Here is a 55043-nt window from a genome sequence, read left to right on the forward strand (position 1 = left end):
TCCGCAGCAGCGCGAGCACCGCCTCGCCGGTCTCCGAGTCCAGGGCGCCGGTGGGCTCGTCGGCGAGGACCAGCCGCCGGTCGCCGACCAGCGCCCGGGCGACGGCGACCCGCTGCTGCTGGCCGCCGGACATCTCGTCGGGGAAGCGGTCGGCGAGCTGCTCCAGGCCCATCTCCGCCAGCAGCGCGAGCGCCTCGCGGCGGGCCGCGCGGCTGCCGGTGCCGTCCAGTTCACGGGGGAGCGCGACGTTCTCGGCGGCGGTGAGCGCGGGTATCAGGTTGTAGTCCTGGAAGACGTAGCCGATGCTGCGGCGGCGCAGTGCCGCCACCTGCTTGCGGCTCGCCGCCGTCAGGTCGGTGCCCTCGACCACCACGCGTCCGGACGTGGGCACGTCCAGCCCGCCCGCGAGGGTCAGCAGCGAGGACTTGCCCGACCCCGACGGGCCCATGACGGCGACGAGTTCGCCCGGGTGCACGGCCAGGTCGATGCCGCGCAGCGCGTGCACCTCGGTGGCCCCGGACCCGTGCACCCGGGTCAGCCCCTCCAGGAGCAGCACAGGTGCGGGCCGCCCCGGCGGCGTGGGCGGTGTGTTCAGGCTGGACATGAGCTGGTCTCTTCCCCGGCGGTGACAGATCGGTTCACATTCCGACCGCCATGCGATGATCACTGGCTCACTGTGTCCCGAAACGGCAACAACTCCCTCCGCCCGCTGGCGTCGGTGCCGCCCAGGGCCGACCCGGCCGCGCGATGCCTCCGAGACCGCCCGCATCCTCGACGCGGTGCCCGGGAGACAGCGCCACCGGCTGGGGGCACGCGAAGCGGACGGCCGAGGGCGCTCATGCGTCCGGCGCGGCCTTCACGTGATGGCTGAGGTCGCCGTAGAACTGCTCACCGACCGTACGGCGGGTGAAGCGCCACACGCCGTCGCGACGTTCGAAGGTGTCGCGGTAGCGGCCGGTCGCGACGGGCTGGAGAGGGAAGCCGTCGGTCTGCTGCAGGACGGTGAAGTACGAGGAGGAGGTGGCGGTGCCGGCTTCCTCGTCGACGTCGATGAGGAGGTTGGTGGTGACGTGGCGGGTTCTGGGCGTGCCGTCGTCGTAGGTCCGCAACGTGTTCACCGCCATGTCCTCGACGGCGGCCTTGCCGCGAACCGTTTTCGTGCCGAGGGTGAATTCTGCGGCGTCGAGGAGTTCGCCGAGCCCGGCGAAATCGCCGTCATCGACGAGGAACGCGTACCGGCCGATGAGCTGGGTGATCTGATGCTCGCTGGAAGACATGGATGTCCCTTTTCATGATGGACAGGAGGACGAGATCTCAATACATCAGGTGAGGTCTGCTCTGATGTGGGCGATCTTGTCCCCACTGAAGGTGATGTCGAATGTTCCACCGGTGTGACCGCCGGGGAAGTCGCCGGTGAAGTCGACCTCGACATGCAGGTATCCGGCCCCGGTCGCTGCGGGAACGGGCGTGACGCTCTGGAGTCGCGTTGTCGTGCGGTAGCCGATGAAGTACGCGTCGAAGTATTCCTTGATGCCGGCCACGCCATCGAATGTGCGCCCCACGGACGGATCGTCAAGCACGGCATCTTCGGTGAAGAACTTCAGGTAGGTGCCGGCATCGTGCGTATTCGACGCGGCGATCCACTCGGTGATGATGTCCTGGTGGTCGACGGTTGGCATATCTCCTCCATGAAAGCGCTGCCGGGTCTTCTGTTTACCCACCCAACATCCTCGTGCGCGATCGATGAAGGCCGCCGTGTGCCTAGGAGCGCGGCACCCACCCAGCGACGGCGGCCGGCCCCCGTGCACAGGTGAAGCCCCGGAGGGGCGATGCTTCCGTACGCCCGCCATGCCCCCCGCCCCCCTCGGTATGGTCGGTGGCATGACCCTCAGGGACCCCAGGGACGAACTGCCCGAGCCGACGACGCCCGAGGGCGGGGACGGCCTGACCGCACTGCTCGCGGAGCCCCGCAGGGCCGTCGTGGCGCTGGACTTCGACGGGACGCTGGCCCCGATCGTGCCGGATCCGGACAGCGCGCGGGCGCATCCGGAGGCCGCCCGGGTGCTGGCGCGCCTCGCGCCGCTCATCGGCTCGGTGGTGGTCGTGACGGGCCGTCCCGCGGGGGTGGCCGTGCGGTACGGCGGTTTCGCCGGGGTGCCGGGTCTGGAGCGGATGGTGGTGCTGGGCCATTACGGCGCCGAGCGGTGGGACGCGCGGTCCGGCGAGGTGCGGGCGCCGGGCGCGCACCCGGGGGTGGACGCGCTGCGTGCGGAGCTGCCGGGGGTGCTGGACGGGATCGGCGCGTGGCAGGGCACCTGGGTGGAGGACAAGGGCCGTGCCGTGGCGGTGCACACGCGCCGTACGGAGGATCCGCAGGCCGCGTTCGCGGCGCTGCGGGGCCCGTTGGGGGAGCTGGCGGAGCGGCACGGCCTGATCGTGGAGCCGGGCCGGATGGTGCTGGAGCTGCGTCCGCCGGGGATGGACAAGGGTGTGGCGCTGGGCGACTTCCTGCGGGAGGTGGGGGCGGGCCCGGTGCTGTACGCGGGTGACGACCTGGGCGATCTGGCGGCGTTCGGCGCGGTGGAGAAGCGCCGCGCGGACGGCCTGCCGGGTGTGCTGGTGTGCAGCGGCAGCGCGGAGGTGGCGGAGCTGGCCGCCCGCGCGGATCTGGTGGTGGACGGGCCGGAGGGCGTGGTGCGTCTGCTGGACGCCCTCGCGGCCGTCCTGGAGGGTCAGGAGAGCCAGGACCGCGTGAGCGACTGAACGGCCGAGCCGTCGAGGTCGGCGAGCTTGGCGCCGACGAAGGCGCGGGCGGCCTCGGAGGTCTGGACGCGGAACGGCGGGTTGTCGGCGCCGAGGGCGTCGACGACGGGTGCGGCGGCGTCCTCGACGCCCTGCGCTGCGTGGAAGGCCTGCGTGGTGCGGTCGAGGTAGTGCGTCATCGCGTCGGCGTAGGGTCCGGCCGCGGCGACGTACGCGGGGATGTCGATGCCGACGTTGGCGACGAACTCGCTGGCCACGGCGCCGGGTTCGACGACGATGACGGAGACGCCGACGGCGGCGGCGACCGGCGCGAGCGACTCCATGAAGCCCTCGACCGCGAACTTGGCGGCGCAGTACGCCTCGTTGAAGGGCTGTCCGACGACGCCGCCGACGCTGGTGACGGTGATGAGGCGGCCGCCGGACTCCCGCAGGTGCGGCATCGCGGCCTTGGTGACCTCGACGACGCCGAAGAAGTTGACCTCCATCGTGGCGCGCACGTCCGCGACGGTGCCCAGTTCGACGGTGTTGACGTGTCCGGCGCCGGCGTTGTTGACGACCGCGTCCAGCCGCCCGAACTCGACGACGACGTCCTCGACGCACGCGGCGACCAGCAGCGGGTCGGTGACGTCCAGCCGCTTGAGGTGGACGCGCTCGGCGACACCGGCCTTCTCCGCGGCCTCGCGGAGCGCGTCGGCCTTGCCGAGGTCGCGCATGGTGGCGACGACGGTCCAGCCGGCGCGGGCGGCGCCGACGGCGACGGCCAGGCCGATGCCGGTGGAGGTGCCGGTGATGAGGACGGTGCCGGGGGAGGTGGCGTGGGCAGGCATGGGGGTTCCGTTCGTTCGTCGCGCCCAGGGATTCTGTGCGTGTACACACACCATAACCATTGCGTGCGTGTACACACAACCCCGCCCCGCCCGGTAAGGTGACCCCATGGCGCGCAACGACATCACCCTGGGGGAACTCTCCGACCGCGACCGTGCCTTCTACGGCCTGATGTGGGCCGGCACCACCCTCACCGGCCGCGTCGACCAGGCGCTGCTCCGCGCCCACGACCTGCCGATGTCCTGGTTCGAGGTCATGCTGTGGCTGCGCCGCCGGAGCGAGCCGGTGGCCGCCTCCGACCTGGGGGCGCGGACACTGCTCAGCCGCAGCCAGGTCTCCCGCGTCATGGACGCCCTCCAGGCGCGCGGCCTGATCGTCCGCGTGCCCTCGCCGACCGACGCCCGCTCCACCGGGGTGCTGCTGACCGAGGCCGGCCGGGCGGCCTTCGACGAGGCCGACGCCACCCGCCGCGCCGCGCTGGCGGACGGATTCGACGACCGTCTGGACGAGGCCGACATACAGGCGCTCAACGCCATCTGGGCCAAACTCAAGGGGAAGCCCTCAGGCCCGGCCGCCTGACCTCCCGGCGCCGCCGCCGTCGGCGTCCGCGTCGTGCACGATCAGGGCGATCTGCACACGGTTGTTGAGCCCGAGCTTGCCCAGGACGCGGGAGACATGGGTCTTGACCGTGGGCACGCTCATGTGGAGCGCCGCCGCGATCTCCGCGTTCGACCGGCCCTCGCCGATGGCCAGGGCCACCTCGCGTTCGCGCCCGCCCAGCGAGGCGAGTTGGCGGCGGGCCCGCGCGCCCGCGCTCCGCGACTGCGCCGCCCCGCCCGCGACCTGCGCGATCAACTGCCGTGTCACCGCGGGCGACAGCACCGGCTCCCCGGCGGCCACCTTCCGTACCGCCTCGACGATCTCGCGCGGCGGGGTGTCCTTGAGGACGAAGCCCGCCGCCCCGGCGCGCAGCGCGCGCAGCACGTGCTCGTCGGTGTGGAACGTGGTCAGGACGACGACCTCCGGCGCACCGGGCCGGGACCGCAGCTCCTCCGTGGCGGCCAGGCCGTCCACCGAAGGCATGCGGATGTCCATCAGGACCACGTCGGGGGCGTGCGCCTCGACCAGCGCGGAGACCTCCGCCCCGTCGCCGGCCTCGGCCACGACCTCGATGTCCGGGGCCCCGCCCAGCATCAGGCGCAGGCCGGCGCGGACGAGGGGGTCGTCGTCGACGAGCATCAGGCGCAGCACGGTCACGCGCCCACCGTAGCCAGTCGGCCCGTCGCGGCGTTCACGGCGTTCACGGCGCCCACGGCAGCCAGGCCCGGACGCGGAAGCCGCCGCGCACCGGGCCGTGTTCGAGCCGGCCGCCGGTGAGGGCGGCACGTTCGGTGAGGCCGGTCAGTCCCTGTCCGGCGCCGGGGATGCCCGCGGCGCGCGGGGCGGCGGGGGCCGTGTCCGGCGCCGGGTTGCTGACCTCGACCGTCAGCCCGCGCGCCGGGCCGCCGCTGAGCCGGACCGTCACCTCCGTGCCGGGCGCGTGCTTGCGGGCGTTGGTCAGCCCCTCCTGCACGATGCGGTAGGCGGTGCGCCCCGTGGCGGCCCCGCCCTCCCCCGCCGCGCAGTCCGTCTCCAGTGCGATCCGCATGCCGGCCTCCCGTGCCTCCGCCACCAGCCGGGGCACGTCGGCGAGGGTCGGCTGCGGGCGCACGCCCGCGCCCCCGCCGGTCGTGCCGCCCGTCCCGCCCGGCTCGCGCAGGACGCCGATGATCCCGCGCAGGTCCTCCAGCGCCTGGTGCGCGGCGTCGCGGATCACGCCCGCGGCCCGTTCGATCTCGGCGGGCGGGGCTCCCGGGTGGAACTCCAGCGCCCCCGCGTGGACGCTGAGCAGCGTCAGCCGGTGCGCCAGGACGTCGTGCATCTCGCGGGCGATCTCCTCGCGGGCCTCCCGCCGTCCCCGTTCCGCGTGGGAGGCGAGCAACTGCCGCCGGGAGCGCACGTACAGCCCCCAGCCGATCGCCCCGGCCATGATGGCGAAGAAGGTGAGCGCGGAACCGGTCTCCGGCAGGTCCGGGTCGGGTCCGCGGGCGAGGAACACCGGCAGCGGCGCGAAGGCGAGCGCCGCGATCCACGCCGTGCTTCGCAGCGGGCGGTGCGCCGCCACGGTGAAGACGGCCACCGCCGTCGGCCCGCCCACCAGGTGCGCGAACCATCCGGTCACCAGCAGTGCCGCCGCCAGCTGCACCGGCCACCGCCGCCGCAGGAACAGCGCGGTGCACGCGGCCGCGCTCACGGCCTGCTCGGCGATCCCGGTCCCGGCGCCCGTCCCGCCCGCGGACAGCACGGAGAAGGCCGCGGCGCCGAGGAAGACCGCGATGTCGGCGCCGATGCCCTTCGGCATGCGTCTGGGTATGCCTCGCATGTCCCCGAATCTACGGACCGCGGACGCCGCCACCACAGGCCGCGTGCGAAGTCGGGACCTTCGGACGACACGCGGGGGCCGATCGGCTACTTAGGACGACAGCCCGGCCCCGGCGCCGCTTCCTAGCCTCGGGGCATGAAGGGTCTTCGCGGGTTCACAGGATTCCTCGGCTTCGTCCTGCTCTCCCAGGGCCTCGGCGGCATCGCCTACGAGCTCACCGACGGCAGGTTCCATCTGTGGGCGCTGGTGCAGCGGATCGGTTTCCTCGACGGCTACCGGATGTACGTGTGTGTCGTGCTGGTCGCATTGGGCCTGGCGGTGTGCGTGGCGGCAGACTCGGTGGGCAAGGCGAAGAAGTAGTCCGCCCGTTTGTGGCCCACCGAAGGAGCCGGTCCTGAGCACGTCGTACGCGGAGGCGCTGTCCGCCCTGCTGCTGGTGGTGGTGCTGGTCTGCGCCGTGGTGCGCCCCTGGGGCCTGCCCGAGGCGGTGGTCGCCGTCCCGGCGGCGGGCATCGTCATCGGAACCGGGGCGATCTCCCTCGACCACGCCGGGGAGGAGGCCGCCCGGCTGGGGCCGGTGATCGGCTTCCTGGCGGCCGTGCTGGTGCTGGCCCAACTCTGCGACGACGAAGGGCTGTTCCGCGCCTGCGGGGCATGGATGGCGCGGACGGCGGCGGGCCGTCCGCGCCGGCTGCTGGCCCAGGTCTTCGTCGTGGCCTCGGTGATCACCGCGGTGCTGAGCCTGGACGCGACCGTGGTGCTGCTCACCCCCGTGGTCTTCGCGACCGCCGCGCGACTCGGGGCGCGGGCCAAGCCGCACGTGTACGCGTGCACGCACCTGTCCAACACGGCGTCGCTGCTGCTGCCCGTCTCCAACCTCACCAATCTGCTGGCCTTCGCCTCCAGCGGGCTGTCCTTCGCCCGCTTCGCGGCGCTGATGGCGCTGCCGTGGCTGGTGGCGATCGGCGTGGAGTACGTGGTGCTGCGGCGCTGGTTCGCCTCCGACCTGGACGCCTCCGCCGGGGTCCGGGCGGCCGGGGACGCGCCGGAGGTGCCGCTGTTCGCGCTGGTGACGGTGGTCTGCACCCTCGCCGGGTTCGTCGCCACCTCCGCGTTCGGGCTGAACCCGGCGTGGGCGGCGCTGGCCGGCGCGCTGGCGTTGGCGGTGCACGCACTGCTGCGGCGGCGGACCACGGTCCGCGCGATCGGCCGGTCGGCGGCCGTTCCCTTCCTGGCGTTCGTGCTCGCGCTCGGCGTGGTGGTCCGCGCGGTCGTCGACAACGGGCTGGCCTCCGTGCTCACGCACGTCGTCCCCGAGGGCACGGGCCTGCTCGCGCTGCTCGGGCTCGCGGCCCTGGCGGCGGTGCTGGCCAACGTCATCAACAACCTGCCCGCGGTGCTCGTGCTGCTGCCTCTGGCGGCGCCGGGCGGCCCGGGCGCGGTGCTCGCCGTCCTGCTCGGGGTGAACATCGGCCCCAACCTGACGTACGCGGGGTCGCTGGCCACCCTGTTGTGGCGGCGTATCGTCCACGCCCACGACGCGGCCGTGGACCTGCGGGAGTTCACGCTTCTCGGGCTGCTCGTCGTGCCCGCTGCGCTGGTGCTGTCGGTGGTGGCACTGTGGGTGTCACTGCCGGTCTTCGGAGGCTGAGCCGGAAAGGGGACCGCGTTGACCGTTGTCGTCTGGACCGTCGAGGGGACCTGGCCCGCGTGTGTGGACGCCGCGCGCGCCCACGCGCCGGAGGGCGCCGACATCGTGCTGCTCCATGTCAGCGGGCAGGACGTGCCGGGCGCGGCCCACGGCGCGTTCGCGGGTCTGCTGGGCCGCGGGCACCCGCGCCCGCACGGCCCGGCGCGCGGCTGGGGGCGCGATCCGGGGACCCGCATGGAGGAGCAGGCGGCCGTCTCGGGACGGGAGTTGCTCGCGGCGGCGGCCGACCGGCTGGGCCGGCCGTGCGTCCGGCGCGAGCTGACCGGCCGGGTCGAACGGGAGGTGGTGGCGGCGGCGGAGGGCGCCGACCTCCTGGTCCTCGCCCGCGACGGCGACCGCAGCCACCTCGGCCCGCACAGCCTGGGCCCCGCCGCGCGCTTCGTCGTGGACCACGCGCCCTGCCCGGTCCTCCTGGTCTGGCCCGAACCCGCCCCCGACCTCGGCACGATCCCCCCACCGCCCCCGCAGGCATAGTGGGGTCGGCCCCGGTCAGTCGGCGCTGCCTGCCGTGGCCACCCATCGCATGGGCTGTCCGGTCACGCGCGCGATCATGTCGAAGTCGCCGTTGTAGTGCAGGACGGTGGCGCCGTGCCGCTCCGCCGTCGCTGCGATGATCAGATCCGCGACGGACAAAGCCTTCCAGTTCCCGTCTCCGATGAGCAGGGTTTGCACCTCTAGGGCGCGGTCCCATGCTTCGTCAGGCGTGGGGAGCCAGTCGAAACCGCGCATCTCGTCGCGGATACGTTCGGCGTCGGCCTTGGAACGGGCGCTGCGGAGGACCTCCACTTCGACGGCCCCGCACACGGCGAGGAGCCCGGCGTTGTGCAGCGGCTGGACCATGGCGCGGACCGGCGGCTTCGGATAACGGGCGAGGGCGGAGGTGTCGATGAGGAAGCGGTCGGTCATGCGTCGTGATGCGGGTCGTCCGCACTGTCGACGGGACCGGTCAGATCAGGAAGCCCGCCATCAGCCAGCCACTCCAGAAACGACGCGCGCTTCCGGCGCTTGACCGCGTCCTCGAGAGCTGCGTTGACGGTGGCGACCTTCGTGGTTGTACCGAAGATCTCGGCCGCGGCGGCGAGCATGTGGTCATCGACGTCTATGACGGTACGGGTCATCTCCGCCTCCAAGAGTGCGATCCATGGGTCATGATATCAAAATGTGCGGCAGACGATATCAAACGCTGCCCAACCCCTGCCGCCCTCTATGCCGGCCGGTTCGGTGGGTCCAGGGTGACCGGCGGGCGGCACCGCATCCCCTGGTGTCACTGCCAGGGCCGCGCGGATATTCCCGGGTTGCGGCGGCATGACGACATCGACGTCTCCTCGTCATCCTCCGCTCATCGAGCGGCCGACTTCCCGCCGCCGGTTGACGAGTGCCGTAAACCTTGGGCGGAGACCCGCATTCCGTTTGTCATCTGACGTATGCCCAGCTGGGGGGCCTTCCTGCGTAGCGTCGATGGGGCTTGAAACCATCCAATCGGGAAGGCCCCCCTCATGTGCACTCATGGTGACCATTCGTCCCAGGAGCCGGCCGGCAACAGCCGGCGCGGTTTTCTGCGCAACGCGGCGCTGGCCGGCGCGGGCGCCGCGGCCGTCGGCGTCGGCGGGGCCGCGTTCGGCGTGACGCCCGCGTCCGCCGCGGAGGCCGGGAACGCCGAGGACGCCGCCAGGCACGGTGGCAAGAGCGGCAAGTGGAACCCGGACCCGACGTCGCTCCAGTTCACCCTCGCGGTCATGCCGGACACCCAGTTCCTCTACTGGGGCAGCCAGGACAGCGTGAACCGGACTCCGCAGGAGGAGTCGTTCCGCTACATCATCAACAACAGCGGCAACCCCGACAACAACATCGTCTTCATGGCGCACCTCGGCGACATGACGCAGGACGCGGACCCGTCGTCCTTCGAGCAGGTCGACAAGGCGTTCGCGGTGCTGGACCAGCACGGCGCCGCGTACAGCGTGCTCGCCGGCAACCACGACGTGTCGGGCGACGACAGCCGCGGTGACACGCCGTACCTGCGGACCATGGGCCCGCAGCGGTTCCGGCACTCCAAGACCTTCGCCTCGGCGGACGAGACCGGCTACAACACCGCGCACATCTTCCAGGCCGCCGGCCGCTCGTGGCTGCTGCTGGCGCTGGACTGGCGCACCACCGACCAGGGTTACGCGTGGGCCAACAAGGTCATCAAGGCGCACCCGAAGATGCCGGTGATCGTCACGTCGCACGACATCGTCGCCTCTCCGTACGATGACAACGTTTTCCCGTACGAGTCCGGCGACCCCGAGAACAACGCCGTGATCGTGGGCAACGGTCAGGCGATGTGGGACAAGCTGATCAAGGAGAACGACCAGGTCTTCCTGACCCTGAACGGCCACTACTGGCCGCCCGGGCGCATGACCCAGAAGAACGCCGCCGGCAACGACGTGCACATGCACATCACGAACTACCAGAACCGGTACTTCGGCGGCGGCGGCATGATCCGCCTGTACCACTTCGACCTGGTCCGCAACACGATCGACGTCGAGACGATCAACCCGTGGATCATGGCCCAGGAGCCGGAGACCCGCACCCAGCTGGCCGCGGAGATCGCCCAGGTCACCGGCCCGGTCGACAACTTCTCCATGCCGATCGACTTCGACGAGCGCTTCGCGAGCTTCAACCCGGTCCCGGTCCGGCCCGCCCGCCCGGCGAGCAAGGAGCTGGTGAAGGGCACGCTGGCCTACTGGCGCTTCGACGGGCAGGGCGCGCCCGGCACCGCGCTCACCGCGGGCCAGACGATCCGCGACCTGTCCGGCAAGGGCAACGACCTGACGGTGGTGACCCTGCCGGGCACCGCCGACGGTGCGCTGACCTGGTCCGCCGACCACCACCCCGACCAGCCCGCGCACGCCAGCCTGAAGTTCACCGGCGGCCGCAACCCGGTCAACGGCTCGTACCTGACCACGGGTCCGAAGGCGCCGCTGAACAGCGAGACCTTCAGGAGCGGTTACACGATCGAGTCGTTCGTGATGATGCCGCTGGACTGGGACTCCGGCCGGAACGGCAACGCGTCGTTCCTCAGCCGCCGGGGTGCGTCCGGCGCGGCGGGCAAGCACGGCAAGAACACCGACCCGAACGAGCCGCTGGCCCAGTTCAACATCACGAACAACGGCCGCGAGCCGCAGTTCAACCACTACCCGCTGAACACCACCTACCCGACGACCAACTGGGGTCACGGCCTGGTGGAGCTCAAGTGGTGGCACCTGGCGGTCGTCAACGACGGCCGCTACACCCGCCTGTACGTCGACGGCGCGCCCGTCGTCGACAACCCGAACCGGGTCTCGCAGGGCATCACCTCGCTCGGTCTGCCCTGGCTGGTGGGCGGCCACGAGTACGCGGGCGCGGTCGACGTCGTCTTCCACGGCAACGTCGGTGACATCCGCATAGTGAACCGTCCGCTGTCGCACGACGAGTTCCTGACCGCCGAGTAGTCCGGCCGGTCACCGTCTCCCGCCCCCGGCCCGTCCGTCGGAGGCGGGAGACGGGGTCGGTTCACCGTCAGTCCCGCCCCTACAGCCGTGGCAAGGCCGTTCGCACGCGTACAGCCGGGGCGGCGAGCGCCAGTGCGGCGCGCACCCGGTCCGCGCCGCGCGGCCCGCCGGGGCCGGGCGCGGGGACGGCGCCGGTGCAGGGCGCGCACACCCCGGTGGCTTGCCCTCGCGGCAACGGATCGCCGCAGCCCGCGCATTCGGGCAGCGGTTCGGCCGGGGCCGCTGGATCGAGGCGGGTGCGCGGGGCGGGGAGCTTGTCGCGCAGGCGGCGGGCGATGAAGCCGGCGGGGGAGTGCACGGCGGACGGCAGTCCGGCGCTGACGGCGGTGCGCAGTTCGAGTTCGCTCGCGCCGTTGGCCAGCCAGCGCGCGGCCAGCGGGGCGAGTTTCGCCGCCTCGGCGATGCCGAGGGCGAGCCGGGCCTCCGTCCGCCCCACCCGGTGCAGCACGGCCGCCGCGCGGGCGACCAGCGGCGCGTCGGGGTGGGGGGTGTTCACCTCTTCGGTGTTCTTTTCCCTGGGTGATGCGCCGACGGCCCGTTCGGCCGGTGCGCCGACGGTCGGCATCCGGTCACCCGGTGGGGCGAAGGCGGCCTCGATCTCCTCCGGGGCCAGCAACGCGACATTGGACACCAGCACTCGGGTCGTCCATCGACCCGTGTGCGGGCACTGGTTGCGCCGGGTGTGGACGTAGCCCTCGGCTTCGAGTTGCTGCCGGGCCCGGCGCAGCGCGATGCGTCCTTCGGGCATCTTCTCGCCGATGGTCTGGAGGGTCTCGCGCGATCCGTCGGGCAGGGAGAGCGCCCACTGGAGCAGTCGTACGGCCGTTCCGTTCAGCCGCGGATGGCGGATGAGGTCGTTCGGCGTCTGGGAGAAGAAACGGGTCGGCGGGATAGCATGACGCAGCATTTACGGGGCTCCGCATCGGCCTCGGGGATGTAGGCCCCCGGTCGGTGTTGGCGCACCGCTGGGGGCCGCTTCGTGCGCAAGCACGAAGCGTGATCGGGCGGTTACTCTACCCGCACGGCGGCGGCGCGCGCGACGCCCGTTCGCCGACCCGACGCACGCAAGCGCAGCCCCGGACGCGGCCCGCGACCGCTGGAGGGGACCGCGCCAACAACGCCCGTGGTCCCTACATCTAGGCTGTCGCCGAGGTCCGCGGCAGTGCGTGATCGCCTCGCACGCACCTCGTCGTCGGCGACAACGCAACGCATGGGGGGATCGGCGTGGGACGTCGATGGGTGAAGGTCCTGGCCGTCACGGTGGCCGTGCTGGCCGTGCTGTTCGTGACCGCCGACCGGGTGGCCGTGCACTACGCGGACAAGGAGGCGCTCCAGCTCGCGAAGGAGAAGTACGGCTACGCGAACACCACGGACGGCCACATGAGCGTGGGGATCCAGGGCTTCCCGTTCGTGACCCAGGCGCTCGACGGCGACTTCCGCCATGTCACGCTGGACGCCGACCACTTCTACGTCGACACCGTCGACAACCGGCAGGGCGGCTACCTGTACATCGCCCGGCTCCGCATCGATCTGCGCGACGTGAGCGTGACCTCGGTGACGGCGCGCAGTGCCCAGGCCAATCTCGCCACCGGCACCCTGACCCTCTCCTACAAGGACCTGTCCGGCGTGGTGTCACGGCTGGCGAGGGCCGGTGGCTCGATCAAGATCTCGCAGGCCCCGGGATCGGACGGCCAGGCGGCACGCGTCCAGGTCTCGGGAACGGTCGGCGGAGCACCGCTGAGCAGCACGGGCACGCTCCTCGCGCAGGGCTCGGAGCTCACGCTGTCCGTTCCCGGTGCCGAACGCGCCGGTTGCGAGTGGAGGGTCGCCCTCCCGGTCGGCCTCGGTTTCACCGCGGCGCGTGCCACCGCCGACGGCATCGAGATCAGCCTCACCGGGCACCAAGTGACGCTCGGTTCCTCGCGCTTCGACGGGTGACGTCACTCCACCGGTACGGCGGCGGCGAACGCGACGAACGCCGACCACTGCTCGGCCGGGAACACCAGCACGGGCCCCGCGGGGTCCTTGGAGTCCCGGACGTGGACGGCTGCCGGACCGGCGGCGACCTCGATGCACGCGCCGCCCTCACTGCCGCTGTGGCTGCTCTTGAACCATGCGAGTTCGGAGGTCATAGCTCCCCTGCAATCTGCTCGATCACCTTCGCGGATTCCCCGACGCTGAGGGCCTGCGACCGGATCATCGCATAGCGCTGGTTGAGCTTGCTGACCTCATTCCGCTCGCTCATCAGCACGCTGCGGCCCTGGACTTCGAGATAGGCGAGCAGCCGCAGATCGGGGGTCTCCAGCAGATGCATGGGCCCGTCGAAACCGGCGTGCGCCTCGTGCGCGAGCGGCATCACCTGGACGGTGACGTTCCGCAGCGCGGCCACCTCCAGCAGCCGTTCCAGCTGGCGCCGGTTGACCTCCCGGCCGCCCACCGGGCGGCGCAGCACCCACTCCTCGACCACAAAGGCGAGCTGCGGCGCCGGGGCCCGGGTCAGCAGCGACTGCCGGGCCAGCCGGGCCCGCACCCGCCGCTCCACCTCCTCCCCTTCGAGGGCCGGGCAGTAGGCGCCGAGCACCACCCGGGCGTAGTCCTCGGTCTGGAGCAGGCCGTTGACCACGTGTGTGTCGTACGTGTAGAGGCAGACCGCCGTGCGCTCCAGCTCCGCGTACTCCTCGAACCACGAGGGGAACTCACCGCGCTCCAGATGCCGCGCCGCGGCCCGCAGCACCCCGCCCGCGTCGCCGAGCAGCGTCTCCGCGCCCTCCACGAAGGCCGGCGGCGGCATCCGCTCCCCCCGCTCGACCTTGATCACCAGCGACTTCGAGTAGCCGACGTGCGCGGCCAGTTCCTCGGTCGACAGTCCCCGCGCCTCCCGCAGCGACCGTGCGACCGAGCCGAACATCCGCATGCTGGCCGAGCCCTCGCCCTTCGTCGCGGACACGGCACCACCTCCCCGATACACAGCGCGTACACACCGGCCCGGCCGCCCCGACACAGCTGACCCGGGGTCAGGTCGTCCCTGGTCAGGCTAGCCACGGCACGGAACCGTTGACCCCATGACGCAGGAATCCCCACCCGGAACGGCGATGCGCGTCGTCGCCGAGCCCGCCCGCATCGCCGCCGTGCGCACCGCCGTGCGCGAACAGCTCCGCGCCTGGGGCCGCGAGGACCTCGCGAACGCCGCCGCGCTGTGCGTCACCGAGATACTCGCCAACGTCCACCGCCACGCGGGCTCCCCCGAGTGCGAACTGACCCTGCACGACCTCGCCGACGAGGGAGTGCGGGCCACGGTCAGCGACCGCTCGCACCGGCTGCCCGTCCCCGCGCCGCTGCCGCTCGACTGGTCGGCCGAACGCGGGCGCGGCATGCACCTGATCGCGACGGCCGCCCACCGCTGGGGCGCCCGCCCGACCCCCACCGGCAAGCAGGTCTGGGTGGTGCTGCGGTGAGGCCCGCCACCTGGGCCTGGCTCGACGACACCGCCTTCGGGCCGGTGGCCTTCCTGCTGCTGGCCCACCCGCGCGGGCACGGCACGGCCGGGCTCGCCGCGCTGCTCGGCCTGACCGAACCGGGGCGCCGCCTGCCCGACCTGGGCGAACGGGTCACCGTGCCCGCCCCCGGCCGGGCGGTCGTGCACGGTGAAGCGGGCGGCTGCCTGCTCGAAGCCGCCGTCGGGGAGCGGTGGTCCGCGTTCGTGGCGGACGGCGGCCCGGTCGCCCTCGTCGTCGGCCTCGAACCGCTCGCCCGCCGCGCCCCGCTCGCGGAGGTGGAGCACTACCTCGCCACCGGCGCGCTGACCGCCCGCATCCGGCTGGGCATCAGCCGGCGGCGAGCGGCCGCTCAGCCGTGCACGGGGGGCTGACCGGCCCGGTCGGCGATCCCCACCTCGATCACCGCGGTCCGCGTCGTCCCCAGGAACGCCAGCGAGGACGGGTCGAAGACCCACGTCGTGTCGTGCCGCGACCCGAAGAACGTCAGGCCCACCCCGCGGCGGCCCGCGCCGTCCGCGGTGCGGTCCACGACCACCATGCCGGGCAGCCGGGAGGCGGCCCGGTACAGCGCGGAGTTCAGGTCGGGGAGGAGGAGGGAGTCCGGGAGCATCGCGCCGATCGACTCGAAGACCGCCTCCTCGTGCGTCGGCCCCTGGCCCGCGGTCCGCGCGTACAGCGTGCGCAGCAGCAGAACCGGATCGGTGGGCAGGGCCGTGAGCTCGCGGTAGGTGGTGCCGTTCGGGTCGGCGTCCAGGCTCATGTCGATGTGGCCGGTGGCACCGCCGTCCGCGGGGATCGCCCGGATACGGGCCAGGCCCTTGCGGCGGCCGTCCACGGCGTGCCAGTCCTCGCGCTGGGCGAGGGCGTCGGGCCCGGTCGGCAGGAAGTCGGCGAAGTACCGCTTGGCGCCCCGGACTTCGGTGTACACGTACTGGTCGTCTTGGACCGCGGCGGCCGGGCGCGAGTCCGCCGCCCGCGCGATCCGCGTGAGCAGCACCTCGGCCCGGTACCGCTGGGCCGCGCTGACGGCGGGGCCGTCGTCGAGGACCCCGCTCGCGTCGACACCGGCCAGGACGGCGAGCGCCAGTGCCGCGGGAACGCCCGCCGTGAGCAGCCGGCGCCGCACCCGGGAGCGCAGCGGCCGCGGTACCGGTTTCCCGTCCCGGGCGATCTCGCGCAGCAGGTGCTCCTTGAGTATCCGCTCGCGGGCCGGCGGGAGGACCGGGTCGCCCGGCGGGGGCAGCAGTTCCACCAGTTCGGCGTGCTCGTTCACCGGGTCTCCCTCCCGACCTGCTCCTCCGGTGCCGGACGCCGCCCGGCGGCGGCCCGGCCCCGTGCCAGTTCGTCCTCCGTCAGCTTCCGCAGCCGCTCCCGGGCCCGGAACAGCCGCGAGCGGACCGTGCCGACCTTGATGCCCAGCGCCTCGGCCGCCGCGACGGAGTCCAGTCCCGCCCACACGCACAGCGCGAACACCTCGCGTTCCGGCCGCCGCAACTGCTCCAGCGCCCGGCGGGCGGCACCGAGCTGTTCGGCGTCCGCGAGCCGGTCCGCGAGCTCGTCCGCGAAGTCCGGCACCGCGTCCCGCAGCGGCAGCCGCGCCAGCGCGCCCTGGTGGCGCCGCGCGGCACGCGCCGTGTTGCGCATCACGTTCGTCGCGATGCCCAGCAGCCACGGCTGGAGGCTGTCGCCGTCCACACGCACCCGCTCGCGCGTCCGCCACGCCTCCAGGAACGTCAGCGACACGATGTCCTCGGCCGTCGCCCAGTTGCCCAGCACCCGCACGGCGTGCCGGTGCACCACGCCCGCGTGGTCGTCGAAGAGCTGGGCGAACGCGGCCGGGTCCCCGGCCCGCACCCGGGCTCGCAGTGAAAGCTCCACGTCAATTCCTGTCCGGCCGCCGCCCCGCGTCGCGGTGACGTGTGTCACCCAGGAGAACGTGCGGTCGGCCCCAGTGTCTCAACGCAGGTCAGTCGAGGGCGTGCAGCTGGTCCAGGAACCACCGCTGAGGCGGCAGCGCGGTGGCCGCCGCCACCAGGCGCTTGGTGGCCTCGGCGCGTTCCCCGTGCGAGAGCGAGAGCGCCTGGTGCAGCGCGCGGGCCGTGGCCAGGATGTCGTACGGGTTCACCACGAAGGCGTCGTCGCCCAGCTCCTCGTAGGCGCCCGCCTCACGCGACAGCACCAGGGCGACACCGTCGTCCGAGACGACCGGGATCTCCTTGGCCACCAAGTTCATGCCGTCGCGGATCGGGTTGACCAGCGCCACGTCGGCCAGCCGGTACGCCGCCAGCGAGCGCGCGAAGTCGTCCTTGACGTGCAGGATCACCGGCTCCCAACCCGGGGTGCCGAACTCCTCGTTGATCTCCTCCGCCAGATCGGAGACCTCGTCGGTGTACTCGCGGTAGATCGCCAGGTCGTGCCGCGAGGGATAGGCGAACGCGATGTGCACCACGCGGCCCTGCCACTCGGGACGGTCGCGCAGCAACTGCGCGAACGCCAGCAGGCCGCGCACGATGTTCTTCGACAGCTCGGTGCGGTCCACCCGCACGACGACCTTGCGGTCCGGGCCGCCCACGGCCTCCCGGAGCACCGCCAGGCGCTCCTCCACGTCCGGCCGGTGCGCCCGCTCCCGCAGGAACTCCGCGTCCGCCCCCAGCCCGTGCACCCCGATCCGGGTGGTGCGGCCCTGATGGGTCACCGACAGTGCGTCCCCGTCCCGGCTCACGGACGCGCCGAGCACATCGGCGCAGCACGCGGCGAACGCCTCCGCCCAGCGCCGGGTCAGGAACGCCGCCCGGTCCGCGCCCAGAACGCCGCTCAGCACCTCGGCCGCCACGTCGTCCGGCAGCAGCCGGAAGTAGTCCGGCGGCGCCCACGGCGTGTGCGAGAAATGGCCGATCCGCAGGTCGGGGCGGCGCGAGCGGAGCATCTGCGGCACCAGCGTCAGGTGGTAGTCCTGCACCAGGACGGCCGCGCCCTCCCCGGCCTCCTCCGCCAGCGCGTCGGCGAACGCGCTGTTGTACGCCACGTACGCCGCCCACTGCTCGCGGAAGTCCTCGTCGAAGACGGGCTCCAGAGGCGTCTGGAACAGCAGGTGGTGGACGAACCACAGCACGGAGTTCGCGATCCCGTTGTACGCGGACGCGAACGTCTCCGCCGGGATGTCCAGCATGCGCACCCGCTGGTCGCCGGTGTCCTCCGCGGCCAGCCGCCCGCTCCTGTCCGCGGTCCGCAGCACGGCCGCGCGATCGCCGTCACCGAGCGCGGCGCACACCCACACGGCGTCCGTGTCCGGCCCGATCGCGCTCAGCCCCGACACGAGACCGCCGCCTCCGCGGCGCGACTCCAGCGTCCCGTCCTCCCGGAGGCTGTACGAGACGGGCCCGCGATTGGACGCCACCAGAACCCGCGCGCCATGCGATGCGACCATGCCGCCAGCCTAGCCACGCATCCCCACCCGCAAACGTGTGCGCTACGCCACCCGAGCGTCCCCAGGGCCGCAAGGACCTGCGCGCCCACCCCACGCCCCCCTCAGGGGCCCGGGGAACTGCGCGCCCAGCCCACGACCCCCCAGGGGCGCGGGGAACTGCGCGCTCAGCCACGACGCACCCGCACCGAAGCCCCCGCAGCGTCACGCAACCTCGCGGCGCCGCACGTACTCCGGGATCGAGATCATGGGCGGCCGCTCCTCCGTCGTCACTTCATGCACCCGCGGAGCGAACCCCTCCGCGGTCCGCTCGAACTGCGTGAGGACGGGCCGCACCAGGTGCCCCCGCGCCAGCCGCGTCTGCGCCGTGCGGTAGATCGTCGCGGCCATGCGGCCCAGCGCCTGCCCGTCCTGGTGCCGATGGTGCCGCACACCGACGTCGACCTGCGCGAGCGCGTCGAGCCCGACCGCGTTGAGCGCGTCGATGAGCAGCCCCAGTTCGACGCCGTACCCCACGGGAAACGGCAGCCGCTCCAGCAGTGACCGCCGCGCCGCGTACTCGCCGCCGAGGGGCTGCACGAAGCCCGCGAGCTGCGGCCAGTGCAGATTGAGCAGGGGCCGGGCGACCAGTTCCGTGACGCGCCCGCCGCCTGCCGGCTCCACCGTGCCGCCGGCCTCCAGGGGCCGGTCGTACATCGCCTTGACCAGCTGGACGTCCGGCTCCGTGAGCAGCGGCCCGACGATCCCGGAGACGAAGCGGGTGTCGAACTCGCGCAGGTCGGCGTCGACGAAGCAGACGATCTCGCCGCGCGTGGCGAGCAGTGAGCGCCACAGCACCTCGCCCTTGCCGGGCACGGCCGGCAGCCGCGGCAGGATCGCGTCGCGGTGGACCACGGTCGCGCCCGCCGCCGCGGCGACCGCGGCGGTCCCGTCCGTGGAGCCCGAGTCCAGGACGACGAGCTCGTCGACCAGCGGCACGGCCCCGGGTGCGTCGGACATCAGCGCGCGGCGGATCTCCGTGACGATCGCCCCGACCGTGGCCTCCTCGTCGAGCGCGGGCAGCACCACGCTCACCGTTCCGCGCGGGCCCGCGGCCCGCTTCGCGGCGAGGAGCTGGCCCAGCGGCCGGCGCTCGGCGGTCCAGGACCGCCGCCGCAGCCAGCCGGCTACCTCGTCCAGCACTGCGTTGCTCCGTTTCTGCCCCTCTTCTTCGGCTTGTCTCGAAGGACGGACGGGCTGTGACCAGGTTCGAGGTCGTCGGTTACAGTCGAGAACACGAGGCATGACCATCGTATGTCCGCGGTGATCGCGCCTCGTACGACAAATGCCCGGGCCCCGCGCCCGGTGCCATACCGCTCATCCAGAGGGGCAGAGGGAACGGCCCGTTGAAGCCCCGGCAACCCTCCCGCCGACCGCGAGGTCCAGGTGGGGAAGGTGCCAATTCCGTCTCGCGGCGAAATGCGCCGCGAGGAAGATGAGGAGAAAGGGCCTCGCCTGACATGGCTGCGCAGACTGCTGTCACCGACGTCGCGTCCACGGATTCCCCCTTCGGACCCGCTTCCGCACTGTCCTGCCGCGAGTGCGGCGAACGCTTCCCGCTGAGCCCGATCTTCGCGTGCGAGGTCTGTTTCGGGCCGCTCGAAGTGGCCTACGACCTTCCCGCCGGCGATCCCGAGACGCTCCGCAAGCGCATCGAGTCCGGTCCGAACAACATCTGGCGCTACGCGCCGCTGCTGCCCGTCCCCGCCGACGTGGCCACCAAGCCCAATCTGAACCCCGGCTTCACCAAGCTCGTCAAGGCCGACAACCTCGCCCGCGAACTGGGCGTCACCGGCGGCCTGCACATCAAGGACGACTCCGGCAACCCCACGCACTCCTTCAAGGACCGTGTGGTCGCCATCGCCCTGGAGGCCGCCCGCACCTTCGGCCTGACCACGCTGTCCTGCTCCTCCACCGGCAACCTCGCGGGCGCGGTCGGCGCCGCGGCGGCCCGCGCCGGCTTCCGGTCCTGCGTCTTCATCCCGCACGACCTGGAGGAGGGCAAGGTCGTCATGGCCGCCGTCTACGGCGGCGAACTGGTCGGCATCGAGGGCAACTACGACGACGTCAACCGCTTCTGCAGCGAGCTGATCGGCGACCCGATCGGCGAGGGCTGGGGCTTCGTCAACGTCAACCTCCGCCCCTACTACGGCGAGGGCTCCAAGACGCTCGCGTACGAGATCTGCGAGCAGCTCGGCTGGCGGCTGCCGGACAACCTCGTCATCCCGATCGCCTCGGGCTCCCAGCTGACGAAGATCGACAAGGGGCTCCAGGAGCTGATCAAGCTCGGCCTGGTCGAGGACAAGCCGTACCGCATCTACGGCGCCCAGGCCGAGGGGTGCTCCCCGGTCTCCACCGCCTTCAAGGCCGGGCAGGACGTCGTGCGCCCGCAGAAGCCGAACACCATCGCCAAGTCGCTCGCCATCGGCAACCCGGCGGACGGCCCCTACGTGCTGGATATCGCCCGGCGCACCGGCGGCGCGGTCGAGGACGTCACCGACGAGCAGATCGTGGACGCCATCAAGCTGCTCGCCCGTACGGAGGGCATCTTCGCGGAGACGGCGGGCGGCGTGACCGTCGGCGTCCTCAAGAAGCTGATCGAGAGCGGGCAGTTGGACCCGGCTGCCGAGACGGTCGTGCTCAACACCGGTGACGGGCTCAAGACCCTGGACGCCGTCGCCGCGACCTCCCGTCCCACCGCCACCATCCGCCCGAGCCTCGACGCGTTCCGCGCCGCCGGCCTGGCCGGCTGACCCCGGCCGCCGATCGCCGTCCGTCCCGAAACGAAGGTGAACCCCGCATCATGAGCGCGAACGTCCGCATCCCCACCATCCTCCGCCCCTACACCGGCGGCCGGGCCGAGGTCCCCGCCGAGGGCGGCACGCTGGCCGAGGTCATCGAGTCGCTGGAGAAGAACCACCCCGGCATCGCGGCCCGTGTCCTGGACGACACGGGCAAGCTCCGCCGCTTCGTGAACGTCTACGTGAACGACGACGACGTCCGTTTCTCCGAGGGCCTGCAGACCGCGGTGGCCGAGGGCGCGTCCGTGTCGATCATCCCCGCGGTCGCCGGGGGCTGTTGAGCCGGAAGCGCCGTGGAACGGGCAGGGGTGCCGGGAGTTGCTCCCGGCACCCCTGTGTGCGTGAGGGGTAGTTGAAGGGCTGTACAGTTGTTCCAGAGGCTCGCAACCCTCTGCAACGCCCTGCGCAAACCCTCTTTCCGGGGCGTCCCTGTCGACGATTTATCGCCAAATTCCTGCGATGATTGTCGTGTTGGCGTCATATGTCCCGCCCGACTTGCCCCGGATCATTGGCCGATCGAGCCGTTCTTCCCTTTCCTCCTGCCCGGATTTCTCGTCGGATTGACCTGTTGCAGACAGCGTTCGTGCAGATACATTCAGCCGCGGTCGACGCGTTCCGGCGCACGCCCCCTTGGCTGTAGGGGGTGAGGTCTGACCCGGGTCCGCGAGGTGCGGGCCTGCGAAAGGCCAGCAATAGGGGAGTTAGGAATGGCTCAGGGCACCGTCAAGTGGTTCAACGCGGAGAAGGGCTACGGCTTCATCGCGGTCGACGGTGGTGCGGACGTCTTCGTGCACTACAGCGCGATACAGATGGACGGCTACCGCACCCTCGAGGAAGGTCAGCGGGTCGAGTTCGAGATCTCGCAGGGCCAGAAGGGGCCGCAGGCGGACATGGTCCGTCTCGCCGCCGGCTGACGCCGCGCACCGGCCACGGAGCGCCTCGCACCGACGCGCTCAAACGTACATGTCAAGGCCCGCCCTCTGAACGGGGGCGGGCCTTCGTCTGTCCGGCGCCCCCCGCCCGCCCCCGCCCGCCCCGGCACCTGGCGGGAGACCGGCCGAGCGGCTTGCACTCTCCTAGGGCGAGTGCTAATCATTGGCGTTAGCACTCTGACGTTGAGAGTGACAAAGGACCGAGTGGGTGAGGCCCGCTCGACCGCCGGAAAGGAACCGGCGGAAGGGCAGGCCGTCCGTCGCGGGCGCCGGCGCGGTCCTGGAGTAATCCTTCCCCGCGGCCGCGCGTCGCGGGGGGACCCCAAGTCCGGGAGGACCACTTCACATGGCCAAGATCATCGCGTTCGACGAGGAGGCACGGCGCGGTCTCGAGCGCGGGATGAACCAGCTCGCCGACGCCGTCAAGGTCACCCTCGGCCCCAAGGGCCGCAACGTCGTCCTCGAGAAGAAGTGGGGCGCCCCCACGATCACCAACGATGGTGTGTCCATCGCCAAGGAGATCGAGCTCGAGGACCCGTACGAGAAGATCGGCGCGGAGCTGGTCAAGGAGGTCGCGAAGAAGACGGACGACGTCGCCGGTGACGGCACGACGACCGCGACCGTCCTCGCCCAGGCGCTGGTCCGCGAGGGCCTGCGCAACGTGGCCGCGGGTGCGAACCCGATGGCCCTGAAGCGTGGCATCGAGGCGGCCGTCGAGGCCGTTTCCGCCGCCCTGCTCGAGCAGGCGAAGGACGTGGAGACCAAGGAGCAGATCGCCTCCACCGCCTCCATCTCCGCCGCTGACCCCCAGATCGGCGAGCTCATCGCCGAGGCGATGGACAAGGTCGGCAAGGAAGGCGTCATCACCGTCGAGGAGTCCCAGACCTTCGGTCTGGAGCTGGAGCTCACCGAGGGTATGCGCTTCGACAAGGGCTACATCTCGGCGTACTTCGCCACCGACCTGGAGCGTATGGAGACCGTCTTCGACGACCCGTACATCCTGATCGTCAACTCCAAGATCTCCGCGGTCAAGGACCTGCTCCCGCTGCTGGAGAAGGTCATGCAGTCCGGCAAGGCGCTGCTGATCATCGCCGAGGACGTGGACGGCGAGGCCCTGTCGACCCTGGTGGTCAACAAGATCCGCGGCACCTTCAAGTCCGTCGCCGTCAAGGCCCCGGGCTTCGGCGACCGCCGCAAGGCCATGCTCCAGGACATCGCCATCCTCACCGGTGGCACCGTGGTGTCCGAGGAGGTCGGCCTCAAGCTGGAGAACGCCGGTCTGGAGCTGCTGGGCCGCGCCCGCAAGGTCGTCGTCACCAAGGACGAGACCACCATCGTGGACGGCTCCGGCGACGCCGACCAGATCCAGGGCCGGGTCAACCAGATCCGTGCCGAGATCGAGAACAGCGACTCGGACTACGACCGCGAGAAGCTCCAGGAGCGCCTCGCCAAGCTGGCCGGCGGCGTGGCCGTCATCAAGGCCGGCGCGGCCACCGAGGTCGAGCTCAAGGAGCGCAAGCACCGCATCGAGGACGCGGTGCGCAACGCCAAGGCCGCCGTCGAGGAGGGCATCGTCGCCGGTGGTGGCGTGGCTCTGCTCCAGGCGTCCAACGTCTTCGAGAAGCTCGAGCTCGACGGCGACGAGGCCACCGGTGCGGCGATCGTGAAGCTGGCCCTGGAGGCCCCGCTGAAGCAGATCGCGGTCAACGCCGGCCTCGAGGGCGGCGTCGTGGTGGAGAAGGTCCGCAACCTCACCCCGGGTCACGGCCTCAACGCCGCGTCCGGTGAGTACGTCGACCTGATCGCCGAGGGCATCATCGACCCGGCCAAGGTGACGCGCTCCGCGCTGCAGAACGCGGCGTCCATCGCCGCGCTCTTCCTCACCACCGAGGCCGTCATCGCCGACAAGCCGGAGAAGGCCGCGGCCCCGGCCGGCGGCGGCATGCCGGGCGGTGACATGGACTTCTGATCCCGCGAGGGTTCAGCAGTACACGAACGAGGGCGGCACCCCCCACGGGGTGCCGCCCTCGGGCGTTCCCGCGTCCCCGCCTCCCGGCGCTGAGCGATGAGGCGGCCCTCGCGGCCGCCTGCCCCCGGCCTCGCCGGCGGCCCGCGCCGGCTGCGTACGGCCGCTGCGCCGACCGGGCCCGACCAGCCGCCGAGGGCGGACCGTGGCGCGTCCGGATTCCGCCTGCCGGACGGGCACGGTGGTGCTGAGGTGCGGCCTCTCGGGCGGCTCGCCCGGCTCCCCACCGACGAAGCGGTCCGGCAGCGACTCAGCGGGCGAGACTCCGGGGTGGAACGGGAGGCCGAGCCCTACGACCGGCTCACGGAAGAGGTCCGCCGTGAGAGCGGCAGGAACTGGTCGAGCGGATGCCGGGCGCGACGCGGTCGGGACCACGGCTTCCGGAACCGCTCCGCGCGCGACGACGCCGAAGCCCTGATCGAGCGGTACGGCTGCCAAGGGAGCCGGTCCACCTCACGGCCGATGCCAACTCCGTCACCACGGACGGGACGCCGCCCTTCCGCCGCCCGGCCGAGCGGGCGTTCCCGCGAGGACCGGGCCGAGGCCCGCATCCTCGCGCCCGGTTGGAGGGCTGGCCCCACGGCGAGGGGCGGTTGGGCAGGTTGCGCCGGGGGCGTGGGGCCTCTGCGCCGACCGGGCACTCTGGCGCAGCGCCTTGCTGCTCCTCCGGTTGCCGGCCAACGTGGCGAGGGGCGTGGGCGGGCGGTTCCCGCGGGGGCCGGCCAGAGGCCTGGCCCGGGGGTAGGCGCGTCGAGCAGGCAGCGCCGGGTGTGCAGGGCCTCCGCGCCGACCGCGCCCCCTGGCGCACCTCCGCCGCCCGGCCGATGTGGCGGGCCGAGGGGGGGGAGGGCGCAGGGAGGTTCGGGCGGGGGACCGAGTCGGGCTAGCCCACGGCGACCGGCGCGTCGAGCAGTTCGCGCCAGGTGCGGACGGCTTCCGCGGCGACCGGGCCCGACCAGCCGTCGGGGCGGACCGCGCCGCCGACGTGGAAGGCGTCGATGCCCGCCGCCAGCAGCCGGGGCAGGTGCTCAGCGCGCAGGCCGCCGCCGACCATCAACTGGGGATCGCCGGGCGCGCCCTCCGCCGCCTCCGCGACCAGGACGTCCAGGCCGGTGTCGACCCCGCGGGCCGATCCCGCCGTCAGGTACGTGTCGTGCCCGGGCAGTCCCCGCAGGGCCGCGCGCAGCGCCGCGCGGTCCGCGCAGTGGTCGATCGCGCGGTGGAACGTCCAGCGCGCGCCCGGACCCACGGCGTCGGCCAGCATCCGCACCGCCCGCAGGTCGGGGCCGCCGGCGGCGTCGAGGAAGCCGAGCACGAACTCGTCGGCCCCCTCCGTGCGCAGCGCGGCCGCCGCGGCGCACAGCGCGTCGACCTCCTGGGCGTCGCCCGCCGCGAAGTCGGCCCGGCCGCGCAGCATCACGCGTACCGGCACCTCCACCGCGGCGCGCACGGCCGCGAAGACCTCCCGGCGCGGGGTCAGGCCGTCGGCGGACATGTCGGTGACCAGTTCGAGGCGGTCCGCGCCCCCCGCCTGGGCCGCGCGTGCGTCGTCGGCGTCGAGCGCGATCACTTCGAAAATTGGTCTAGACATATATTCAGGATCCCACATGCCTCCACCGGCCCGCGACCCCCGTGCTCCACAATGGCCGACATGGCCGCCACCGATCCCGAGCTGCTGACGCACTGGAGCGCGCTGCTGCGCCGCTGCCAGACCGAGTCCGTCGACCCGAGGCCCTACGGCGAGGACCTGCTCGCCCGCTGGGCCGAACCCCAACGCCGCTACCACACCACCGACCACCTGGCCGCGGTGCTCGTCCACGTCGACTCCCTGGCCGAGTACGCCGAGGACATCGACGCGGTGCTGCTCGCCGCCTGGTTCCACGACGCCGTCTACCGCCCCGACCGCTCCGAGAACGAGGAGCGCAGCGCCCGCCTCGCCGAACGCGCGCTGCCCGAGGCGGCCGTCCCCGACACCATCACCGCCGAGGTCGCCCGCCTCGTCCGGCTCACCGTCACCCACCACCCCGGCGACGGCGACCGCAACGGCCAGGTGCTGTGCGACGCCGACCTCGCGGTCCTGGCCGGCGACCCCGTCGCCTACGCCGCCTACGCCGCCGCCGTCCGCGACGAGTACGGCTTCGTCCCCGACGACGCCTTCCGCGCCGGCCGCGCCGGCGTACTGCGCCAGCTCCTCGCGCTGCCGCGGCTGTTCCGCACCACCATCGGCTACGAGCGCTGGGAGGACACGGCTCGCCGCAACCTCACCACGGAACTGGAACTCCTGCTCTCCGCCGATGACTCCGCGCCGCCGGACCGGTCTGCCCTCTGAGACCTGTCGTGCCCGCACCCACCGGAAGGCGGCCGCCATGACCGATGACGCCGTACTGCGATCCGCGCTCACCACCGCGTACCTCTCCCTCGCCGACCTCCTCGACGGGGCGGGCAAGGACCGGTGGGACACCCCCTCGCTCTGCGAGGGCTGGCGGGTGCGCGAGGTCGTGGCGCACATGACCATGGCGGCACGCTTCACCGAAGACGAGTTCATGGCCGAACTGCGCGCCTGCGACTACGACTTCACCCGCTTGTCGAACGCCGTCGCCGTCCGCGACGCGGCGCTGCCGGAGGACACCCTCGTCGCCGGGCTGCGCTCGCAGGTCATGCACCACTGGACCCCGCCCGGCGGCGGGGTCCGCGGCGCCCTCAACCACGTGGTGATCCACGGCCTCGACATCACCGTGCCCCTCGGCGTGGAGCGCCGGGCCCCGGAGCAGGCCGTCACCGCCGTCCTGAACGACCTGACGTACGGCGGCGGCCACGCCCACTTCGGTGTGGCGGTCGACGGCCGCGCCCTGCGCGCCACCGACCTGGACTGGTCCTACGGCTCAGGACCCGCCCTGAGCGGTGAGGCCGGCGACCTGGCGTCCGCGCTGTGCGGACGCAGGCTCCCCGAAGGACGGCTCCAGGGCGACCCGCTCTGACCGGGACGGGACCGAACCGGTCAGGATTCGAGAAGCCCCGGCGGCCGGGTCGCGATTAGCGTGGCGGACAGAGCGGGCGACGGCGCCACCGCCGCCGCCCCGCCCCGACCCACGACCTCAGGAGTGACCATGAGCGGCTCTTCCACCCAGGGCATCAAGACCGTGCTGCATCCCGTCTCCGACCTCGCGAAGGCGAAGGAGGTGTACACCGCCCTGCTCGGTGTCGCCCCGCAGCACGACAGCGAGTACTACGTCGGCTTCGAGGTCGAGGGCCAGCAGATCGGCCTGGTGCCGAGCGGCGGACCGCAGGGCATGACCTCGCCGGTCGCCCACTGGCACGTGGCGGACATCGAGGCGAAGCTCGCCGAGGTGACCGCCGCGGGCGCCACCGTCAAGGACCCGGTGCGCGACGTCGGCGGCGGCCGCCTCGTGGCCACCTTCACCGACCTCGACGGCAATGTCCTCGGGCTGATCCAGGACCGGTGAGCCGCGGCCGCCTCCGGCCGGCCGGACCGGTCGGCCGGAAGCGCGGACACGGCGACCGGACGTACTGTTCGATGCCGGTGGGACACCAGTACCGACTCAGAGGGACCGAGGGAGACACGATGAGCACGGACACGAGGACGGACCCGCGGCCGCACGCGCTGCACAGTGCCGACAGCCACGATCTGATCCGCGTGCACGGCGCGCGTGTGAACAACCTCAAGGACGTCAGCGTCGAGATCCCCAAGCGCCGGCTGACGGTGTTCACCGGGGTCTCCGGCTCGGGCAAGAGCTCGCTCGTCTTCGGCACGGTCGCCGCGGAGTCCCAGCGGCTGATCAACGAGACCTACAGCGCCTTCGTGCAGGGCTTCATGCCGACGCTGGCCCGGCCCGAGGTCGACGTCCTCGACGGGCTGACCACGGCGATCATTGTCGACCAGCAGCGGCTGGGCGCCGACCCCCGCTCCACGGTCGGCACCGCCACCGACGCCAACGCGATGCTGCGCATCCTGTTCAGCCGGCTCGGGCAGCCGCACATCGGCTCGCCCAACGCGTTCTCCTTCAACGTCGCCTCGGTCCGGGCGAGCGGCGCGATCACCGTCGAGCGCGGCGCGAAGAAGACGGTGAAGGCGACCTTCAACCGCCTCGGCGGCATGTGCCCGCGCTGCGAGGGCCGGGGCACGGTCACCGACATCGACCTGACCCAGCTCTACGACGACAGCAAGTCGCTCAACGAGGGCGCGATCACCGTCCCCGGCTACAGCATGGACGGCTGGTTCGGCCGCATTTTCCGCGGCAGCGGCTTCTTCGACCCGGACAAGCCGATCCGCAAGTACACCAAGAAGGAACTCCACGACCTCCTCCACAAGGAGCCGACCAAGATCAAGGTCGAGGGGATCAACCTGACCTACGAGGGGCTGATCCCGAAGATCCAGAAGTCGATGCTCGCCAAGGACGTCGACGCCCTCCAGCCGCACATCCGCGCGTTCGTTGAGCGGGCGATGACGTTCACCGTCTGCCCCGAGTGCGACGGCACGCGGCTGACCGAGGCGGCCCGCTCCTCGAAGATCGGCGGGATCAGCATCGCCGACGCCTGCGCGATGCAGGTCAGCGACCTCGCCGAATGGGTCCGCGCGCTGGACGAGCCCTCCGTCGCGCCCCTGCTGACGGCCCTGGTGGACACCTTCGACTCCTTCGCCGAGATCGGCCTCGGCTACCTCTCCCTGGACCGGCCTTCCGGCACGCTGTCGGGCGGCGAGGCGCAGCGCGTCAAGATGATCCGCCACCTCGGCTCCTCGCTCACCGACGTCACGTACGTCTTCGACGAGCCCACCGTCGGCCTGCACCCCCACGACATCCAGCGCATGAACGGCCTGCTGCTGCGGCTGCGGGACAAGGGCAACACGGTGCTCGTCGTCGAGCACAAGCCCGAGGTGATCGCGATCGCCGACCACGTCGTCGACCTCGGCCCCGGCGCCGGCACCGCGGGCGGCAGCGTCTGCTTCGAGGGCACGGTCGACGGGCTGCGGGCGGCCGGCACGGTCACCGGCCGCCACTTCGACGACCGCGCCCGGCTCAAGGAGAGCGTGCGCAAGCCCACCGGCACCCTGGAGATCCGCGGCGCGACCGCGCACAACCTTCAGGACGTCGACGTCGACATCCCGCTCGGGGTGCTGGCGGTCGTCACCGGCGTGGCCGGCTCCGGCAAGAGCTCGCTCGTGCACGGGTCGATCCCGCCCGGCGCGGGCGTGGTCTCGGTCGACCAGAGCCCGATCCGCGGCTCGCGGCGCAGCAACCCGGCGACGTACACCGGGCTGCTGGAGCCGATCCGCAAGGCGTTCGCCAAGGCCAACGGCGTGAAGCCGGCGCTGTTCAGCGCCAACTCGGAGGGCGCCTGCCCGGGCTGCAACGGCGCCGGCGTGATCTACACGGACCTGGCGATGATGGCCGGCGTCGCCACCACCTGCGAGGAGTGCGAGGGCAAGCGGTTCCAGGCGGCGGTGCTGGAGTACCACCTCGGCGGCCGCGACATCAGCGAGGTGCTCGCGATGTCGGTGACCGGGGCCGAGGAGTTCTTCGGCGCGGGCGAGGCCCGCATCCCTGCCGCGCACGCCATCCTCACCCGCCTCGCCGACGTCGGCCTCGGCTACCTCAGCCTCGGCCAGCCGCTCACCACGCTGTCCGGCGGTGAGCGCCAGCGCCTCAAGCTGGCGACGCACATGGCCGACAAGGGCGGCATCTACGTGCTCGACGAGCCGACCGCCGGCCTCCACCTCGCCGACGTCGAGCAACTGCTCGGCCTGCTCGACCGGCTCGTCGACTCCGGCAAGTCGGTCATCGTGGTCGAGCACCACCAGGCGGTCATGGCGCACGCCGACTGGATCATCGACCTCGGCCCGGGCGCCGGCCACGACGGCGGCCGCATCGTCTTCGAGGGCACCCCCGCCGACCTCGTCGCCACCCCCACCACCCTCACCGCCACCCACCTCGCCCAATACGTCAGCGCCTGACGCCCCGCCCGGGGCCCGCGACATCGGGCCCCGTCAGGGGCGCTGGGAACTGCGCGCTCAGCCACAACGAGCCGGCACGGAACGCACAACCGTCCACCCCCGCAAACCCACCCCAGAAGCAAAAACTCACGCCCCCGCATCCGAAGGCGACCGCCGCTTCCGCACGCGCAACCCCGCCTCCGTCAGCCTGCGCAGCAACTCCTTGCTGCCGACCTCCGCCGCCCCCGCGGCCACCGCGGAGGCGTAGCGCTCACTGGGCAGGTCGTAGTGGTCCCCGTCGAACGCCCGCGGCGGGCAGCCGATCGCCGCGGCGAAGGTGTGCAGTTCCTCGTAGGAGGCGTCGCTGACCAGGTGCGACCACAGCCTGCCGTGACCCGGCCAGGTCGGCGGGTCGATGTAGAGGGCCACGGTCAGCGGGCCCCGCCCATCGCGGCGGCCAGCGAGCCGACGGGGGCCACGGCCTCGCCCAGCGACTCGCAGACCCAGTGCGGGTCGGGACCCAGTTCGGGTTCGACGTCCAGGGCGTGCGGGTCCGCGCAGTGCGGGCAGAGCGGCCACCGGCCCATTCGTTCCAGCAGGGCGTCCTTGACGTCCTGCGCGACCAGGCCCGCGACGAACGCGGCACCGTCCGGCCACTGCTCCACCCACCAGCGGCGCTGCGCGACGGTGTCCTCGACGAGGGAGACGATCCCGGGGTCGGTCACGTCGGTGGCGGTGAGGTCGGCGAGGATGAGCGCTCGCGCACCGTGCAGCGCGGCTTCCAGTGCGGCGGGGGCGCCCGGGGCGCCGGGAACGTCGGGATCCATGCCCCCTATTGTCGCCCAGTGGCCGTCCTGACGTCCTTGACGCCGTACGCCCGTGAAAATAGCTTTCGCGGTGTGGCCGAGAAAATGAAGGAAACTTTCAGTGCCGGGGGGCTGGCCGCCAAGGTCAGGACCCTGGCCCCCACCATGACCCGCTCCATGCAGCGCGTCGCGGAGGCCGTCGTCGCCGACCCCGCGGAGTGCTCCCGGCTCACCGTGACCGCGCTGGCCGTCCGCACCGGCACCAGCGAGGCCACCGTCGTCCGCACGGCACGGGTGCTGGGCTACCCCGGCTACCGCGATCTGCGGCTCGCCCTGGCCGCCTTCGCCGCCCGCGAGGAGGCGGGCGGCCGGCCCGCCGTCACCCCGGACATCGCCGTTGGCGACCCGCTCTCCGAGGTCGTGGCCAAGCTCGCGGAGGACGAGCAGCGCTGCCTCGCCGACACCGCCGCGCAACTGGACGTCTCCCAACTGGAGGCCGCGGTCGCCGCGCTGGCCGCCGCCCGCCGCATCGACGTCTACGGGATAGGGGCGTCCAGCCTGGTCGCCCAGGACCTGGTGCAGAAGCTGCTGCGCATCGGCCTGATCGCGCACGCGCTCTCCGACCCCCACCTCGCCGTCACCAACGCGGTGCAGCTCCGGCAAGGCGACGTTGCCGTGGCCGTCACCCACTCCGGGCACACTCACGACGTGGTCGAACCCCTGCGTGCCGCCTTCGACCGGGGCGCCACCACCATCGCGATCACCGGCCGCGCCGACGGCACGGCCACCCAGTACGCCGACCATGTGCTGCTCACCTCCAGCAGCCGGGAGAGCGAGTTCCGCCCGGCGGCCATGTCCAGCCGCACCAGCCAACTGCTGGTCGTGGACTGCCTGTTCGTCGGCGTCGCGCAACGGACCTACGACACCGCGGGACCGGCCCTGGCCGCGTCGTACGAAGCCCTGGCCCATCGTCACAGCCCCCGAAGGAACCACCGCACATGACGCACGCCGAGCTCCGCCGCGAACTGGACCTGCTGACCACCGAGGCCTTCCGCCCCGACCTCGCCGAGATCGACCGGCTCGCCACGCTCGACATCGCCCGCCTGATGAACACCGAGGACGGCTCCGTGCCGGCCGCCGTCGCCGCCCGACTCCCCGCCGTCGCCGCCGCGATCGACGGCATCGCCGCGCGGATGTCCCGCGGCGGCCGTCTCGTCTACGCGGGCGCGGGCACCGCCGGGCGCCTCGGCGTCCTGGACGCCAGCGAGTGCCCGCCGACCTTCAACACCACGCCCGGGCAGGTCACCGGGCTCATCGCGGGCGGCCCGCGCGCGATGTCCGACGCCGTCGAGGGCGCGGAGGACAGCCGCGAACTGGCCGCCGCCGACCTCGACGCGCTCGGCCTCGGCCCGGACGACGCCGTCGTCGGCGTCTCCGCCTCCGGCCGCACCCCCTACGCCGTCGGCGCCGTCGAGCACGCCCGCGCCCTGGGCGCCCTGACCGTCGGGCTGTCCTGCAACGCCGGCTCCCCGCTCGCCGCCGCGGCCGAGCACGGCATCGAGGTCGTCACGGGCCCGGAGTTCCTGACCGGTTCCACCCGGCTCAAGGCGGGCACCGCCCAGAAGCTCGTCCTCAACATGCTCTCGACCATCACGATGATCAGGCTGGGCAAGACCTACGGGAATCTGATGGTCGACGTCCGCGCCTCCAACGAGAAGCTGCGCGCCCGCTCCCGCAGCATCGTCGCCCAGGCCACCGGCGCCCCCGACGACGAGATCGAGGCCGCCCTCACCGCGACCGGCGGCGAGGTCAAGGACGCCGTCCTCGTCCTGCTCGCCGGGGTCGACGCGGCGACGGCCGCCCGCCTCCTCACGGACGCGGACGGCCACCTGCGGGCGGCCCTGGCCGCGGCGGCGGCCTCGCACTGACGCCGCGGTCCGGGCCACCCGGCCACCGCCGCGTGCCCCCGGGCACGGTCCTGCCTCAGCCATCGGCCCGGGGCACCGCTAACGCAGCGCCTCCGGCAGCGGTGCGGAGTGCAGGACCGCGAGGCCCGAGACGGCGCGGGTCAGGGAGACGTACAGGCGGCGCAGGCCCGTGCGCTCGTCGGGCTCGCCGTCGACGACGGCGGCGGGCTCGTCGAGCACGACGTAGTCGTACTCCAGGCCCTTGGCCAGCGAAGCGGGGACGAGCGTGAGCCGGACGTCCGGGGTGGTCTCCTCACCGGGCGACAGATACGTCAGCCCGGCCGCCGCCAGCGCCTCGGCCAGCGCCGGGAGACGGGCGTCGGCGGCGATCAGGCCCGTGGAACCCTCGCGCTCCAGGGCCTCCCGGCAGGCGGTGACCACCGCGTCGGTCAGCTCCCGCGCGGGCACCTCCGTGACGGAGAACGCGCCCGGGCTGTCGCGGACGGACGTGGCCTCGGTCAGGCCCGGGGCGATGGCGGGCAGCAGCCGGGAGGCGTAGGCGATGACCTCCAGCGGCACGCGGAAGCCCTGGGTCAGCTCCTCGACCTGGGAGCCCGGCTTGCCCAGGTGGGCCAGCGCCTCCTCCCAGGTGGCGGTGGCCCACGGGGTCGTGCCCTGCGCCAGGTCGCCCAGCACGGTCGCCGAACCGGTGGAGCAGCGCCGCCCGACGGCCCGGTACTGCATGGGGGACAGGTCCTGGGCCTCGTCCAGCACGACATGGCCGAGCGAGCCGGTGCGGTGCACCAGGTCGTGGGCCTCGTCGATCAGCACGGTGTCGGCCGCCGACCACTTCGCGGAGGCGATCCCCCGGGCCGGCTTCGCCCACAGGACCTGCTTCTGCTCCTCCTCCGTGAGCAGGCCCTCCGCGCACCGCGCCAGGAACTCCGGCTCGGACAGCAGCCGCAGCACCGTCTTCGCCGGGTCCACCGGCGGCCAGGCCTCCTTCACGGCGGCCTTGACCGCCGCGTTGCGGGCCACCGCGTCCTGCACACGGTCGTCCGGCGCCTCGCCGGCCGCCTCCATCTGCACCAGCACGGCGTGCGCGATCCGCTGCGGCAGGGCCTCGCGGGCGGCGCCGTACCGGATGTCGCGCTCCATCAGCTCGCGGACCAGCTCCTCCAGCGCGTGGGCCGGGACCCGCCAGCGCCGCGAGCCGCGCACCACGACGACGGGCTCGGTGGGCATCCGGATGCCCGAGCGGACCGCCCGGCGCAGCACCTCCGCCATCCGCGCGTCGCCCTTCACCTGGGCGGCCGCCGCGCTGTCGGTGCCCCGGACGGGGACGTGCGCGACCAGGTCGTCGACGGTGGCCTGCTTGACGCTGAGCTCGCCCAGCGCGGGCAGCACCTGCTCGATGTAGTGCAGGAAGGAGGCGTTCGGGCCGATGACGAGGGTGCCCGTGCGGGCGAGGCGTTCGCGGTGCGCGTACAGCAGGTACGCCACCCGGTGCAGGCCGACGGCGGTCTTCCCGGTGCCGGGCGCGCCCTGCACGCAGACCGTGCCGCCGATCCCGGCGCGGACGATCTCGTCCTGCTCCGGCTGGATCGTGGCGACGATGTCCCGCATCGGGCCGACGCGGGGCCGCTCGATCTCCTGCTGGAGCAGCCTGCTGGAGGTCTGCGCCTCGCTCGGGTCGGTGAGGTGCTCGTCCTCGTACGCGGTCAGGTCGCCGCCGGTGTAGCCGAAGCGGCGGCGCAGCGCGACGTCCTGCGGGTCCTTGCGGGAGGCGCGGTAGAAGGGCTGGGAGACCGGCGCCCGCCAGTCGATGACCATGGGGTCGCCGTCGGCGTCGTGGACGTGGCGGCGGCCGATGTAGAAGCGGTGCTCTTCGTCTTCGGCGGCTTCGGCGGCCTCGGCGGTCCCGCCGCGGGAGGCCCGACCGTCCAGGTAGTCGAGGCGGCCGAAGAAGAGCGGGGTGTGGGCGAGGTCCGCGAGGGCCTTGATACGCGCGTCCATGTCCCGCTGGAGCACTTCGGCGTTCACCCAGTTGGCGGTCACGTCCTTGATGTCGAGCGCCTCGACGTCGGCACGCATGGCGCGCAGCGCGGAGCGGGACGCGGCGAGGTGGGCGCGTTCGCGGTCGAGCGGATGATCGGTGGTGAGGGATTGTTCCCCGGGCACGGGTTGCCTCCGGCGGCACGTAGGGCATGGCTCAGCCGGCCCCGGACCGGCACGCGCGGGGGCGCGTCGGCGGGGCGCTGTCCTGATACGAATGCGAGTAACACCATGACCCGGCCGGTTTCCGTCCGGCCGGTGGCACCGTCCCCTCGGGGGCGGGCGGCAAGACGAAGGATCCTACGCCGCCGGGACGGAGGGCGCGAATGGATTTCCCGTCGCGTGCGGGAACAGCTCTCCCCAAAGCATCACATGTGCGTACATTGGGGGCATGGCACGAGCCCGTACATCCCGCGTCCGGGGCAGCACCGCCCTGACGGCGGACGCCGCGCACCGCCGTCCGCGGTACCTGCTCGGCAACGCGCTGCGCGCCGCCAGGGTCTACGTGACGAGCGCCTGCCGCGTCGTCCTGCTCGGCCCCGACGGCACGCGCTACTGACGGCCCCGGACAGCCCCCGTCAGAGCAGCTCGTCCGCGTCCACGATGCGGTACGCGTAGCCCTGCTCGGCCAGGAAGCGCTGCCGGTGGGCGGCGAAGTCCTGGTCGATGGTGTCGCGCGCGACCACCGAGTAGAAGCGGGCCTCGTGACCGTCCGCCTTCGGCCGCAGCACCCGGCCGAGGCGCTGCGCCTCCTCCTGACGGGAGCCGAACGTGCCGGACACCTGGATGGCGACCGTCGCCTCGGGCAGGTCGATGGAGAAGTTGGCGACCTTCGAGACCACCAGCACCGAGATCTCGCCCTCCCGGAAGGCGTCGAAGAGCTTCTCGCGCTGCGCGTTGGTCGTCTCGCCCTTGATGACCGGGGCGTTCAGATGCTCGCCCAGCTCGTCCAGCTGGTCGATGTACTGCCCGATGACCAGCGTCTGCTCGCCCTGGTGCTTGGCCACCAGCGCCTCGGTGACCTTCCGCTTGGTCGCGGTCGTGGCGCAGTAGCGGTACTTCTCCTCGGCCTCGGCGGTGGCGTACGCCAGCCGCTCGGAGTCCGTCAGGTTGACCCGCACCTCCACGCAGTCCGCGGGCGCGATGTAGCCCTGCGCCTCGATCTCCTTCCACGGCGCGTCGAAGCGCTTGGGGCCGATCAGCGAGAAGACGTCCGACTCCCGGCCGTCCTCGCGCACCAGCGTCGCGGTCAGGCCCAGCCGGCGGCGGGCCTGGAGGTCGGCGGTGAACTTGAAGACCGGCGCGGGCAGCAGGTGCACCTCGTCGTAGACGATCAGGCCCCAGTCGCGGGAGTCGAAGAGCTCCAGGTGCGGGTAGACGCCCTTCCGCTTGGTCGTCAGCACCTGGTACGTCGCGATGGTGACCGGGCGGATCTCCTTGCGGGTGCCGCTGTACTCGCCGATCTCGTCCTCGGTCAGCGAGGTCCGCTTCACCAGCTCGTGCTTCCACTGCCGGGCCGAGACGGTGTTCGTCACCAGGATCAGCGTCGTGGCCTTCGCCTCGGCCATCGCACCGGCACCGACCAGCGTCTTCCCGGCGCCGCAGGGCAGCACGACCACACCGGAGCCGCCGTGCCAGAAGCCCTCGACGGCCTGCTTCTGGTACGGGCGCAGCGCCCAGCCGTTCTCCGCCAGCTCGATCGGGTGCGCCTCGCCGTCCACGTACCCGGCCAGGTCCTCGGCGGGCCAGCCCAGCTTCAGCAGCACCTGCTTGATCTGGCCGCGCTCCGAGGGATGCACGACCACGGTGTCCGGATCGATCCGGGCGCCCACCAGCGGGGCCACCTTCTTCGAACGCAGGATCTCCTCCAGCACCGGCCGGTCCGTGGAGGTCAGCACCAGGCCGTGCGCCGGGTGCTTGCTCAGCGTCAGCCGGCCGTACCGGTCCATGGTCTCGGCGATGTCCACCAGCAGCGCGTGCGGCACGGGGTAGCGGGAGAACTTCACCAGCGCGTCCACCACCTGCTCCGCGTCGTGCCCAGCGGCCCGCGCGTTCCACAGACCGAGCGGCGTGAGGCGGTAGGTGTGGATGTGCTCCGGCGCGCGCTCCAGCTCCGCGAACGGGGCGATGGCCCGCCGGCATTCGTCGGCCAGCTCGTGGTCGACCTCCAGGAGCAGGGTCTTGTCGCTCTGGACGATCAGACAGGACACACAAACCTCCGCATAGGGGCGGGCCGGGACCGGGCCCGCTGCCGGGCTGAACTACCCATGGTCCCTCATCGCCCCTCACTAACGCTCCCCTCCCCGTCTTCCATCCCCGGGCGGCCCCCGAGCCGCCTCAAGGCACGGCGTGAGCGCGCGGGGCGGGCCCGGACGGGCTACGCCAGGTCGTCGGCGAGTTCGGAGACGCCCGTGATGCGGTGCAGGGCGAAGGTGCGGACCTCGTCGGCGGTGTGGTCGTAGGCGGTCACGAAGCCGCCCTCGACGCGCAGCGGGCCGATGACGCGCTGGCTGGCGGCGCCGTCCGCGTTGACGTAGCCGATCCACACCGACTCGCCGGTGAGCACCGCGGCCTGCATCGTCGCCAGGGTCTCCGCCGCGGCCGTACGGGGCAGTCCCCGTTCGCCGCCCGCGGCGGGGCGCGGCACGCTCTCCCGGCGGACCGCCGTCGAGGCGCGGTCGCCCGCCCTTATGGCCTTCACCGCGGCCGCCAGCAGCGTGCCGTCCGGGACCGGCGGGCCGTCCGTCACCGGGACGGGGGCGCTGCGCGGCGGCGTCCTGCGGGCGTCGGCGCGGGTGATCAGCACGTCCCCCTCGGCGGACTCCGCGGCCGGCGCCAGCCCCATCGCCCGCAGCCGTTCCAGCAGCGTGCCCGGGTCGGCCTGGGCGGCGAGCACGGTCGGCGCGAGGCGGCGCAGCCCGAGACCCGCCGAACGGCGGTCCGCCAGCACCTCGCTGATCAGGGCGTCGTCGTCGCAGCGCAGATACGCCGAGGCCGCGCCGACCCGCAGCCGGCCGTGGCGGCGGGCCACGTCGTCGATGAGGTAGCTGAGCGGCTGCGGCACGGGGGTGCGCGAGTGCGCCGCAAGGAAGGCGTGCAGTTCGGCCGCCGTGCGCCCGGCGTCCAGGGCGCGCCGCACGGACTCGGGCGTGAAGCGGTACACCGTCGCACCGCCCTTGGACTCGATGTCCGCCAGCACGTGCAGCGTCTCCGCCAGATGCGGCTGGAGCGGGCCCGGCGCGACGGCGGTCAGGTCGGCCTGGAGCAGCACGTGGTCCAGCGGCTCGGGCAGCAGCGGCCGCAGCAGCGCGGCGGCACGCGCGGCCCGGTCGCCGTCGCCGGACAGCAGCACCCGGCCGTGCGCCGCCAGCGCGCCGCGCCCCGTGACCCCCAGCAGCTCCGCCTCCGACGCCGACCACCGCACGAGGTCCGCGCGCAGCCCGTCCATCGACACACCGCCGCGCAGCGGACGCTCCCAGCGCAGCCGCGCCAGCAGGGCGTCGGGCGTGGCGGAGGCGCCGGCCGGCAGCGCGGCGAGGAAGCCCAGGACCTGACGGCGGATCTCGGGCGCGAGCGAGCGGTCCAGATCGGGGCCCAGCGCGGCCAGGGCGCGGCCCTTGGGGTCCCGGGTGCCCACCACACCGGAGGTCCGGGTGGCCGTCAGCCACGCCGTGACCAGCGCCGCCCAGCGCAGCTCGGCCGGCAGCAGCAGCCATTCGTCGTACCCGGGCGTGGGCGCGTACGCCTCGTCCACCTCGCCGTCGGAGGCGACCAGGCCGGCGGCGTAGGCGAGCTCCAGCCAGAACGCGGCGACCGGCTCCGCCACGTCCAGGGCCGTCGCCACCCGCTTCAGGTCGCGCACGCTCAGGCCGCCCGCGCGCAGGATCTGCGGGCCGCCGGTCTCCCACTGCTTGAGCAGTTCCTCGACCGTGCGGATGGCCGTGAACGCCTGGCCGGCCGCAGTCGCGTCCACAGCCTGTGGATCGTGCGCGCGCGGTTCCACCACCGGCGGCACCGGCTCGGCCGTACGGTGCGCACGGCCGTCCCGCAGATACAGGGCCACCTCCCGGGGGAGGACGACATTGCGGGCCCCGGCGGGCAGCAGCAGCCCCCGCTCCAGCAGCCACCGTACGGGCGGCGGCGGGGCGCCGACATCCGCCACCTCGCCGTACGGCGGACCCCACGTCAGCCTGCCCAGGACCGCGGTCGCTTCCGGCGGCGCCTCCTGGAGCAGCGCGGTCATCCGCGTCCGGTCCGCGAACAGCGAGGTCAGCGCGTCGACCGCGCTCACCGGGTCGTGCGTCGGCGGCAGCCCGGCACCCTCCAGGATCTGCTGGAGGCGGCCCGGTGACATCCCCGATGTCGCCTCGGCGACACTCGGGCCCAGCCCGGTCGGCGAGAGGCTGCCCGCGGTCGGGGCCAGGATGTCGCGCGCGGTCCGCACCAGCCGCAGCCGGTCGTCCCCGCCCCACAGCAGGGCCTGCGCCCGCAGCGTCTCCAGCGCCCCGGGCAGCGCGTCGGCCGCCTCAGGGCCCATCAGCGCGAGCAGCGTCCCGTACGGCGCGCCGTCCGGGACGATCGCGAGCGCCTCCGCCACCTGGAGCGTGAACCGGTCCAGCCGCTCCAGGGCCCGCACCACCGACGCCCGCGTCCCGGCGCGGGTCGCCAGCTGCGACAGGTCGTTGGGCACGGGACTCAGCAGGTCCGGACGCGCCCTGAGCAGCGCGGACAACGCCCCGTCGCCACGGGCGCGGAGATCCTCCGCCAGCGTGCGCGGCTCCGCCGCGGGCCCTTCGGTGGTCATCTCACCCACATTAGCCGCGCCGCCCCCGCCCGTAATCCCCCAGCCCTCTCCGGCGGCGCTCCCCGACGGGGTCCGCGGGGGGCCGAACGCCGGGGGCCGGGACGGGCGTTGGGGCAGCCCGAGGGGGTAGTTTTCGGGGCATGGGTGCGGAGGGCGACCAGTTGGTGCTGGACTACCTGAGCAGGGTGGGGGACCTGGCGCAGAGGGCGCTGCCCGCGGCCCGCCGGGCGGAGCTCGTGGCACGGCTGCGGGAGGACATCGACCGGGAGCGCGGGCGGAGCGACAGCTCCACGGCGGTGCGGCGCATCCTGAAGCGGCTGGGGACACCCGACGAGGTGGTGCGGGACGCCGCCGCGCTGCCGGGGCGGCGGCGTCCCGAGCCCGAGCCCGGGCCGGAGCCGCGGCCCGCCGCGCAGCCGGACTGGTGGCGGCTGGCGGAAGGGCGGCAGCCGTCGCTGCGCCCGGCGGTGCCCGGCGACGAACTGGCGGGGCTGCCCGGCATGACGGGCGGGGTGACGATCCCGATGACGCCCCCCGAGCCCGAGCCGGAACCCGATCCGGATGAGGAGGCCGAGCCCCAGCCCGAGCAGGCCGAGGCGCCGCCCCGCAAGCGGTCGTGGCGGCCGTCGGCCCTGCTGGAGACGGTGGCCGCGCTGCTGCTGCTCGCCGGCGCGGTCCTCGGTTCCTGGATCGCCCTCCTCGCGGGCTGGGCGATCGCCTACTCCTCGCGCCGGCTGTCCCGCCGCGCGGCCCGCTTCGCCGCGCTGGGCGTGCCCGGCACGGTGGCCGCGGGCGCGCTGGTCTGGTTGTGGGGACGGCTGGACGGCCGCTGGGGCGAGCCCATCCCGCAGGGGCAGATGAGGGACGCGATCGGCGACGTCCTCCCCGTCGCCCTGCGCATCGCGGCCGTGGCCTCGGCACTCTTCCTGCTGTGGCGCGGCCGGCGCGCCGCCCGCCCCCGCCGCTAGCCAAGGCCTGCCGCCGGCTGCCGCTGGGGGGTGCCCCGTGCACGGGGCTTCTTCGGCCTTTGGCTGGGGGTGTCTGCGGCGGGGTGATGCGCCCGTGCCGCGATTCCCTCAGCTCCGCCGGGGGTATCCCGGAGCAGCGCACATCGCCGGCCTTCGGCCGAGGACCCCGGCATGGGCTGCCGCTCGGAGGCGCTCCCGTGCCGCGGCTTTCTCTGCATCGCCGGGTCCCGTGCGCGGTCCTTCCCTCGGCCTTGGGCCGGGGGTGCGTGCTGCGAGGGCTACCGCCGGCACCGCGCCGCCTGCTGCTGGGTGCCCCCGGAGCGGGGAGCTTCCCCGCCCGCGCCGGGGGGCCCACCCGGGCTACCGCCGGGGGCTGCCGCTGCCAGGTGTCCGCCCCCCGGTTACCGCTGGGCGCCCCGCAAAGGCACCCGCCGGGTGGCACCTCCGTGCCCCAACCTCCTCCCCTCCGCTGGCGATGCCCCGGCATGGCACTTCCCAGCCTTCGCCGGGGGTGCCCCCGCAAGGGGCACCGCTGGGAGGCGCCCCGTGCCGCGACGTCCTCAGCTTCGCCGGGGACATCCCCGAGCACCCTCGGCGGGAGGGCGATGCGCCGCGGCGTGTTGCCCCGGCGTCCGAGCAGTTCGACACGACCGTCGCGGTGACGGCCCACCGGCGGGGCAGGGGGTGCGGTGACCGGGCCCGCAGGGGCCGGGGCGGGGTGGTTAGGGTGTCTGCTATGCCCATAACCGTCGGCTTCGACCTCGACATGACCCTGATCGACTCCCGTCCCGGCATCAAGGCCGCCTACGACCGCCTCTCCGCGGAGACGGGCGTCGCCATCGACTCGGCGCTCGCCGTGACCCGCCTCGGGCCGCCGCTGGACTGGGAGCTGGCCCAGTGGTTCCCCGCCGAGGACATCCCGTCGGCCGCCGACCGCTATCGGGCGCTCTACCCCGACTACGCCATCGCCCCCACCCCGGCGATGCCCGGCGCCCGGGAGGCCGTGGCGGCCGTGCGCGCGGCCGGCGGGCGGGTCGTGGTGGTGACCGCCAAGCACGAGCCGAACGCCCGGCTGCACCTGGACCACCTGGGCATCGCCGTCGACGAACTGCGCGGGTGGCTGTGGGCCGAGGCGAAGGCGGAGGCGCTCACCGAGTACGGGGCGACCGTCTACGTCGGAGACCATGTCGGCGATGTCGTGGGAGCCCGTACGGCGGGTGCGCTGTCCGTGGCGGTCCCCACCGGGCCGGTCGGCGCGGACGAACTGCGCGCCGCCGGCGCGGATGTCGTACTCGCCGATCTGACGGAGTTCCCCGCCTGGTTCGCCGGCTACGTCCCGGACGTCGCCTGACGGCTCTGCGCCCTGGCCGACCGCAGCAATCCGGCCAGTGCCAGCGCGAAGCCCACGCCCATCAGCATGGACACCAGGTAGGCGGCGGTCGGCAGCGGGTCCGAGCCGAGCAGGAGGGGGGCCACGGTGGCGAGTGTGGCCAGTGCCCCGACGGCGAAGACCACGCCGCCGACGCGCACCAGCACATCGCCCGGTTTCCGGGTTTCGTTACTCACCGCACCAGGGTAGATCGCGGGAGGAAGACGCAGCGCATCGGCCGGATGACGACCACCGGGGAGAGAAGCCGACGGCGTCTTGTCACACGCCCCGGGGCCATTAGCCTTGGGGCAGCGGGTCTGTGAAGGGACCCGCTGTCTTGCTATCCAAGTGCTTTTTTCCTTCTACAGCGAGGACGAGGTCGGACGTGCCTACCGGCAAGGTGAAGTGGTTCAACAGCGAGAAGGGCTTCGGCTTCCTCTCCCGCGACGACGGCGGTGACGTCTTCGTCCACTCCTCCGTGCTGCCGGACGGGGTCGCCGTGCTCAAGCCGGGCCAGCGTGTGGAGTTCGGCGTGGTCGCCGGGCAGCGCGGCGACCAGGCGCTCTCGGTGGTCCTGCTCGACCCCGCGCCGTCCGTGGCCGCCGCGCAGCGCCGCAAGCCGGACGAACTGGCCCCGATCGTCCAGGACCTCACGACCCTGCTGGAGGACGTCGCCCGCTCGCTGCAGCGCGGCCGCTACCCGGACAAGGAGCACGGCCACAAGATCGCGTCCGTGCTGCGGGTCGTCGCCGACCAGCTCGACGTCTGACCGACGCGCCGGCGGGCCGGCCCGCGGGGCCGGCGGCCGGCGTCAGAAGTCCAGCGCGCCGGGGCCGAGGGGCGGTACCAGTCCCTCGGCCGCCGCCCGGGTGAGCAGGCCGCGGATCGCCGCGTAGCCGTCCTCGCCGAGGGCCGAGGTGAACTCGTTGACGTACAGCCCGATGTGCTGGTCCGCCACCTTCGGGTCCATCTCCTGCGCGTGCTCCATGACGTAGGAGCGGGAGGCGTCCGGGTCGTCCCAGGCCATGCGGACGGAGGTGTGCACCGCCGCGGCGAGCGCGCGCAGCCGCTCCTCGCCCAGCGAGCGCTTGGCGATGATCGCGCCCAGCGGGATCGGCAGGCCGGTGGTCTGCTCCCAGTGCTCGCCCATGTCGGCGAGCTTGTGCAGCCCGTAGTTCTGGTAGGTGAAGCGCGCCTCGTGGATGACCAGGCCCGCGTCCACCCGGCCGTCGCGCACCGCGGGCATGATCTCGTGGAACGGCAGGACCACGATCTCGCCGACGCCGCCCGGCACTTCGGCCGCCGCCCAGAGCCGGAAGAGCAGGTACGCCGTCGAGCGCTCGCTCGGCACCGCGACCGTGCGCCCGCTGAGGTCGGCGCCCTTGCCCGAGCCCTCCTCGGCGGTCAGCACCAGCGGGCCGCAGCCCCGGCCGAGCGCGCCGCCGCCGGGCAGCAGCGTGTACTCGTCGAGGACGTACGGCAGCACGGCGTACGACACCTTGAGCACGTCGAGTTCGCCGCGCTCGGCCATGCCGTTGGTGATGTCGATGTCCGCGAACGTCACGTCCACGTCCGGCGCGTCCGGCACGAGGCCGTGCGCCAGGGCGTGGAAGACGAACGTGTCGTTGGGGCAGGGGGAGTACGCGATGCGCAGTGCGGCGGATTCGCTCATGTCGGATCTCCAACGTCCAGCAGGTCCGGCTGCTTCCGCAGCAGCGCGAACACCTCCGTGAGCGCGTCGAGCGCGTCGGGCACCCGCCAGGACGCCCGGTCCCGCGGCCCGACGGGATTGGCGACGGTGCGGATCTCCAGCACCGGCACCCGGTGCGCCACGGCCGCCTCGGCGACCCCGAAGCCCTCCATGGCCTCGCCCACCGCGCCGGGGTGCCGCTTGACCAGCTCGGCGGCCCGTTCCGCGGACCCGGTGACCGTGGAGACGGTCAGCAGCGGCCCGTACTCGGCGCCCAGCGCCACCGCGACGCGCCGCGACAGCTCCCGCGGCGGCTGGTGGGCGGAGGTGCCGAAGCCCAGTTCCGCGACCGGGATGAAGCCCTCCGGTCCCTCGGCGCCGAGGTCGGCCGCCACGATCGACTCGGCGACCAGGGTCGAACCGATGCGTGCGACGGGCTCGAACCCGCCGGCGATACCGGCCGAGACGACCAGGTCGTACGGGGCGCTGGCCAGCGCCGCCGCCGTTCCCGCCGCCGCGGCGGCCGGGCCCACGCCCGCGGCCAGCACCGTGGCCGTCGGCGCGCGCAGCGCCGTCCGCCCGCCGGGCAGCGGATGTTCGGCGGGCCGGCTGCCGAAGGCGCGCACGACCGCGTCCCGTTCCGCCGCTACGGCGGTGACGACCAGAAGGCGGGGAATCATCCGCGGCGCGCCGGTCAGTCCGCCATCTTCAGCTTGAACTGCCAGACGCCCAGATACTCCTGGGTGCCGGCCGTCTCGATGACGTTCAGGGTGACCTCGTCGGCGGTCTGCCCGGTCTGGGAGTCCGAGAACAGCGTCTCCGCGTCGATGGAGCGGTAGGTCACGCCCTTGAGCAGACCGGACTTGCCGGAGGTGCCGGTCGCCACGACCCAGCCCTTGTCGGAGATCGACGGGTCGACACCGATCCGCACCTTGTCGCCGGTGTGCACCGTGAGCGTCTTCTTCGGCGTGCCGTCCAGGCAGGCCAGGAAGGCCTTCTCCGTCAGCTTGTCGCCGTCTGCGTAACAGTTGTCGGCTGCCTCGGTGGTCACGGTGTCGCCGCCGACGGTGACGGTCACCAGAGGCGTCGGCTTCTCGCAGGCGGAGAGGGCGATCAGCCCGAGGGACACGGCCCCGAGGGCGGCGGCGCGGCGGCGAATGCTCATGGGGGTGAGGCTACCGGGCGGGTGCGTCCACGCTGCGCGGGGGTCGGCTCGTGTCCCCGCCACCTCGGGTTTCCGCCGCCCGGCTGCCGCCCGGCCTGCCGCGGCACGCGGCCGCCGCGGGAAAACGCCGGGCCCTTTACACCGTCCGGGGGCGCGTCGCCCGGCGGCGCGAGGCGGAGACCAGCCCGCGCACCGAGAAGGTGAAGCCGACCGCGACCATGAAGGCGGCCACGGACATCCCCAGGGTGCCGTTGAGCGGCAGCACGATCCCCACCGCACCGCCGATCACCCACGCGAGCTGCAACGCGGTCTCGGACCGGGCGAAGGCCGAGGTGCGCACCTCCTCCGGCACGTCCCGCTGGATCATCGCGTCGAGGGAGAGCTTGCTCAGCGCCTGCGCGACCCCGGCTCCCGCCGCGACCAGCGCGATGGTCAGCACCCCGTACCGGGCCGCCGCCACGCATGTCGCCGTCAGTGCGCCGATCATCGCGAACATGATGATCCGCTCCGGGCCGCGGTCCTTCAGCCACGAGCCCAGCGCGGTGCCGAAGGCGTTGCCCACCCCGGCGGAGACCGCGGCGACACCGAGCGAGACCGGGCCCGACAGCCCGCCCAGCGGGTGGTCGCGCAGCAGGAACGCCAGGAAGAGCGTCAGGAAGCCGGACAGCGCGCGCAGCGCCGCGTTCGCCTGGAGCGCGTACAGCACGGGGCCGCCGACGCTGCCCAGCCCCGGCCGCCGCGGCCGGCCCGGCCGCCGGTCCTCCTTGTCCAGGGAGGTCGCGCCGGCACCGGCCGTCAGTTCGGCGCGCGCCTCGCCCTTGGCCGAGTCGACCTTGTGCGGGAGCGAGAAGGACAGCAGCGTGCCGCACGCGAAGACCACGAAGGCCCCGTACAGCGGCGCGCCGGGCCCCAGCAGGTGCAGCAGGCCGCCGATGGGCGCGGCGGCGGCCGTGGCCAGCAGACCGGCCAGCGTCACGCGCGAGTTCGCCTTCACCAGCGTCGTACGGGCCGGCAGCAGTCGCGGCACGACGGCGCTGCGCACCACTCCGTACGCCTTCGAGGCGACCAGCACGCCCAGCGCGGCCGGGTACAGCTCCAGCCCGGCCGTCGCCACCACGCTCGCCATCGTCCAGGCGAGGATCGCCCGCACGAGCATGGAGACCGCCATCGCCGCCCGCCGCCCGTGCGGCACCCGGTCCAGCAGCGGGCCGATGACCGGCGCGAGGAGCGCGAACGGCGCCATCGTCACCAGCAGGTACAGGGCGACCCGGCCGCGGGCCTCGCCCGTCGGCACCGAGAAGAAGATCGTGCTCGCGAGCGCGATCGTGATCAGCATGTCGCCCGCGCTGTTCACCGCGTGCAACTCGATCAGCTTCGCCAGACCCGACTCGCCCGCGCCCCCGGCATGCGTGTGACGCCGGACGCGGCGGACCACGGCGCCCGACGAACGCTGCGCGGCACGCGCGACAGCGGTCCCCGCCCTGCGGACCGGACCGGGGCCGGACGTCACTGTGCGTGCCACGCTGGCCAGTCTGCCCTACCGGGCGGCTTTCCGAACGGGGTGCGCACCGATAGCGTGCGATCGCGCAGAATGGAGTCAACAGGTGCGCCCGAGTTCGTTCGGGCCGGCAGCGTTGAAGCGGTCCTCCGGTCCGCTCCGCCACCGCCCGCCCGGTCTCGGCGGCGCACACGTGAAACGGCGTAGGAGAGAATCGATTCTTGTGAGTGCTGCGATGCGAAGCCGTACCCCTGACCGCCAGTGCGCCGAGGCGGTCGACGTCGCCTTCGAGGCGGCCGTCGAGGCCTTCGGCCCCGAGGCGGTCGGCGAGCACCTCGGAGCGGTGGCCGAGGGCGAGCGTGTCGTCACCCACCTCTTCGACTGCCGCGAGGCGGGCTACCGGGGCTGGCGCTGGGCGGTCACCCTCACCCGCGCCTCCCGGGCCAAGGCCGTCACCCTCGACGAGACCGTCCTGCTCCCCGGCCCCGACGCGGTCCTCGCGCCCGAATGGGTGCCGTGGAGCGAGCGCCTCCGCCCGGGTGACCTCGGCCCCGGCGACCTCCTGCCCACCGAGTCCGAGGACCTGCGCCTCGAAGCGGGCTTCTCCGGCGAGGACGTCCCGCCGCCGAACTCCGCCGTCTCCGAGGAGATGGCCGAACTCGTCGAGGCCGAGGACGCCGACGTCGCCGCCGGCCCGCCGGCGCAGCTGCCCATGGCGCCCTCCTTCGGGACCATCGCCGCGGTCGCCGAGGAGATCGGCATGGGCCGCCCGCGCGTGCTCTCCCGCTACGGGCTGCACGTCGCCGCGGACCGCTGGGAGGACGAGTACGGCCCCAAGGCCCCCATGGCGCAGTCCGCCCCGGCCCAGTGCGTCTCCTGCGGCTTCCTCGTCCCCCTCGCGGGCTCCCTCCGGCAGGCCTTCGGCGTGTGCGCCAACGAGTTCGCGCCCGCGGACGGGCGTGTCGTCTCCCTCGCCTACGGCTGCGGCGCCCACTCCGAGGCGGCGGTCATGCCGAAGACGCCGCGGCCGGCGCCGCCCGTGCTGGACGAGACCGCGGTGGAGCCGCTGCCGCTTCATCCGGACCGGCAGGGGTCTGTCGAGGACTCGACCCCGCAGGAAGAGTTGGGCCACAGCTAGCCGCTGCGCTTCGCCTGACCGGGCCTGGGTTCTTTTCCCCGCCCTCCCTCCCGAGTACCCGGCGCGGTAAGTGCGGGCCCTGCGCTGCGTGCGTTGTGGGGGTCGGCGCCGCTCCGGAGTCCGTCCTCGGGGCTCGCGGTTTGCCCCCACATCATTCGGCATCGACCAGGCGGTTGCCGCTCGTCCCCTGCGGGCGGACCCCGGCGCACCCCCTCCCGGGGTCGTTGGGGCGACTTACGGCCGGTGGGGGTTCAGATGAGCACTTGCGGTGACCCCGGACCGCCCTCTCACCCACCCACCGGGGATCAGGCGCATGACGAGACGGAGGGGGCGGGGTCGTAGGGGTGGATGTTCTGGACGTTCGGCATATTTGTGTGCGGCACCCGGGGTGAACAGTCGAAGACACCGGAAATGCACGTAAATATCCAGTCCAGGACGTGCAGCCCCGGAGGCCCCGGACCCGGCCCCCACACCACTTGCGGCGGGGCGCCCGGACCGCGCCGGGCACATGGGCGGGAGGGCGGGGAAAGACGGTAGCGTCGGGCCCACAGGCTAGGCGTGAGGGGAAGAGGCGACGTGAGCGGGACCGCGATGGACCGGGGCGCAGATCCGTTCGGGACGGACCGGCTGCGGCGGGCCGTGCTGGACGCCTGGGCGGCGTCGCCCGCCCGGTTCCGTGAGGACGCCAACGCGGAGGAGGACCTCGCCCTCGGCGGCTACCGGGACCGCCTCGTCGTGGAGCTGGCCCAGAACGCCGCGGACGCGGCGATCCGCGCCGGCGTGCCGGGCCGGCTGCGGCTCACCCTCCGGGAGGACGTGCTCGCCGCGGCGAACACCGGCGCGCACCTCGACGCCGCGGGCGTCGAGTCCCTGTCGACGCTGCGCGCCAGCGCCAAGCGTGAGGCGGTCGACGCCGCGGCCGTCGTCGGCCGCTTCGGCGTGGGCTTCTCCGCCGTGCTCGCGGTGTCGGACGAGCCCGCGATCCTCAGCCGCACCGGGGGTGTGCGCTGGTCGCTGGCGGAGGCACGCGATCTGGCGAACGAGACCGGCGGCCGTTCGCCGGGGCTCACCGACGAGCTGCGCCGCCGTGACGGCCACGTGCCGGTGCTGCGGCTGCCGCTGCCCGCCGAGGGCACCGCCCCGGACGGCTACGACACCGTCGTGGTGCTGCCGTTGCGCGACGGCGCCGCAGCCGACCTGGCGGGCCGGCTGCTGGCCTCGATCGACGACGCGCTGCTGCTGACCCTCCCGGGCCTGTCCGAGGTCGTCGTGGAGACGCCGGAGGGCGTGCGCACGCTGACCCGTCGCACGGACGACGGCCTCACCGTGATCGAGGACAGCGCGAACGGCACGACGCGCTGGCGCACGGTGACCGACGCCGGGCAGTTGGACCCGGCGCTGCTGGTCGACCGGCCGGTCGAGGAGCGGCTGCGGCCGGTGTGGTCGGTGACCTGGGCCGTGCCCGTCGGGGCCGAGGGCGAGCCGGAGCGGCCGCGCACCGCGCCGTTCGTGCACGCGCCGACGCCGACGGACGAGCCGCTGGGCCTGCCCGCGCTGCTGATCGCCTCGCTCCCGCTGGACCCGACCCGCCGGCACGCCGCGCCGGGCCCGCTGACCGCCTTCCTGGTGGGACGGGCCGCGGAGGCGTTCGTGACGCTGCTCGCCGGCTGGCGGCCGGTCGGCCCGGGCATCGTGGACCTCGTGCCCGGACCGCTCGGCAAGGGCGAGTTGGACGCGGAGCTGCGCCGCCGGGTGCTGGAGCTGCTGCCCCGGGTGGCTTTTCTGCCGCGTGCGGCGGACGTTCCCGCGGGCCCGGACGAGGAGGACGCCCTGCCGGCGGCGCTGCGCCCGGTGGAGGCCGAGGTCGTCGAGGGCGCGGGGGCGGAGACCGTCCGTGTGCTGGCCGAGGTCTTCCCGACGTTGCTGCCTCCCGGTCTGGAGCGCCGCCCGGAGCTGCGGGTGCTGGGCGTGGCGCGGTTGCCGCTGGGCGACGCCATCGACCGTCTCGCCGGTGCGGAGCGTCCCGCGCCCTGGTGGCGGCGGCTCTACGACTCGCTGGCCGGTACCGACCCGGACCGCCTCAGTGGCCTGCCGGTGCCGCTGGCAGGGGGCCGTACGGTCGTGGGCCCGCGTCAAGTGCTGCTGCCGCTGCCGGAGATGGACAGCGTGTACGGCGACGGGGACCAGGCGGCGGCCGGCACCGCCCTGCCTGCGGCCTCCGAACTGGCCCGGCTGGGGCTGAAGGTGGCCGATCCGGACGCCACGCACCCGCTGCTGGAGAAGCTGGGGGCCACCCCGGCGACCCCCCGCGCCGTTCTGACGACCCCTCAGGTGCGGGCGGCGGTCGCCGCTTCCCTGGAGGCCGGCGAGGTCTGGGACGAGAACGCCCTCGACCCCGAGGAACTGGCCGAGGTCGTCCTCGGCCTGGCCCGCGCCGCGAACCTCGCCCCCGGCGACGAGCCGTGGCTGGCGGCGCTCGCGCTCCCCGACGACGAGGGCGAACTCGCCCCCGCCGGTGAGCTGGTCCTGCCCGGCAGCCTCTTCGAGCAGGTCATCCGCGAGGGTGAACTCGGCAGCGTGGACGAGGACCTGGCCTCCCGCTGGGGCGAGCAGCCGCTGACCGCGGTCGGTGTACTGGCCACCTTCGCCCTGGTCCGCGCCACCGACGTGGTGCTCGACCCGGACGAACTGGAGCCCCGGGAGAGCGACTGGGCGGAGCCGGACGACGCCGGGCTGCTCGACGCGGTCGACGTGTGGTGCGAGGACGTCCTCGACCAGCTGCCCGACACCGATGTGCCGCCGGTGGCCACCGAGATCGTCGCCGTCCGCGACCTCGACCTCGTCGACGACGACGCGTGGCCGCAGGCGCTCGCCATGCTGTCCGTGCCGCCGCTGCGCGACGCGATCACCCAGCCGGTGCGGGTGCTGCTGCCCGACGGCACGACGGAGTCCGTGAGCCCGTACACGGCCTGGTGGCTGCGCGACCATCCCGTCCTCGACGGGCGGCGCCCGGTCGGCCTGCGCGCCGCGGGCAGCGACCCGCTGCTCGCCGGGCTGTACGACGAGGCCGAGGCCGGCGCCGTGGACGACCAGGTGCTGCGCGCCCTCGGCGTGCGCACCTCCGCCACCGCCCTGCTCGACGAGCCCGGCGGTGCCGCCGAACTGCTCGGCCGGCTCGCCGATCCGCGCCGCACCGTCACCCCGGCCCAGCTGCACCGCCTCTACGCGCAGCTGGCCGCCCTCGACCCCGAGCAGGTGACGCTGCCCGACGATCTGCGGGCCGTCGTCGACAGCCGGTACCCGGAGATCGTCGAGGCTCCCGACGCCCTCGTCGCGGACACCCCGGACCTGCTGCCGCTCGCCGGGGGCCTGCCACTGCTGCCCGTGCCGCCGGCGCGTGCCGCCGCTCTCGCCGAGCTGTTCCAGGTGCGCCGGCTCAGCGAGGCCTTCGCCGCCCCCGTCGTCTCCGAGGGCGAGCTCCACGACGTCGCCGAGGCGGTGCGCGAGCTGCTGCCCGGAGCGCCCCTGACGTACGTCGAGCACGAGGAGCTGCTCGTCGAGGGCCCCGACGGCGCCCGCGTGGAACTCGACTGGCGCTGGATCGACGGCACCCTGCACGCCGCCACCCTGGAGGGCGTCGCCGCGGGCCTGTCCTGGGCGGCGGGCGCCTGGCAGCGCCGGTTCGAGGTCGCCGCGCTGCTGGAGGACGGGTCCCGGACGGAGGAACTGGCCCGGGACCGCTGGTTCGACTGAGTCCGGGCCACCCGGTTTCCCGGCGCCGGACGGGACGTGTATACGATGCGAGCCGCCATTCTCGGCGCTCACTCGGGGCCAGGCCCCTCGTTCCACAATGTGGGGACACATGCGTATACGTACCGCCACGGTTGTGCTGGGCACTGCCGCGGCTCTCTCCGTTCTGGCCGTTCCGGCGGCCAGCGCCGACACCGCCAAGGCCGCCACGATCGGCAAGGTCGTCGTCAACGGCGGCAAGCCCATTGTGCTGGGCACCGGCAACCAGACGTTCACGGCCACCCTCACGGCGAGCGACGACTCCGGCATCGCCCTCGCCGGTGTCGCCTTCCTGCACAACGCCGCGGGCGACGAGCTCGACTCGGCGGACGCCGACCCGGTGTGCAAGGCCGTGAACAGCACGACCTCGACCTGCACCGTCACCTTCAAGGTCAACGCCAAGAGCAACATCGGCGACAACGCCGCGGGCGGCACCTGGTACGCCTACGGCGTGGTGATCCCGAAGGACGCCGACCTGAACACCGGCAAGGGCGTCGTCACCAAGGACAAGGTCGCCACCACCAAGGTGCTGCGCGCCACGAGGCTGACGGTCAACGCCGCGCCGGAGCCGGTCAAGAAGGGCGCGACCCTCACGGTCACCGGCTCGCTGACCCGCGCCGACTGGAAGACGGCCAAGTACGCCGCCTTCGCCGGCCAGAAGGCGACGCTCCAGTTCCGCAAGGCGGGCACGACGAACTTCGTGAACGTCAAGACCGTCACGACGAGCAGCACGGGCGCGCTGAAGACCACGGTCAAGGCTGCCGCGGACGGCTACTGGCGCTACGTCTACACCGGCAACACCACCACCGTCGCGGTCTCCGCGGCCGCGGACTACGTCGACGTCAAGTAGGCACCGCACCACGCACCACGGCAGCCGGACCCCGCGCCGCGGGGTCCGGCTGCCGTGTGTCCGGGGGGCGCGCGGCACCCGCCGTACATGAACGGCGGGTGCCGCCGCGCGACGGTTCCGGTGACGATGTCGGCGTCCTGCAACAGCGGGTCGACGAACGGGCGGCGTACGGGCGGTAACCCTCGGCGCGGCCGGAAAGCGCGTGCACAGTGGTTCTCACGACGGCAACGTCACCCGCCAGGGGGACTCGCGGCGGGACCGTATCGATGTGGGGGTAATCATGCACACGCGTACTCGTACCACCGCGATCGCCGTGAGCGGCGTCCTGGCTCTGTCGGCGCTCGCGGTGCCGGCCGCGCAGGCCGCCACGACGGCTCCGAAGGACATCGTCTTCGGAAACACCAAGATCACCAACCTGGTGATCAACAACGGCAAGCCCATCGTCCTCGGCGCCAACGGCCGGGCCTGGGTCACGGTGCGGTTGACCGCCTCCGACCCCGACGGCATCAGCGACGCCGGCGGCATCCTCTACCACGGCGCGGACGTCAACCACCACGACGGCGGCGCGACGATCCTGCCCATCTGCGGCAAGCACACCGCGGCCACCTACACCTGCGTGCTGACCGACATCGTCGACCCGGGCAAGAACGCCCTGGCCGGCACCTGGAAGATGTGGGCCTACGCGAACGGCCTGAACAACGGCCACTACATCCAGAAGGACCCGGCCAAGACCTTCAAGGTGGTGCGCGCCTCCCACCTGACGGTCAACGCCGCGCCCGAGCCGGTGAAGAAGGGCAAGACCCTCACCGTCACCGGTGCCCTGACCCTCGCGAACTGGCAGACCCACAAGTACGCGGGCTACGGCAAGCAGAAGGTCGTGCTCCAGTTCCGCAAGGCGGGCACGCCGAACTTCGTCAACGTCCGGACCATCACGGCGAGCAGCACGGGCGCGCTGAGGACCACGGTCAAGGCGGCCGCGGACGGCTACTGGCGCTACGCCTACGCCGGCTCGTCCACGACCGGCTCGTCCTTCGCCTCCGCGGACTACGTCGACGTGAAGTGACGTCACGGCGCCGGGTGCCTCAGGCGTCGTCCGTCCGGGACACCCGGCGCCACACCACTTCCAGGACCGCCGACGCCGCGACCGCCACGGCGACGGCGGTCCAGGGGGCCTGGGTGCCGACGAGGCGGAGGGCGAAGAAGTCCTGGAGCCAGGGGACGGCCAGGACGACCAGGAAGGCCGCTCCCATGGCGAGCACCAGCACGATCCGCCACCAGGTGTAGGGGCGGGCGACGATCGCCAGCACCCACATGGCGATGAGGAAGAGCGTCAGCGTGGCCGCGCTGGTCTCGGCGGGGAGCGTGTCGGGCCCCTGGTAGTGGTGGCGGGCGAGCAGGTACGTCACGAAGGTGGCGACACCCGCGATCACCCCGGCCGGCAGCGAGTACCGCATCACCCGCCGCACGAACTGCGGCTTGGCCCGCTCCTTGTTGGGGGCCAGGGCCAGGAAGAAGGCGGGCACCCCGATGGTGAGGGTGGACAGCAGCGTCAGATGCCGGGGCAGGAACGGGTACGGCGCGTGCCAGATGACCACCAGCAGGGCGAGCAGCACCGAGTACACCGTCTTGGTGAGGAAGAGCGTCGCGACGCGCGTGATGTTCCCGATGACGCGGCGGCCCTCGGCGACGACCGAGGGCAGGGTCGCGAAGCTGTTGTTCAGCAGGACGATCTGCGCGACGGCCCGGGTGGCCTCGGAGCCGGAGCCCATGGCGACGCCGATGTCGGCGTCCTTGAGCGCGAGCACGTCGTTGACCCCGTCGCCGGTCATCGCGACGTTGTGGCCGCGTGACTGGAGCGCGCCCACCATGTCCCGCTTCTGCTGCGGCGTGACGCGCCCGAAGACCGTGCCGCGGTCGAGGACGGCCGCCATCTCGCCGCGGTCGGCCGGCAGCCGGCGGGCGTCCACCGGGGCGTGCGCGCCGGGCAGGCCCAGCTTGCCGGCGACCGCGCCGACCGAGACCGCGTTGTCGCCCGAGATGACCTTGGCCTGCACGTCCTGCTCGGCGAAGTAGCGCAGTGTGTCCCCCGCGTCGGGGCGCAGCCGCTGCTCCAGCACCACGAGCGCGGCGGGGGTCACCGAGGCGGTGACCGCGGGGTCGGCCAGCCCCTTGCGGGCGCGGGCGAGCAGCAGGACGCGCAGCCCCTGGGCGTTGAGGTCGTCGATCTCGGCGAGGGCGCGGTCGCCGCCGGGGAGCAGCACGTCGGGGGCGCCGAGCAGCCAGGTGCTGCTGTCGCCGTCGGGCTCGGTGAAGGCGGCGCCGCTGTACTTGCGGGCGGAGGAGAACGGCAGTGCCTCCGTGACGTGCCAGCCGTCACCGGGGGCGGGGTAGGCCTCGGCGACCGCCGCGAGCGTGGGGTTGGGCCGCGGGTCGGAGGCGCTGACGGCGCCCAGCACCTGCCGTACGTACGGCTCGGGCAGGCCGTCCAGCAGGCGCAGCGCGGAGACGTCCATGCCGCCCTCGGTGAGCGTGCCGGTCTTGTCCAGGCACACCACGTCGACCCGGGCGAGTCCCTCGATCGCGGGCAGTTCCTGCACCAGGCACTGCTTGCGGCCCAGCCGGACCACACCGATCGCGAAGGCCACCGAGGTCAGCAGCACCAGTCCCTCGGGCACCATCGGCACGATGCCGCCGACCATGCGGCGGACGGCCTCGCGCCAGTCGCTGGTCTCCAGCACGAGCTGGCTGACGATGAGGCCGATCGCGGTCGGGACCATCATCCAGGTCACGTACTTGAGGATCCGGCTGATGCCGCTGCGCAGTTCGGAGTGGACGAGGGTGAAGCGGCTGGCCTCCTCGGCCAGTTGCGCGGCGTACGCCTCACGGCCGACCTTGGTGGCGGTGAAGGCGCCGCCGCCGGCGACGACGAAGCTGCCGGACATCACCGGGTCGCCGGGGTGCTTGACCACGGGGTCGGCCTCCCCGGTGAGCAGGGACTCGTCGACCTCCAGGTTGTCGGCCTCGGCGACCTCGCCGTCGACCACCACCTTGTCGCCGGGTCCGAGCTCCACCAGATCACCGAGC

54 protein-coding genes and 1 riboswitch (2 of these 55 cut by a window edge) are annotated in these 55043 nt (G+C 73.2%); of the genes, 27 read left to right on the plus strand and 27 right to left on the minus strand.

The annotated features are described in order from the left end of the window. From ACIP64_RS29140 to ACIP64_RS29150, 3 genes are all read right to left on the minus strand, one after another. Nucleotides 1-604, minus strand: the 5' portion of a protein-coding gene (locus tag ACIP64_RS29140) for an ABC transporter ATP-binding protein (protein ID WP_401592398.1). It extends 158 nt beyond the left edge of the window; 604 of the gene's 762 nt are visible here — the first part of the coding sequence; it begins with the start codon at nt 602-604; its stop codon lies off the left edge, out of view. Nucleotides 605-836: 232 nt separating this feature from the next. Further along, on the minus strand, nt 837-1277 hold the full coding sequence (locus ACIP64_RS29145) for a nuclear transport factor 2 family protein (protein WP_401592400.1): 441 nt from the start codon (nt 1275-1277) through the stop codon (nt 837-839). A gap of 45 nt (nt 1278-1322) precedes the next feature. Beyond that, a complete protein-coding gene (locus ACIP64_RS29150; RefSeq protein ID WP_401592402.1) occupies nt 1323-1721 on the minus strand; it encodes a nuclear transport factor 2 family protein in 399 nt (132 codons plus the stop codon). 160 nt (nt 1722-1881) lie between these two features. On the opposite strand from ACIP64_RS29150, the gene otsB reads away from it, so the two are divergent. Continuing rightward, complete coding sequence (otsB, locus tag ACIP64_RS29155; protein WP_401592404.1) at nt 1882-2763, plus strand: trehalose-phosphatase; 882 nt, start codon at nt 1882-1884, stop codon at nt 2761-2763. Here the strand turns inward: otsB and ACIP64_RS29160 are convergent. After that, nucleotides 2733-3590: an SDR family NAD(P)-dependent oxidoreductase gene (locus ACIP64_RS29160; protein ID WP_401592406.1), complete on the minus strand. Its 858-nt coding sequence runs from the start codon at nt 3588-3590 to the stop codon at nt 2733-2735. The two genes, otsB and ACIP64_RS29160, sit on opposite strands and share 31 nt — an antisense overlap. 106 nt (nt 3591-3696) lie before the next feature. Between ACIP64_RS29160 and ACIP64_RS29165 the strand changes: the two genes are divergently transcribed. Further along, nucleotides 3697-4167 carry a MarR family winged helix-turn-helix transcriptional regulator gene (locus ACIP64_RS29165; protein ID WP_360900929.1) on the plus strand — a complete coding sequence of 157 codons (471 nt, stop codon included), beginning with the start codon at nt 3697-3699 and terminating at the stop codon, nt 4165-4167. Here the strand turns inward: ACIP64_RS29165 and ACIP64_RS29170 are convergent. Together ACIP64_RS29170 and ACIP64_RS29175 are read right to left on the minus strand one after the other, a co-directional pair. Next, complete coding sequence (locus tag ACIP64_RS29170; protein WP_401592583.1) at nt 4150-4827, minus strand: response regulator; 678 nt, start codon at nt 4825-4827, stop codon at nt 4150-4152. The genes ACIP64_RS29165 and ACIP64_RS29170 overlap by 18 nt on opposite strands. Before the next feature lie 61 nt (nt 4828-4888). Further along, nucleotides 4889-6010, minus strand: a complete 1122-nt coding sequence (locus tag ACIP64_RS29175; protein WP_401592409.1) for a sensor histidine kinase — start codon at nt 6008-6010, stop codon at nt 4889-4891. Between the two features lie 135 nt (nt 6011-6145). Between ACIP64_RS29175 and ACIP64_RS29180 the strand changes: the two genes are divergently transcribed. From ACIP64_RS29180 to ACIP64_RS29190, 3 genes are read left to right on the plus strand one after another with little or no spacing between them, the layout of a single operon-like run. After that, the gene (locus ACIP64_RS29180) at nt 6146-6370 is read left to right on the plus strand and encodes a hypothetical protein (RefSeq protein ID WP_401592411.1); all 225 of its coding nucleotides are present in this window, start codon (nt 6146-6148) and stop codon (nt 6368-6370) included. A gap of 34 nt (nt 6371-6404) precedes the next feature. Beyond that, entirely contained in the window at nt 6405-7661 is a 1257-nt protein-coding gene (locus ACIP64_RS29185; RefSeq protein WP_401592585.1) for an SLC13 family permease, read from the plus strand. Between the two features lie 18 nt (nt 7662-7679). After that, nucleotides 7680-8195 (plus strand): universal stress protein, encoded by a 516-nt coding sequence (locus tag ACIP64_RS29190; protein WP_401592413.1) that lies wholly within the window; start codon nt 7680-7682, stop codon nt 8193-8195. Nucleotides 8196-8210: 15 nt separating this feature from the next. Here ACIP64_RS29190 and ACIP64_RS29195 read toward each other — a convergent pair whose 3' ends face one another. Both ACIP64_RS29195 and ACIP64_RS29200 read right to left on the minus strand, forming a co-directional pair. Next, nucleotides 8211-8627, minus strand: a complete 417-nt coding sequence (locus tag ACIP64_RS29195; RefSeq protein ID WP_401592415.1) for a PIN domain nuclease — start codon at nt 8625-8627, stop codon at nt 8211-8213. Next, entirely contained in the window at nt 8624-8839 is a 216-nt protein-coding gene (locus tag ACIP64_RS29200) for a type II toxin-antitoxin system VapB family antitoxin (protein ID WP_401592417.1), read from the minus strand. The genes ACIP64_RS29195 and ACIP64_RS29200 overlap by 4 nt, the downstream gene beginning before the upstream one ends. A 378-nt stretch (nt 8840-9217) precedes the next feature. Here ACIP64_RS29200 and ACIP64_RS29205 point away from each other — a divergent pair, with 378 nt between their 5' ends. Beyond that, on the plus strand, nt 9218-11191 hold the full coding sequence (locus tag ACIP64_RS29205) for a LamG-like jellyroll fold domain-containing protein (protein WP_401592419.1): 1974 nt from the start codon (nt 9218-9220) through the stop codon (nt 11189-11191). 79 nt (nt 11192-11270) lie between these two features. On the opposite strand, the gene ACIP64_RS29210 is transcribed toward ACIP64_RS29205, so the two are convergent. Continuing rightward, a complete protein-coding gene (locus tag ACIP64_RS29210; RefSeq protein ID WP_401592421.1) occupies nt 11271-12158 on the minus strand; it encodes a hypothetical protein in 888 nt (295 codons plus the stop codon). 317 nt (nt 12159-12475) lie between these two features. Here ACIP64_RS29210 and ACIP64_RS29215 point away from each other — a divergent pair, with 317 nt between their 5' ends. After that, on the plus strand, nt 12476-13189 hold the full coding sequence (locus tag ACIP64_RS29215; protein ID WP_401592423.1) for a DUF2993 domain-containing protein: 714 nt from the start codon (nt 12476-12478) through the stop codon (nt 13187-13189). A gap of 2 nt (nt 13190-13191) precedes the next feature. On the opposite strand, the gene ACIP64_RS29220 is transcribed toward ACIP64_RS29215, so the two are convergent. Continuing rightward, nucleotides 13192-13383, minus strand: a complete 192-nt coding sequence (locus ACIP64_RS29220; protein ID WP_401592425.1) for a DUF397 domain-containing protein — start codon at nt 13381-13383, stop codon at nt 13192-13194. After that, entirely contained in the window at nt 13380-14198 is an 819-nt protein-coding gene (locus ACIP64_RS29225) for a Scr1 family TA system antitoxin-like transcriptional regulator (RefSeq protein WP_401592427.1), read from the minus strand. The genes ACIP64_RS29220 and ACIP64_RS29225 overlap by 4 nt, the downstream gene beginning before the upstream one ends. 115 nt (nt 14199-14313) lie before the next feature. On the opposite strand from ACIP64_RS29225, the gene ACIP64_RS29230 reads away from it, so the two are divergent. After that, nucleotides 14314-14706 carry an ATP-binding protein gene (locus ACIP64_RS29230; protein ID WP_360900971.1) on the plus strand — a complete coding sequence of 131 codons (393 nt, stop codon included), beginning with the start codon at nt 14314-14316 and terminating at the stop codon, nt 14704-14706. After that, nucleotides 14703-15119 carry a hypothetical protein gene (locus tag ACIP64_RS29235; protein WP_401592429.1) on the plus strand — a complete coding sequence of 139 codons (417 nt, stop codon included), beginning with the start codon at nt 14703-14705 and terminating at the stop codon, nt 15117-15119. Before ACIP64_RS29230 ends, ACIP64_RS29235 begins: the two co-directional genes overlap by 4 nt. Here the strand turns inward: ACIP64_RS29235 and ACIP64_RS29240 are convergent. From ACIP64_RS29240 to ACIP64_RS29255, 4 genes are all read right to left on the minus strand, one after another. Then, nucleotides 15098-16021, minus strand: coding sequence for a CU044_5270 family protein (locus tag ACIP64_RS29240; RefSeq protein WP_401592431.1), 924 nt, complete (start codon nt 16019-16021; stop codon nt 15098-15100). The two genes, ACIP64_RS29235 and ACIP64_RS29240, sit on opposite strands and share 22 nt — an antisense overlap. Beyond that, nucleotides 16018-16626: an RNA polymerase sigma factor gene (locus ACIP64_RS29245; protein ID WP_401592433.1), complete on the minus strand. Its 609-nt coding sequence runs from the start codon at nt 16624-16626 to the stop codon at nt 16018-16020. Before ACIP64_RS29245 ends, ACIP64_RS29240 begins: the two co-directional genes overlap by 4 nt. 88 nt (nt 16627-16714) lie before the next feature. Next, complete coding sequence (locus ACIP64_RS29250; protein ID WP_401592435.1) at nt 16715-18175, minus strand: trehalose-6-phosphate synthase; 1461 nt, start codon at nt 18173-18175, stop codon at nt 16715-16717. 201 nt (nt 18176-18376) lie between these two features. Beyond that, a complete protein-coding gene (locus ACIP64_RS29255) occupies nt 18377-19354 on the minus strand; it encodes a glucosyl-3-phosphoglycerate synthase (protein ID WP_401592437.1) in 978 nt (325 codons plus the stop codon). A gap of 171 nt (nt 19355-19525) precedes the next feature. Next, nucleotides 19526-19653: riboswitch (SAM riboswitch) on the plus strand. A gap of 18 nt (nt 19654-19671) precedes the next feature. Here ACIP64_RS29255 and thrC point away from each other — a divergent pair. The 4 genes from thrC (at nt 19672) to groL (ending at nt 23913) form a co-directional block, all read left to right on the plus strand. Beyond that, the gene (gene thrC, locus ACIP64_RS29260) at nt 19672-20964 is read left to right on the plus strand and encodes a threonine synthase (protein WP_401592439.1); all 1293 of its coding nucleotides are present in this window, start codon (nt 19672-19674) and stop codon (nt 20962-20964) included. 50 nt (nt 20965-21014) lie between these two features. Then, complete coding sequence (locus tag ACIP64_RS29265) at nt 21015-21293, plus strand: ubiquitin-like small modifier protein 1 (protein ID WP_401592441.1); 279 nt, start codon at nt 21015-21017, stop codon at nt 21291-21293. A gap of 426 nt (nt 21294-21719) precedes the next feature. Then, entirely contained in the window at nt 21720-21926 is a 207-nt protein-coding gene (locus ACIP64_RS29270) for a cold-shock protein (RefSeq protein WP_005486335.1), read from the plus strand. Nucleotides 21927-22290: 364 nt separating this feature from the next. After that, nucleotides 22291-23913, plus strand: coding sequence for a chaperonin GroEL (gene groL, locus ACIP64_RS29275; RefSeq protein ID WP_360900996.1), 1623 nt, complete (start codon nt 22291-22293; stop codon nt 23911-23913). A 940-nt stretch (nt 23914-24853) separates the two neighbouring features. Here groL and ACIP64_RS29280 read toward each other — a convergent pair. Then, on the minus strand, nt 24854-25561 hold the full coding sequence (locus tag ACIP64_RS29280) for a copper homeostasis protein CutC (protein WP_401592444.1): 708 nt from the start codon (nt 25559-25561) through the stop codon (nt 24854-24856). Nucleotides 25562-25612: 51 nt separating this feature from the next. On the opposite strand from ACIP64_RS29280, the gene ACIP64_RS29285 reads away from it, so the two are divergent. The 4 genes from ACIP64_RS29285 (at nt 25613) to ACIP64_RS29300 (ending at nt 29941) form a co-directional block, all read left to right on the plus strand. Next, nucleotides 25613-26299: a hypothetical protein gene (locus tag ACIP64_RS29285; RefSeq protein ID WP_360901002.1), complete on the plus strand. Its 687-nt coding sequence runs from the start codon at nt 25613-25615 to the stop codon at nt 26297-26299. A 37-nt stretch (nt 26300-26336) separates the two neighbouring features. Further along, nucleotides 26337-26948 (plus strand): maleylpyruvate isomerase family mycothiol-dependent enzyme, encoded by a 612-nt coding sequence (locus tag ACIP64_RS29290; protein WP_401592446.1) that lies wholly within the window; start codon nt 26337-26339, stop codon nt 26946-26948. Nucleotides 26949-27077: 129 nt separating this feature from the next. Continuing rightward, nucleotides 27078-27434 (plus strand): VOC family protein, encoded by a 357-nt coding sequence (locus ACIP64_RS29295; RefSeq protein WP_401592448.1) that lies wholly within the window; start codon nt 27078-27080, stop codon nt 27432-27434. A gap of 119 nt (nt 27435-27553) precedes the next feature. Next, entirely contained in the window at nt 27554-29941 is a 2388-nt protein-coding gene (locus ACIP64_RS29300; RefSeq protein WP_401592450.1) for an ATP-binding cassette domain-containing protein, read from the plus strand. Nucleotides 29942-30067: 126 nt separating this feature from the next. On the opposite strand, the gene ACIP64_RS29305 is transcribed toward ACIP64_RS29300, so the two are convergent. After that, nucleotides 30068-30349 carry a DUF4031 domain-containing protein gene (locus ACIP64_RS29305; protein WP_401592452.1) on the minus strand — a complete coding sequence of 94 codons (282 nt, stop codon included), beginning with the start codon at nt 30347-30349 and terminating at the stop codon, nt 30068-30070. Between the two features lie 2 nt (nt 30350-30351). Next, complete coding sequence (locus ACIP64_RS29310) at nt 30352-30747, minus strand: hypothetical protein (protein WP_401592454.1); 396 nt, start codon at nt 30745-30747, stop codon at nt 30352-30354. A gap of 84 nt (nt 30748-30831) precedes the next feature. Here ACIP64_RS29310 and ACIP64_RS29315 point away from each other — a divergent pair, with 84 nt between their 5' ends. Both ACIP64_RS29315 and murQ read left to right on the plus strand, forming a co-directional pair. Next, nucleotides 30832-31728, plus strand: coding sequence for a MurR/RpiR family transcriptional regulator (locus tag ACIP64_RS29315; protein ID WP_360901019.1), 897 nt, complete (start codon nt 30832-30834; stop codon nt 31726-31728). Then, nucleotides 31725-32654, plus strand: coding sequence for an N-acetylmuramic acid 6-phosphate etherase (murQ, locus tag ACIP64_RS29320; protein WP_401592456.1), 930 nt, complete (start codon nt 31725-31727; stop codon nt 32652-32654). Before ACIP64_RS29315 ends, murQ begins: the two co-directional genes overlap by 4 nt. 78 nt (nt 32655-32732) lie before the next feature. On the opposite strand, the gene ACIP64_RS29325 is transcribed toward murQ, so the two are convergent. After that, the gene (locus tag ACIP64_RS29325; protein WP_401592458.1) at nt 32733-34814 is read right to left on the minus strand and encodes a HelD family protein; all 2082 of its coding nucleotides are present in this window, start codon (nt 34812-34814) and stop codon (nt 32733-32735) included. 265 nt (nt 34815-35079) lie between these two features. Here ACIP64_RS29325 and ACIP64_RS29330 point away from each other — a divergent pair, with 265 nt between their 5' ends. Beyond that, nucleotides 35080-35247: a hypothetical protein gene (locus ACIP64_RS29330; protein ID WP_401592460.1), complete on the plus strand. Its 168-nt coding sequence runs from the start codon at nt 35080-35082 to the stop codon at nt 35245-35247. 19 nt (nt 35248-35266) lie between these two features. Here ACIP64_RS29330 and ACIP64_RS29335 read toward each other — a convergent pair whose 3' ends face one another. Beyond that, nucleotides 35267-36898, minus strand: a complete 1632-nt coding sequence (locus ACIP64_RS29335) for a DNA repair helicase XPB (RefSeq protein ID WP_360901030.1) — start codon at nt 36896-36898, stop codon at nt 35267-35269. A gap of 167 nt (nt 36899-37065) precedes the next feature. Then, nucleotides 37066-39492 carry a helicase-associated domain-containing protein gene (locus tag ACIP64_RS29340; RefSeq protein ID WP_401592463.1) on the minus strand — a complete coding sequence of 809 codons (2427 nt, stop codon included), beginning with the start codon at nt 39490-39492 and terminating at the stop codon, nt 37066-37068. A 140-nt stretch (nt 39493-39632) separates the two neighbouring features. On the opposite strand from ACIP64_RS29340, the gene ACIP64_RS29345 reads away from it, so the two are divergent. Together ACIP64_RS29345 and ACIP64_RS29350 are read left to right on the plus strand one after the other, a co-directional pair. Further along, a complete protein-coding gene (locus tag ACIP64_RS29345; protein ID WP_401592465.1) occupies nt 39633-40460 on the plus strand; it encodes an HAAS signaling domain-containing protein in 828 nt (275 codons plus the stop codon). A 736-nt stretch (nt 40461-41196) separates the two neighbouring features. Then, a complete protein-coding gene (locus tag ACIP64_RS29350; RefSeq protein WP_401592467.1) occupies nt 41197-41811 on the plus strand; it encodes an HAD family hydrolase in 615 nt (204 codons plus the stop codon). Here the strand turns inward: ACIP64_RS29350 and ACIP64_RS29355 are convergent. Further along, nucleotides 41790-42026 carry a hypothetical protein gene (locus tag ACIP64_RS29355; RefSeq protein WP_360901042.1) on the minus strand — a complete coding sequence of 79 codons (237 nt, stop codon included), beginning with the start codon at nt 42024-42026 and terminating at the stop codon, nt 41790-41792. The genes ACIP64_RS29350 and ACIP64_RS29355 overlap by 22 nt on opposite strands. Before the next feature lie 188 nt (nt 42027-42214). On the opposite strand from ACIP64_RS29355, the gene ACIP64_RS29360 reads away from it, so the two are divergent. Further along, a complete protein-coding gene (locus tag ACIP64_RS29360; protein ID WP_319662974.1) occupies nt 42215-42598 on the plus strand; it encodes a cold-shock protein in 384 nt (127 codons plus the stop codon). Nucleotides 42599-42640: 42 nt separating this feature from the next. Here the strand turns inward: ACIP64_RS29360 and ACIP64_RS29365 are convergent, their stop codons facing one another. The 4 genes from ACIP64_RS29365 to ACIP64_RS29380 form a co-directional block, all read right to left on the minus strand. Then, entirely contained in the window at nt 42641-43501 is an 861-nt protein-coding gene (locus ACIP64_RS29365) for a 1,4-dihydroxy-6-naphthoate synthase (protein WP_401592469.1), read from the minus strand. Beyond that, entirely contained in the window at nt 43498-44199 is a 702-nt protein-coding gene (locus ACIP64_RS29370) for a futalosine hydrolase (protein ID WP_401592471.1), read from the minus strand. The genes ACIP64_RS29365 and ACIP64_RS29370 overlap by 4 nt, the downstream gene beginning before the upstream one ends. A 14-nt stretch (nt 44200-44213) precedes the next feature. Then, the gene (locus ACIP64_RS29375) at nt 44214-44684 is read right to left on the minus strand and encodes a hypothetical protein (protein ID WP_401592473.1); all 471 of its coding nucleotides are present in this window, start codon (nt 44682-44684) and stop codon (nt 44214-44216) included. A gap of 136 nt (nt 44685-44820) precedes the next feature. After that, entirely contained in the window at nt 44821-46206 is a 1386-nt protein-coding gene (locus ACIP64_RS29380; protein ID WP_401592475.1) for an MFS transporter, read from the minus strand. A 211-nt stretch (nt 46207-46417) separates the two neighbouring features. On the opposite strand from ACIP64_RS29380, the gene ACIP64_RS29385 reads away from it, so the two are divergent. The 4 genes from ACIP64_RS29385 to ACIP64_RS29400 all read left to right on the plus strand — a co-directional run bounded on the left by ACIP64_RS29385 (nt 46418) and on the right by ACIP64_RS29400 (nt 53022). Then, a complete protein-coding gene (locus ACIP64_RS29385) occupies nt 46418-47320 on the plus strand; it encodes a DUF3027 domain-containing protein (protein WP_401592477.1) in 903 nt (300 codons plus the stop codon). Between the two features lie 591 nt (nt 47321-47911). Further along, nucleotides 47912-51073 (plus strand): sacsin N-terminal ATP-binding-like domain-containing protein, encoded by a 3162-nt coding sequence (locus tag ACIP64_RS29390; RefSeq protein WP_401592587.1) that lies wholly within the window; start codon nt 47912-47914, stop codon nt 51071-51073. A 109-nt stretch (nt 51074-51182) separates the two neighbouring features. Further along, the gene (locus tag ACIP64_RS29395) at nt 51183-51959 is read left to right on the plus strand and encodes a calcium-binding protein (RefSeq protein WP_401592479.1); all 777 of its coding nucleotides are present in this window, start codon (nt 51183-51185) and stop codon (nt 51957-51959) included. 280 nt (nt 51960-52239) lie between these two features. Then, entirely contained in the window at nt 52240-53022 is a 783-nt protein-coding gene (locus tag ACIP64_RS29400; protein ID WP_401592481.1) for a calcium-binding protein, read from the plus strand. Between the two features lie 19 nt (nt 53023-53041). Here the strand turns inward: ACIP64_RS29400 and ACIP64_RS29405 are convergent, their stop codons facing one another. Then, nucleotides 53042-55043, minus strand: the 3' portion of a protein-coding gene (locus ACIP64_RS29405; RefSeq protein ID WP_401592483.1) for an HAD-IC family P-type ATPase. It continues 395 nt past the right edge of the window; the window shows 2002 of its 2397 coding nt (coding positions 396-2397); the start codon falls outside the window, past its right edge; the stop codon is at nt 53042-53044.

Origin of the sequence: Streptomyces sp. NPDC088733 (genome assembly GCF_044751185.1) — a bacterium.
Lineage (GTDB): Bacteria > Actinomycetota > Actinomycetes > Streptomycetales > Streptomycetaceae > Actinacidiphila.

Bases quoted from the DNA above. Each gene is read 5' to 3' on its own strand.
- murQ (WP_401592456.1), top strand. From the start codon at position 31,725: ATGACGCACGCCGAGCTCCGCCGCGAACTGGACCTGCTGACCACCGAG.
- ACIP64_RS29385 (WP_401592477.1), top strand. From the start codon at position 46,418: ATGCGAAGCCGTACCCCTGACCGCCAGTGCGCCGAGGCGGTCGACGTC.
- ACIP64_RS29195 (WP_401592415.1), bottom strand. From the start codon at position 8,627: ATGACCGACCGCTTCCTCATCGACACCTCCGCCCTCGCCCGTTATCCG.
- ACIP64_RS29395 (WP_401592479.1), top strand. From the start codon at position 51,183: ATGCGTATACGTACCGCCACGGTTGTGCTGGGCACTGCCGCGGCTCTC.
- ACIP64_RS29270 (WP_005486335.1), top strand. From the start codon at position 21,720: ATGGCTCAGGGCACCGTCAAGTGGTTCAACGCGGAGAAGGGCTACGGC.
- ACIP64_RS29300 (WP_401592450.1), top strand. From the start codon at position 27,554: ATGAGCACGGACACGAGGACGGACCCGCGGCCGCACGCGCTGCACAGT.
- ACIP64_RS29340 (WP_401592463.1), bottom strand. From the start codon at position 39,492: ATGACCACCGAAGGGCCCGCGGCGGAGCCGCGCACGCTGGCGGAGGAT.
- ACIP64_RS29280 (WP_401592444.1), bottom strand. From the start codon at position 25,561: ATGTCTAGACCAATTTTCGAAGTGATCGCGCTCGACGCCGACGACGCA.
- ACIP64_RS29165 (WP_360900929.1), top strand. From the start codon at position 3,697: ATGGCGCGCAACGACATCACCCTGGGGGAACTCTCCGACCGCGACCGT.
- ACIP64_RS29315 (WP_360901019.1), top strand. From the start codon at position 30,832: ATGAAGGAAACTTTCAGTGCCGGGGGGCTGGCCGCCAAGGTCAGGACC.
- ACIP64_RS29370 (WP_401592471.1), bottom strand. From the start codon at position 44,199: ATGATTCCCCGCCTTCTGGTCGTCACCGCCGTAGCGGCGGAACGGGAC.
- thrC (WP_401592439.1), top strand. From the start codon at position 19,672: ATGGCTGCGCAGACTGCTGTCACCGACGTCGCGTCCACGGATTCCCCC.
- ACIP64_RS29375 (WP_401592473.1), bottom strand. From the start codon at position 44,684: ATGAGCATTCGCCGCCGCGCCGCCGCCCTCGGGGCCGTGTCCCTCGGG.
- ACIP64_RS29345 (WP_401592465.1), top strand. From the start codon at position 39,633: ATGGGTGCGGAGGGCGACCAGTTGGTGCTGGACTACCTGAGCAGGGTG.
- ACIP64_RS29400 (WP_401592481.1), top strand. From the start codon at position 52,240: ATGCACACGCGTACTCGTACCACCGCGATCGCCGTGAGCGGCGTCCTG.
- ACIP64_RS29285 (WP_360901002.1), top strand. From the start codon at position 25,613: ATGGCCGACATGGCCGCCACCGATCCCGAGCTGCTGACGCACTGGAGC.
- ACIP64_RS29295 (WP_401592448.1), top strand. From the start codon at position 27,078: ATGAGCGGCTCTTCCACCCAGGGCATCAAGACCGTGCTGCATCCCGTC.
- ACIP64_RS29290 (WP_401592446.1), top strand. From the start codon at position 26,337: ATGACCGATGACGCCGTACTGCGATCCGCGCTCACCACCGCGTACCTC.
- ACIP64_RS29175 (WP_401592409.1), bottom strand. From the start codon at position 6,010: ATGCGAGGCATACCCAGACGCATGCCGAAGGGCATCGGCGCCGACATC.
- ACIP64_RS29350 (WP_401592467.1), top strand. From the start codon at position 41,197: ATGCCCATAACCGTCGGCTTCGACCTCGACATGACCCTGATCGACTCC.
- ACIP64_RS29220 (WP_401592425.1), bottom strand. From the start codon at position 13,383: ATGACCTCCGAACTCGCATGGTTCAAGAGCAGCCACAGCGGCAGTGAG.
- ACIP64_RS29160 (WP_401592406.1), bottom strand. From the start codon at position 3,590: ATGCCTGCCCACGCCACCTCCCCCGGCACCGTCCTCATCACCGGCACC.
- ACIP64_RS29145 (WP_401592400.1), bottom strand. From the start codon at position 1,277: ATGTCTTCCAGCGAGCATCAGATCACCCAGCTCATCGGCCGGTACGCG.
- ACIP64_RS29330 (WP_401592460.1), top strand. From the start codon at position 35,080: ATGGCACGAGCCCGTACATCCCGCGTCCGGGGCAGCACCGCCCTGACG.
- ACIP64_RS29265 (WP_401592441.1), top strand. From the start codon at position 21,015: ATGAGCGCGAACGTCCGCATCCCCACCATCCTCCGCCCCTACACCGGC.
- ACIP64_RS29250 (WP_401592435.1), bottom strand. From the start codon at position 18,175: ATGGTCGCATCGCATGGCGCGCGGGTTCTGGTGGCGTCCAATCGCGGG.
- ACIP64_RS29365 (WP_401592469.1), bottom strand. From the start codon at position 43,501: ATGAGCGAATCCGCCGCACTGCGCATCGCGTACTCCCCCTGCCCCAAC.
- ACIP64_RS29180 (WP_401592411.1), top strand. From the start codon at position 6,146: ATGAAGGGTCTTCGCGGGTTCACAGGATTCCTCGGCTTCGTCCTGCTC.
- ACIP64_RS29310 (WP_401592454.1), bottom strand. From the start codon at position 30,747: ATGGATCCCGACGTTCCCGGCGCCCCGGGCGCCCCCGCCGCACTGGAA.
- ACIP64_RS29205 (WP_401592419.1), top strand. From the start codon at position 9,218: ATGTGCACTCATGGTGACCATTCGTCCCAGGAGCCGGCCGGCAACAGC.
- groL (WP_360900996.1), top strand. From the start codon at position 22,291: ATGGCCAAGATCATCGCGTTCGACGAGGAGGCACGGCGCGGTCTCGAG.
- otsB (WP_401592404.1), top strand. From the start codon at position 1,882: ATGACCCTCAGGGACCCCAGGGACGAACTGCCCGAGCCGACGACGCCC.
- ACIP64_RS29170 (WP_401592583.1), bottom strand. From the start codon at position 4,827: ATGCTCGTCGACGACGACCCCCTCGTCCGCGCCGGCCTGCGCCTGATG.
- ACIP64_RS29200 (WP_401592417.1), bottom strand. From the start codon at position 8,839: ATGACCCGTACCGTCATAGACGTCGATGACCACATGCTCGCCGCCGCG.
- ACIP64_RS29230 (WP_360900971.1), top strand. From the start codon at position 14,314: ATGACGCAGGAATCCCCACCCGGAACGGCGATGCGCGTCGTCGCCGAG.
- ACIP64_RS29210 (WP_401592421.1), bottom strand. From the start codon at position 12,158: ATGCTGCGTCATGCTATCCCGCCGACCCGTTTCTTCTCCCAGACGCCG.
- ACIP64_RS29390 (WP_401592587.1), top strand. From the start codon at position 47,912: ATGGACCGGGGCGCAGATCCGTTCGGGACGGACCGGCTGCGGCGGGCC.